The 57,671-nt window shown below is 41.9% G+C and carries 64 protein-coding genes (1 of these 64 running past the window's edge); 34 read left to right on the top strand and 30 right to left on the bottom strand.

Annotation, left to right across the window (positions count from 1 at the left end):
* The 19 genes from R8G66_32270 to R8G66_32180 form a co-directional block, all read right to left on the bottom strand.
* Positions 1-458, bottom strand: the beginning of a protein-coding gene (locus R8G66_32270) for a DUF4198 domain-containing protein (protein ID MDW3197099.1). It extends 511 nt beyond the left edge of the window; only the first 458 of its 969 coding nucleotides appear in the window; its start codon is at positions 456-458; its stop codon lies off the left edge, out of view.
* A gap of 144 nt (positions 459-602) precedes the next feature.
* Positions 603-1,433 (bottom strand): hypothetical protein, encoded by an 831-nt coding sequence (locus R8G66_32265; GenBank protein MDW3197098.1) that lies wholly within the window; start codon positions 1,431-1,433, stop codon positions 603-605.
* Positions 1,433-1,990, bottom strand: a complete 558-nt coding sequence (locus R8G66_32260) for a bifunctional nuclease family protein (GenBank protein ID MDW3197097.1) — start codon at positions 1,988-1,990, stop codon at positions 1,433-1,435. Before R8G66_32260 ends, R8G66_32265 begins: the two co-directional genes overlap by 1 nt.
* Positions 1,987-2,601 (bottom strand): urease accessory protein, encoded by a 615-nt coding sequence (locus R8G66_32255; protein MDW3197096.1) that lies wholly within the window; start codon positions 2,599-2,601, stop codon positions 1,987-1,989. Before R8G66_32255 ends, R8G66_32260 begins: the two co-directional genes overlap by 4 nt.
* Positions 2,598-3,698, bottom strand: coding sequence for an NHL repeat-containing protein (locus R8G66_32250; GenBank protein MDW3197095.1), 1,101 nt, complete (start codon positions 3,696-3,698; stop codon positions 2,598-2,600). The genes R8G66_32255 and R8G66_32250 overlap by 4 nt, the downstream gene beginning before the upstream one ends.
* On the bottom strand, positions 3,692-4,735 hold the full coding sequence (hypE, locus tag R8G66_32245; GenBank protein MDW3197094.1) for a hydrogenase expression/formation protein HypE: 1,044 nt from the start codon (positions 4,733-4,735) through the stop codon (positions 3,692-3,694). Before hypE ends, R8G66_32250 begins: the two co-directional genes overlap by 7 nt.
* A gap of 1 nt (position 4,736) precedes the next feature.
* Positions 4,737-5,840 carry a hydrogenase formation protein HypD gene (gene hypD, locus R8G66_32240; protein MDW3197093.1) on the bottom strand — a complete coding sequence of 368 codons (1,104 nt, stop codon included), beginning with the start codon at positions 5,838-5,840 and terminating at the stop codon, positions 4,737-4,739.
* A 2-nt stretch (positions 5,841-5,842) separates the two neighbouring features.
* A complete protein-coding gene (locus R8G66_32235) occupies positions 5,843-6,118 on the bottom strand; it encodes a HypC/HybG/HupF family hydrogenase formation chaperone (protein ID MDW3197092.1) in 276 nt (91 codons plus the stop codon).
* Positions 6,109-8,391 (bottom strand): carbamoyltransferase HypF, encoded by a 2,283-nt coding sequence (hypF, locus tag R8G66_32230; protein MDW3197091.1) that lies wholly within the window; start codon positions 8,389-8,391, stop codon positions 6,109-6,111. The genes R8G66_32235 and hypF overlap by 10 nt, the downstream gene beginning before the upstream one ends.
* Before the next feature lie 5 nt (positions 8,392-8,396).
* Positions 8,397-9,113 (bottom strand): hydrogenase nickel incorporation protein HypB, encoded by a 717-nt coding sequence (hypB, locus tag R8G66_32225; protein MDW3197090.1) that lies wholly within the window; start codon positions 9,111-9,113, stop codon positions 8,397-8,399.
* Positions 9,114-9,198: 85 nt separating this feature from the next.
* Positions 9,199-9,543, bottom strand: coding sequence for a hydrogenase maturation nickel metallochaperone HypA (locus tag R8G66_32220; protein ID MDW3197089.1), 345 nt, complete (start codon positions 9,541-9,543; stop codon positions 9,199-9,201).
* Between the two features lies 1 nt (position 9,544).
* Complete coding sequence (locus R8G66_32215) at positions 9,545-11,026, bottom strand: hypothetical protein (GenBank protein MDW3197088.1); 1,482 nt, start codon at positions 11,024-11,026, stop codon at positions 9,545-9,547.
* Positions 11,027-11,035: 9 nt separating this feature from the next.
* On the bottom strand, positions 11,036-11,356 hold the full coding sequence (locus R8G66_32210) for a hypothetical protein (protein MDW3197087.1): 321 nt from the start codon (positions 11,354-11,356) through the stop codon (positions 11,036-11,038).
* Positions 11,340-11,825 (bottom strand): hydrogenase maturation protease, encoded by a 486-nt coding sequence (locus R8G66_32205; GenBank protein MDW3197086.1) that lies wholly within the window; start codon positions 11,823-11,825, stop codon positions 11,340-11,342. The genes R8G66_32210 and R8G66_32205 overlap by 17 nt, the downstream gene beginning before the upstream one ends.
* A gap of 56 nt (positions 11,826-11,881) precedes the next feature.
* Positions 11,882-13,471, bottom strand: a complete 1,590-nt coding sequence (locus R8G66_32200) for a nickel-dependent hydrogenase large subunit (protein ID MDW3197085.1) — start codon at positions 13,469-13,471, stop codon at positions 11,882-11,884.
* Between the two features lie 6 nt (positions 13,472-13,477).
* Positions 13,478-14,437 (bottom strand): hydrogenase, encoded by a 960-nt coding sequence (locus tag R8G66_32195; GenBank protein ID MDW3197084.1) that lies wholly within the window; start codon positions 14,435-14,437, stop codon positions 13,478-13,480.
* A 126-nt stretch (positions 14,438-14,563) separates the two neighbouring features.
* Complete coding sequence (locus R8G66_32190) at positions 14,564-15,184, bottom strand: TetR/AcrR family transcriptional regulator (GenBank protein MDW3197083.1); 621 nt, start codon at positions 15,182-15,184, stop codon at positions 14,564-14,566.
* 11 nt (positions 15,185-15,195) lie between these two features.
* Positions 15,196-15,486, bottom strand: coding sequence for a hypothetical protein (locus R8G66_32185; protein MDW3197082.1), 291 nt, complete (start codon positions 15,484-15,486; stop codon positions 15,196-15,198).
* A gap of 65 nt (positions 15,487-15,551) precedes the next feature.
* Complete coding sequence (locus R8G66_32180; GenBank protein MDW3197081.1) at positions 15,552-16,175, bottom strand: TetR/AcrR family transcriptional regulator; 624 nt, start codon at positions 16,173-16,175, stop codon at positions 15,552-15,554.
* Between the two features lie 166 nt (positions 16,176-16,341).
* Here R8G66_32180 and R8G66_32175 point away from each other — a divergent pair, with 166 nt between their 5' ends.
* From R8G66_32175 to R8G66_32110, 14 genes are all read left to right on the top strand, one after another.
* On the top strand, positions 16,342-17,877 hold the full coding sequence (locus tag R8G66_32175; GenBank protein MDW3197080.1) for an aldehyde dehydrogenase family protein: 1,536 nt from the start codon (positions 16,342-16,344) through the stop codon (positions 17,875-17,877).
* A gap of 1,112 nt (positions 17,878-18,989) precedes the next feature.
* Positions 18,990-20,315, top strand: coding sequence for an IS110 family transposase (locus R8G66_32170; GenBank protein MDW3197079.1), 1,326 nt, complete (start codon positions 18,990-18,992; stop codon positions 20,313-20,315).
* Positions 20,316-20,544: 229 nt separating this feature from the next.
* Positions 20,545-21,372 carry an AraC family transcriptional regulator gene (locus R8G66_32165; GenBank protein ID MDW3197078.1) on the top strand — a complete coding sequence of 276 codons (828 nt, stop codon included), beginning with the start codon at positions 20,545-20,547 and terminating at the stop codon, positions 21,370-21,372.
* A 126-nt stretch (positions 21,373-21,498) separates the two neighbouring features.
* Complete coding sequence (locus R8G66_32160) at positions 21,499-21,981, top strand: hypothetical protein (GenBank protein ID MDW3197077.1); 483 nt, start codon at positions 21,499-21,501, stop codon at positions 21,979-21,981.
* Between the two features lie 90 nt (positions 21,982-22,071).
* Positions 22,072-22,545 (top strand): hypothetical protein, encoded by a 474-nt coding sequence (locus R8G66_32155; protein MDW3197076.1) that lies wholly within the window; start codon positions 22,072-22,074, stop codon positions 22,543-22,545.
* 104 nt (positions 22,546-22,649) lie between these two features.
* A complete protein-coding gene (locus tag R8G66_32150; GenBank protein MDW3197075.1) occupies positions 22,650-23,927 on the top strand; it encodes a DUF4331 family protein in 1,278 nt (425 codons plus the stop codon).
* 105 nt (positions 23,928-24,032) lie between these two features.
* On the top strand, positions 24,033-24,482 hold the full coding sequence (locus tag R8G66_32145; GenBank protein ID MDW3197074.1) for a YHS domain-containing (seleno)protein: 450 nt from the start codon (positions 24,033-24,035) through the stop codon (positions 24,480-24,482).
* Between the two features lie 11 nt (positions 24,483-24,493).
* A complete protein-coding gene (locus tag R8G66_32140) occupies positions 24,494-25,360 on the top strand; it encodes an ABC transporter six-transmembrane domain-containing protein (protein MDW3197073.1) in 867 nt (288 codons plus the stop codon).
* A 43-nt stretch (positions 25,361-25,403) separates the two neighbouring features.
* The gene (locus tag R8G66_32135; GenBank protein ID MDW3197072.1) at positions 25,404-25,814 is read left to right on the top strand and encodes a YHS domain-containing (seleno)protein; all 411 of its coding nucleotides are present in this window, start codon (positions 25,404-25,406) and stop codon (positions 25,812-25,814) included.
* A gap of 52 nt (positions 25,815-25,866) precedes the next feature.
* A complete protein-coding gene (locus tag R8G66_32130; GenBank protein MDW3197071.1) occupies positions 25,867-26,166 on the top strand; it encodes a hypothetical protein in 300 nt (99 codons plus the stop codon).
* 187 nt (positions 26,167-26,353) lie between these two features.
* A complete protein-coding gene (locus R8G66_32125) occupies positions 26,354-26,752 on the top strand; it encodes a VOC family protein (GenBank protein ID MDW3197070.1) in 399 nt (132 codons plus the stop codon).
* A 78-nt stretch (positions 26,753-26,830) separates the two neighbouring features.
* Entirely contained in the window at positions 26,831-27,748 is a 918-nt protein-coding gene (locus tag R8G66_32120) for a helix-turn-helix domain-containing protein (GenBank protein ID MDW3197069.1), read from the top strand.
* A 192-nt stretch (positions 27,749-27,940) separates the two neighbouring features.
* Positions 27,941-29,113: a hypothetical protein gene (locus tag R8G66_32115; GenBank protein ID MDW3197068.1), complete on the top strand. Its 1,173-nt coding sequence runs from the start codon at positions 27,941-27,943 to the stop codon at positions 29,111-29,113.
* Positions 29,114-29,160: 47 nt separating this feature from the next.
* Positions 29,161-30,027, top strand: coding sequence for a hypothetical protein (locus R8G66_32110; protein ID MDW3197067.1), 867 nt, complete (start codon positions 29,161-29,163; stop codon positions 30,025-30,027).
* 26 nt (positions 30,028-30,053) lie between these two features.
* Here R8G66_32110 and R8G66_32105 read toward each other — a convergent pair whose 3' ends face one another.
* Complete coding sequence (locus tag R8G66_32105; GenBank protein ID MDW3197066.1) at positions 30,054-30,281, bottom strand: helix-turn-helix transcriptional regulator; 228 nt, start codon at positions 30,279-30,281, stop codon at positions 30,054-30,056.
* Between the two features lie 59 nt (positions 30,282-30,340).
* Here R8G66_32105 and R8G66_32100 point away from each other — a divergent pair, with 59 nt between their 5' ends.
* Both R8G66_32100 and R8G66_32095 read left to right on the top strand, forming a co-directional pair.
* Complete coding sequence (locus tag R8G66_32100) at positions 30,341-30,580, top strand: hypothetical protein (GenBank protein MDW3197065.1); 240 nt, start codon at positions 30,341-30,343, stop codon at positions 30,578-30,580.
* Positions 30,581-30,749: 169 nt separating this feature from the next.
* On the top strand, positions 30,750-31,403 hold the full coding sequence (locus tag R8G66_32095) for a hypothetical protein (GenBank protein ID MDW3197064.1): 654 nt from the start codon (positions 30,750-30,752) through the stop codon (positions 31,401-31,403).
* Positions 31,404-31,525: 122 nt separating this feature from the next.
* On the opposite strand, the gene R8G66_32090 is transcribed toward R8G66_32095, so the two are convergent.
* Entirely contained in the window at positions 31,526-31,705 is a 180-nt protein-coding gene (locus R8G66_32090; protein MDW3197063.1) for a hypothetical protein, read from the bottom strand.
* A gap of 108 nt (positions 31,706-31,813) precedes the next feature.
* On the opposite strand from R8G66_32090, the gene R8G66_32085 reads away from it, so the two are divergent.
* Positions 31,814-32,578, top strand: a complete 765-nt coding sequence (locus R8G66_32085; protein ID MDW3197062.1) for an MBL fold metallo-hydrolase — start codon at positions 31,814-31,816, stop codon at positions 32,576-32,578.
* A gap of 433 nt (positions 32,579-33,011) precedes the next feature.
* On the opposite strand, the gene R8G66_32080 is transcribed toward R8G66_32085, so the two are convergent.
* The 4 genes from R8G66_32080 to R8G66_32065 are packed head-to-tail and all read right to left on the bottom strand — an operon-like array spanning position 33,012 to position 36,642.
* A complete protein-coding gene (locus tag R8G66_32080) occupies positions 33,012-33,377 on the bottom strand; it encodes a glyoxalase superfamily protein (GenBank protein MDW3197061.1) in 366 nt (121 codons plus the stop codon).
* A gap of 57 nt (positions 33,378-33,434) precedes the next feature.
* Positions 33,435-34,034, bottom strand: a complete 600-nt coding sequence (locus R8G66_32075; GenBank protein MDW3197060.1) for an isoprenylcysteine carboxylmethyltransferase family protein — start codon at positions 34,032-34,034, stop codon at positions 33,435-33,437.
* 4 nt (positions 34,035-34,038) lie between these two features.
* A complete protein-coding gene (locus tag R8G66_32070) occupies positions 34,039-36,189 on the bottom strand; it encodes a TonB-dependent receptor (protein ID MDW3197059.1) in 2,151 nt (716 codons plus the stop codon).
* A gap of 51 nt (positions 36,190-36,240) precedes the next feature.
* Positions 36,241-36,642 carry a Fur family transcriptional regulator gene (locus tag R8G66_32065; protein MDW3197058.1) on the bottom strand — a complete coding sequence of 134 codons (402 nt, stop codon included), beginning with the start codon at positions 36,640-36,642 and terminating at the stop codon, positions 36,241-36,243.
* Positions 36,643-36,701: 59 nt separating this feature from the next.
* Here R8G66_32065 and R8G66_32060 point away from each other — a divergent pair, with 59 nt between their 5' ends.
* Positions 36,702-37,130 (top strand): Fur family transcriptional regulator, encoded by a 429-nt coding sequence (locus R8G66_32060; protein MDW3197057.1) that lies wholly within the window; start codon positions 36,702-36,704, stop codon positions 37,128-37,130.
* A 39-nt stretch (positions 37,131-37,169) separates the two neighbouring features.
* On the opposite strand, the gene R8G66_32055 is transcribed toward R8G66_32060, so the two are convergent.
* Positions 37,170-37,856: a Crp/Fnr family transcriptional regulator gene (locus R8G66_32055; GenBank protein MDW3197056.1), complete on the bottom strand. Its 687-nt coding sequence runs from the start codon at positions 37,854-37,856 to the stop codon at positions 37,170-37,172.
* Positions 37,857-37,955: 99 nt separating this feature from the next.
* On the opposite strand from R8G66_32055, the gene R8G66_32050 reads away from it, so the two are divergent.
* The 15 genes from R8G66_32050 to R8G66_31980 all read left to right on the top strand — a co-directional run bounded on the left by R8G66_32050 (position 37,956) and on the right by R8G66_31980 (position 53,039).
* Complete coding sequence (locus R8G66_32050) at positions 37,956-38,291, top strand: hypothetical protein (GenBank protein ID MDW3197055.1); 336 nt, start codon at positions 37,956-37,958, stop codon at positions 38,289-38,291.
* A gap of 101 nt (positions 38,292-38,392) precedes the next feature.
* A complete protein-coding gene (locus R8G66_32045; GenBank protein ID MDW3197054.1) occupies positions 38,393-39,373 on the top strand; it encodes a sodium-dependent bicarbonate transport family permease in 981 nt (326 codons plus the stop codon).
* Positions 39,374-39,384: 11 nt separating this feature from the next.
* A complete protein-coding gene (locus R8G66_32040; GenBank protein ID MDW3197053.1) occupies positions 39,385-39,687 on the top strand; it encodes a hypothetical protein in 303 nt (100 codons plus the stop codon).
* Positions 39,688-40,151: 464 nt separating this feature from the next.
* Positions 40,152-40,616 (top strand): hypothetical protein, encoded by a 465-nt coding sequence (locus R8G66_32035; protein MDW3197052.1) that lies wholly within the window; start codon positions 40,152-40,154, stop codon positions 40,614-40,616.
* 640 nt (positions 40,617-41,256) lie between these two features.
* Positions 41,257-41,829, top strand: coding sequence for an AraC family transcriptional regulator (locus R8G66_32030; protein MDW3197051.1), 573 nt, complete (start codon positions 41,257-41,259; stop codon positions 41,827-41,829).
* A 218-nt stretch (positions 41,830-42,047) separates the two neighbouring features.
* Positions 42,048-42,701 carry a DUF4396 domain-containing protein gene (locus R8G66_32025; GenBank protein ID MDW3197050.1) on the top strand — a complete coding sequence of 218 codons (654 nt, stop codon included), beginning with the start codon at positions 42,048-42,050 and terminating at the stop codon, positions 42,699-42,701.
* An 80-nt stretch (positions 42,702-42,781) separates the two neighbouring features.
* Positions 42,782-43,150, top strand: coding sequence for a hypothetical protein (locus R8G66_32020; GenBank protein MDW3197049.1), 369 nt, complete (start codon positions 42,782-42,784; stop codon positions 43,148-43,150).
* An 88-nt stretch (positions 43,151-43,238) separates the two neighbouring features.
* Positions 43,239-47,054: an efflux RND transporter permease subunit gene (locus R8G66_32015; GenBank protein ID MDW3197048.1), complete on the top strand. Its 3,816-nt coding sequence runs from the start codon at positions 43,239-43,241 to the stop codon at positions 47,052-47,054.
* Complete coding sequence (locus tag R8G66_32010; GenBank protein ID MDW3197047.1) at positions 47,051-48,274, top strand: TolC family protein; 1,224 nt, start codon at positions 47,051-47,053, stop codon at positions 48,272-48,274. The genes R8G66_32015 and R8G66_32010 overlap by 4 nt, the downstream gene beginning before the upstream one ends.
* Positions 48,271-50,073, top strand: coding sequence for an efflux RND transporter periplasmic adaptor subunit (locus tag R8G66_32005; protein MDW3197046.1), 1,803 nt, complete (start codon positions 48,271-48,273; stop codon positions 50,071-50,073). Before R8G66_32010 ends, R8G66_32005 begins: the two co-directional genes overlap by 4 nt.
* Positions 50,074-50,098: 25 nt before the next feature.
* Positions 50,099-50,674, top strand: coding sequence for a DUF2911 domain-containing protein (locus R8G66_32000; protein MDW3197045.1), 576 nt, complete (start codon positions 50,099-50,101; stop codon positions 50,672-50,674).
* Positions 50,674-51,078: a hypothetical protein gene (locus tag R8G66_31995; GenBank protein ID MDW3197044.1), complete on the top strand. Its 405-nt coding sequence runs from the start codon at positions 50,674-50,676 to the stop codon at positions 51,076-51,078. Before R8G66_32000 ends, R8G66_31995 begins: the two co-directional genes overlap by 1 nt.
* A gap of 9 nt (positions 51,079-51,087) precedes the next feature.
* Entirely contained in the window at positions 51,088-51,879 is a 792-nt protein-coding gene (locus tag R8G66_31990) for a hypothetical protein (GenBank protein ID MDW3197043.1), read from the top strand.
* A gap of 32 nt (positions 51,880-51,911) precedes the next feature.
* Positions 51,912-52,385, top strand: a complete 474-nt coding sequence (locus R8G66_31985; GenBank protein MDW3197042.1) for a hypothetical protein — start codon at positions 51,912-51,914, stop codon at positions 52,383-52,385.
* Positions 52,386-52,517: 132 nt separating this feature from the next.
* Positions 52,518-53,039 carry a hypothetical protein gene (locus tag R8G66_31980; GenBank protein ID MDW3197041.1) on the top strand — a complete coding sequence of 174 codons (522 nt, stop codon included), beginning with the start codon at positions 52,518-52,520 and terminating at the stop codon, positions 53,037-53,039.
* 41 nt (positions 53,040-53,080) lie between these two features.
* Here the strand turns inward: R8G66_31980 and R8G66_31975 are convergent, their stop codons facing one another.
* Both R8G66_31975 and R8G66_31970 read right to left on the bottom strand, forming a co-directional pair.
* Positions 53,081-53,629, bottom strand: a complete 549-nt coding sequence (locus tag R8G66_31975) for a hypothetical protein (GenBank protein MDW3197040.1) — start codon at positions 53,627-53,629, stop codon at positions 53,081-53,083.
* 1 nt (position 53,630) lies between these two features.
* Complete coding sequence (locus R8G66_31970; protein MDW3197039.1) at positions 53,631-54,944, bottom strand: hypothetical protein; 1,314 nt, start codon at positions 54,942-54,944, stop codon at positions 53,631-53,633.
* Between the two features lie 724 nt (positions 54,945-55,668).
* Between R8G66_31970 and R8G66_31965 the strand changes: the two genes are divergently transcribed.
* Positions 55,669-56,115 carry a hypothetical protein gene (locus R8G66_31965; GenBank protein ID MDW3197038.1) on the top strand — a complete coding sequence of 149 codons (447 nt, stop codon included), beginning with the start codon at positions 55,669-55,671 and terminating at the stop codon, positions 56,113-56,115.
* Between the two features lie 4 nt (positions 56,116-56,119).
* Here R8G66_31965 and R8G66_31960 read toward each other — a convergent pair whose 3' ends face one another.
* Both R8G66_31960 and R8G66_31955 read right to left on the bottom strand, forming a co-directional pair.
* Complete coding sequence (locus tag R8G66_31960; GenBank protein MDW3197037.1) at positions 56,120-57,277, bottom strand: tetratricopeptide repeat protein; 1,158 nt, start codon at positions 57,275-57,277, stop codon at positions 56,120-56,122.
* 93 nt (positions 57,278-57,370) lie between these two features.
* The gene (locus R8G66_31955; protein ID MDW3197036.1) at positions 57,371-57,502 is read right to left on the bottom strand and encodes a hypothetical protein; all 132 of its coding nucleotides are present in this window, start codon (positions 57,500-57,502) and stop codon (positions 57,371-57,373) included.
* Between the last annotated feature and the right edge of the window lie 169 nt (positions 57,503-57,671).

The following is a 57,671-nucleotide window of genomic DNA, read 5'->3' as shown; positions in this document are numbered from 1 at the left end:
TCACCAACCTGAAAGATGGTCTTTACATGTTTTGAGTATTTTTCAACAGCGGAATCTTGTAGTGTGCCATTTTCCCTTCGTAATTCCAACATGTCCAAGACACCATCATGTTTAAGGTAGTCATTGAAATCTTCTGCTGATTGGCCAAAGGTTCTTGCCCTGGTTGAGACCCCTGCTACCCATGTTCCTGGTGTATCTGTATTGATTCTCAGGTAAGTGGTGCTGTCTTTTTCATACCATGAAGTGGTATCAACATTAATCCGTTTGTTATTGCTGAGCAGGCTCACATCAAGCATTCGGTCCCGTGTGATCACATTTTCGCTCCGGTCAAATGTGCCATTAAGAAGCTGAATGATACCTTCTGTTCCAGGTTTTAGCCAGTACTGATTGAACTTGAGGTACATGTCATGGCTACACAAAAATAGTGTAAGAAAAAAGCCGAAAAGGATTCGTTTCATAAGCATTAAAAAACTGGTTGCAAACTTAGTTTTTAGACAATAGAAATTAGATCGATTCTTTTTCACTGGTCATAGAACTACATTCGTAATCCATGTTGTACGAACAAGCGCTCTTATCAAAACAGTGTGATCAATACTTAAATTCTAACTATTTTTTTCCATGAAGTAGTTGTAAATAATCGTTAAGCCAAGCACGAACATTCCTGCTGTAATACCCAAAAGGATGTTGACGTATGGAGGAGCGGTTAGTGAAACTCTAATCAGAATTGTAGCAAAAGCGAATGAAGAATAACGGAAGAGATTATAATACTTACTACTGTATCTAAGTGAAAAAAGAAGGATTAGAATATCTGAAAAGATCAGCACCGTATAGAAGGTATTGAAGGAATCTTTGTATTTACCAGTGAACATGAACTGGAACACATCTGTAATTCCCAAATAGAGGAATATAATTAATAAGACAACAGCCAAAGTCTTTTTGAAGTGAATGAATTCTACTTGTTCTTCATCATTTTTTGTAATTCTCTCATGCTTCTGTTTACGATAATAAAAGCCAATGATCAGAAAAATAATAAGGGCTCCGAAAGCGTCGCTCAGCATGTGAAAAAGTGGATCATATAGAAATGTGGACCACTCTACAGGATGATCGAAAGTACCAAATTCTTTAAATGCTGAGCGAAGTAGAATGACTGACAATATTTCAAACTGCTTTCCTACAGAATCAGCGACTGATCTTGGCAGGACAAATATGAGCCCCAGTATTTCGATGATAAGGAGAATTTGGAAAGCAATATCAATTGCAAGAAAGTAATTGGTCTTGTCGGGAAGGAACGACAAACTCGTATTCCGAGAAATAGCAACCAGAAGAGCACCTAGGAAAAATCCACTGATTAGCCCTTGGCTGATCAACTTATCTGTCTGATGGTGCTGCCATTTAATAGCAAGAAAATCGAAGAATTTAGTAGCGAAAGACATCACTTCAGTTTCTTTTTATTGATAGCGTCTCTGATTCTGCTGGCGCTCTCATAGTCTTCTTTTTTTAATACTTTTTCTAACAGATCTTCCAGTTCGCTTAGAGGGAAATTGATAAAAGAGCCTCTTTTATCTATGGGAAGTCCTTCTGTGTCCACAGTGAATCCGGTATTGTCCAAAATAGAATCAAATGTATAAATGGGACATTCAAACCTTACAGCAAGAGCAATGGCATCTGAGGTTCTAGAATCAATTGAACGCTTCTCTTCTCCAATTCTCAAAACGATTTTTGAATGATACCTGTCATCTACAATTTCGTCGATAATGACTTCCTCCAATGATGCTCCAAGAGTGATGATGGCACTGTGAAACAGATCATGCGTCTGAGGCCTGGCTGGCTTCATCTTTTCAATAACCATAGCGATGGATTGTGCTTCAGGAGCACCTATTGTAATGGGCATTCGCCGTTTCATTTTAATGTCCTCCAGTACCAAAGCAAATTGGCCCAGATGGCTTTCACTATTGGTCAATGCTATCAGGTTCAATTCAATTTTCTTCATAATCCCATGAAGCTGTAGACCATGAAAAAACCATAACCAATGCAAAGCACCCCTGATAAGAGAACAAATCCATTTTGAAACTTATTCCTTACTCCACTATTGGCGGTAATCGGGATTTTGAAGAGAGCGGCTACAATGGTCATTCCTACGATAGAGCCAATTCCAAACAGAAGCATATAGATAATACTAAGTGAAGAGGATTCTATTTCCGACATGGCAATAAGTACGACAGCACCACTTCCGGCAAGTCCATGTAGCAGGCCAATAGAATAGGCCAGCTTACTATTTTGGGGAACTACTATTTTCTTGTCTGATTGATTTTTTCTTAGATTGCCAATGCGGTAAATACCTAATCCAACAAGCGTAACCCCGACCAAAACTTCCAAATATTCAAATGAACTCAAATTGAGGGTGAGTTTGCCTATGATGATGATGCATCCTACTAAAAGTATGGTTGATGTATGTCCAAGTCCCCAAAAGAGTCCATCCTTGATTGCTTCTAAGAATGACGTTCTCCTGTTAGCAATATTTCCCACTGCTAGAACATGATCCGCTTCAAAAGCGTGGTTAAATCCGATGACAGCTGCAAAAAGTAGGGTAGGTATGGTCATGTAGTAAGGGGTTTTAGTATGACGCGGTGATTGCCTGTATCGGCAATGGCCATTAGGTTTTCTTCTATACAAATGGAAAAAGGCCAGTAAAGGGCATTGGTCGTTCCCATCATGGTCTTGGAATTCTCACTTCCGGTACCAAAGTCATCGTGTCCGATCAGGCTATGGGCTGATGGATTATTCTTTTCAGGAAAAGGGGAAAACCTTAATATTCTGCTATTCCCCGTATCGGCAATATAGAGATCTCCTTCATGAAAGAATGAGTCATAACACCAATTCAGTGTGAAGGCTGCTGGCTGTAATCTGTACTGATTTTGTCCATTACCTTCAAAGTTTTCCTGTCCAATGATGACATCTGCTTTTTGATTAAGGCCAGTTTTCCAGTCATGCCAAATCAATACCCGGTAGTATTGAGTGTCCGTAACTGCCATTTGACCTGTTTTGCTGATGCGGATGGAATAGGGCCAAATTGGATCGGTATTTTCATAATCTCGCTGGGTGAAATTCTCCTTTCCGATCACTTCATCTGCTTTTTGATAATTGGTGTTCGGGATAACTTTGAAAAACAATACTCTTCTATTTCCTGTGTCAGCGATCCAAAGGCTAGTACCATCAGAGAATACACCATAAGGCCAGTTCAGGCTTCTGGAAGTTGGGTCACTTCCTACTCCCTCCACGTTGGGTTGATTTGAACTAAATTCAGGTTGACCTAATACAACGTCGGCTGGCTGGCCATTTTGATTAGGAAAACTATTCCAAATCAGCACCCGATGATTCCAGGCATCTGCCACAATGAGGCGTTCTCCATCTGACCAAATCCCTGAAGGATAGTGTAAGGTACTTGCCGAAACTGATTGTCCACTGTTGCGCTTGGTTTCTGTTGCATTTGACTGACCAAGTGTGATACTAGGTTTTTGATGCTTTTCAGTTGGAAGCTGATTCCAAACGAAGACTCTGTTCTGACCTGTATCAGCTACAAATATTTTTCCATTGCTCATCCAGACTCCTCTCGGGGCAAGCAAAGGATTCCCCTCATCTCCATAGAATAGGGTGCTTTCCAATAAGAAGTCGGTCGTTATTTCATCCAGGTTCAGCATATTCTTGGAAGTTGCTCCCCTGGAAGCATGGTTAAAGCTCTTTTGCCCCCAATGGCACTTGTCATGATGACTTGTTTAGGATGATTTTTGGTTACAGTTCCAATGATCGACGCGTTTTGACACGCCTCGTGCGCTTGCAAAAAAGATAGGTATTGATCGGCAATATCCTTGGAGACGATACTAATGAAGACGCCTTCGTTAGCTACATACATCGGATCCAGGCCTAGCATTTCACAGGCTCCTAGCACACTTTCATTCACAGGTAGTTCCTTATATTCCAAGTCCATGCCTAGATTACTCTTTTCAGCCATTTCCTTAAGTACTGTGGCTACGCCTCCACGTGTGGCATCTCTCAAGACATGAATGTCAGAACCAAATTTTTCAATACTGGATTGAACCACCTTGCTTAGGTTTTTGGTATCGCTTTCAATGTCTGTTTCAAACTCCAAACCTGAGCGGACAGACATAATGGCGATACCATGTCTGGCAAGTTGATCACTGACTACAATACAGTCGCCGGACTTAATATTGTTAACCGAGATATTAGATTTTGGGTGCACGGATCCAATGCCCGTCGTATTGATGAATATTTTGTCACCCTTTCCTTTATCCACCACTTTCGTGTCCCCGGTGACAATTTGTACACCAGCATCTTCAGCCGCAGCTTTAATAGAAACTAAAACTTCCCAAAACTCGGTCATCAGTAGCCCTTCTTCCAGTATAAAGCTCAAGGAAAGATATTTTGGAATCGCACCGCACATAGCAAGATCATTGACTGTGCCGTAGACAGCCAACTCACCAATGTTTCCTCCAGGAAAGAAGATGGGATTAATAACGAAACTGTCTGTTGTAAAAGCTGAGGCGCCTGATAGATCTAAAATAGCTCCGTCATGTTGCTCTGAAAGCTTATCATTTTTTAAAAGATCAAAAACGCCCGCATCAAGCAATTTGTGAGTCAATATCCCACCACTTCCGTGACCTAAAGTGATTAGATCAAAGTCAAGTTTTGGCATAGGACAACTCAATTCCATTTTCATATCAGACTTCTGCTAATTCTGTTTCTCCTGAATAATTGTAATAAGCCGCACATGCACCTTCAGAGGAGACCATTGGAGCACCGAGTGGATTGGACGGTTTACATTTCTTGCCAAACTGAGCACAATCAAATGGTTTCTTAAGCCCCTTCATGATATCGCCGGCGATGCATTCAGCATGTTCTGATGCCTCTTCAATAGTCACCTCAAACTTTACATTGGCATCATATTGCTCAAGATCTTTCTTTACCTGATAGCCACTAGAAGGAATGACATCCATACCTCTCCACATGCGATTGGTGACATCAAAAACTTCAAAAATGGCTTGCTTAGCATTTGGGTTTCCTTCTTCGCTCACCATTCGGGTATATTGATTTTCCAATTTTGCTACGCCCGCTTCCAGCTGCTTGATGGTCATTAAAATACCTTGAAGTAAATCCACAGGTTCAAACCCTGTCACTACGATCGGAATATTGTATTCTTCCACCAATGGATAATATTCCTCTAACCCCATGATGGTGCACACATGACCTGCTGCCAAAAAGGCTTGCACCACACTTTCTGGATCACTCATGAGTGCGGATATAGCAGGTGGAACGAGCACATGTGAGGCAAGAATAGAGTAGTTAGTCAATTCTGTCCTTTTGGCGTGCAACACCGATAGGGCATTTGCAGGAGCTGTGGTCTCAAATCCAACGGCAAAGAAGACGACCTCTCTTTCAGGGTTTTCTTTAGCAATTTTCACTGCTTCCAATGGCGAATAGAGGATGCGAATATCAGCACCATTCGCCTTTGCTTCCAATAAACTTCTTTCTGACCCAGGCACTCTCAGCATGTCCCCGAATGAGCACAGGATTACATCCTTCTCCTCAGCTAGATAAACAGCTTTATCAATCAAATTAAGTGGTGTGACACAAACCGGACAACCAGGACCATGAACCATGGTAATTTCTTTGGGTAACAAATCAAGTATGCCATACTTTACTAAACTGTGTGTTTGACCTCCGCAAACTTCCATGATTGTCCAGGGTTGCGTAACGGTTTTTTTGATTTCGTCTAGGTACTGCGTGACCAGCTCCGGATCTCTATATTCGCTCAGATACTTCATAATTATTGATCTTTTAGTTGGTCGATGGAGGCGGGTTCCAACTCATCGAGCTCTCCAGCTTCCTTTAGAAACTCGAACGTTTTTTTGGCTTCCTCTTCATTTACGACACTTATAGCTACTCCCACATGGACAAGGACATAGTCTCCTTCTTTGGCTTGAGGTACCATTTCCAAACTAGCTTCTTTAGTAATTCCCCCAAATTGAACTTTGGCCATCCGCAGAATGCCATCCATTTGTGATTCGATGGCCTTTATTTTTCCTGGTATTGCTAAACACATGATTCAAACTGTTTAAGATTTTGGTTTTCTTTTAGCATTAAATTCTGGGCATAGGCCAACTGACCGTATGCGATATTTTCATCATTCGGTGATAATTCGGTATGGAAGTACAGCTGGAAATCTTCGTGAAGTTGATTTGAGATCAAATCCATCAACAGACCATTTTGAAATACGCCTCCACTGAATGCTACCTTTTCAAATCCATATGATTTTGCCACGGTTCTTATGATTTCAACCAGGGTCAAATGAAATCGGGCGCTGATGTCATGTTGGAGGTGTTCTCGGTCGTTCATGATTTCGTGGAACGTTCTTTCCAATGAAACCTGATCACCATCCAGACTAAAAGAATAGGGTTGAAATTGTCTTGCTGAAGCAAAAGCTTTTCTCGCATCCTGCTCTACAAGCATGGCAGCTTGACCTTCATAGTTATTTTCTTGGGAGAGGCCGGAAAGAAAAGCTACGGCATCAAATACACGACCCATACTACTTGACAATGTTCTCCGAGTATCAAGCGCCTTATTGTAAAAGTCCCATTCCTGCGACTTGAAATAGGGCTTTAGCTTTTCACGGTCTTGGATTCCAAGGATTGAGAGTGCGCACAATCTGTTGTCGAGGGCCATTCGGTCAAATGCCAGATTATTGAAGTAGGCAAGGTGAGCGACTCTGTGCATTGTGTAATTATGATATTCGAAGAATTCTCCGCCCCAAATATGTCCATCAGATCCGTAACCTGTCCCATCCCAAACCACCCCTAAAACCTTATCATCGTGCATCAGTTCTTTTTCATTCAATATGGCGGCAAAATGGGCTTTATGATGCTGCACTTTCGTTAGGGAAATATTTCTTTCCATGACGAGCGTTTTTCCGAATTCATGTGAGAAATATCCGGGATGTTCGTCAACGACGATTTCCTTAAGGTCCGGACTGACTAGTTCTAAAAAACTATTTAAGATTCTTTCAAATTGAATTCGGTTGTCGTAATGGCTGAGATTTCCAAGGTATTGAGAGATATAGGTATTGTTATTTACTGTGAGCCCGAATGATCCTTTCATTTCCGCTCCGAGGGCAAGTGTGTCATGATTAGGTGATTTGATACCTTGAAAGATGCTCGGAGAGATTCCTCGTGACCTACGTAGTACTATTTGACGTTTAGTGAACGGACTAAATTGAATAACCGAATCATCTTGAGGAAAGGTAATTGGTCGATTGTGATCAAGTACTATATCAGCCAGCTGAGAAAGTGCTGAAATATCTTCTTCGTGTATAATGGGTGCTCCACTGATATTTGCGCTTGTGGCGATTAATGGTCCTGCAAATCCAGAAGAGATGATCTCTAAAAGCGGGGCATAAGGAATCATTACGCCCAGACTATCGAGACCTGGAGCAATCCAATCCATGAGAAAGGACGATCTATTCCTTATTGACAGTAGAACAATTGGAGAGACTGGTCCAAGTAGTTGGTCTTTCTCTTCTTTACAAATGTGGAAGTGCTCTTCAACTGCAATGATGTTTGGAAATAGTACCGCAAATGGCTTGGTTGGTCGTTGCTTTCGTTTACGTAAAATTCTTATGGCTTTTTCGGATGCTGCATCGCAAAGAAGGAGGAATCCCCCGATTCCCTTTACTGCAATGATTTTATCCTCTTTCAGTTGTCGATTGACAGCAGTTAGGATCTCTTTTTGATCGAGTTCAAACTTTTGATTATTCAGGCACAGTTTCAATTGTATCCCGCATGTTTGACAGGAATTGGTCTGTGAGTAATAGCGCCGATCTAATGGTTCGTTATATTCTCTCTTGCAGGATCCACACATTTCGAACGAGTTCATGACCGTAAAGGGACGGTCATAAGGTAAACCCGAAAGTATTGAATATCGAGGACCGCAATGTGTGCAGGTGATGAAGGGGTAGGATAATCTTCTATCCTGGGGATTGTGTAGCTCGGCTAGACAATTTGAGCAAATCGCAAAGTCGGGTGAAATATTAATTTCAAGTTTACGATTCTGACTTTCTACAATTTGGAAGTCATCAAATGCTTCCGGATTGACTTCTCGAAAAGAAGACTCAGTAATCACAGCCAATTCCGGTTTTTCGGTTTGGCAGATTTGATAGAATTGCTGAGAAACAGAATGTTTGGCAGTGCCTCTTACATGTAGTCCATCGGTGGCATTGCAAACCCAACCTTTGATGCCTAATTCAAGAGCTTTTTGATAGACAAACGGGCGAAAACCTACACCCTGAACTCTTCCTTTGATATGTATATGAAAAGTGTTCAAAAGTTTTATGCAGTAACTGCAGCGTTCTCTTGCTTATGTTTTAACCTTTCTTCAAGCCACTCACACCAATTGTCTAATCCTTCACCAGATAAACTGGATATTTGAATCGCCTCAATGTCGGGATTGACGTCTCTTGCATCTTTAATAGCAGCTTCTACCGAGAAGGGGATATAGGGTAGCAGATCTGACTTGGATACTAGCATTAGATCGCTGGTATGGAACATCTTTGGATATTTCTTGGGTTTATCATCACCTTCTGTTGAAGCCAAAAGTGTTACCCTGAAATCCTCGCCCAAATCAAATGAGGAGGGGCATACAAGGTTCCCTACATTCTCCACAAAAAGTAATTCCACACCTTCCAGATCAATTTGCTCCATCGCTTGCCAAACCATTTGAGCTTCAAGGTGGCAAATACCGCCCGTCACAATTTGCAAAGCCTCGATTCCTGTTTCTCTGATCCGGTCTGCATCTCTTTCAGTTTCAAGATCCCCGACTAGCACTTTCATGTTGACTTTAGAAGAGAGTCGACGGGCTGTTTCCTGCATTAATGTTGTTTTACCACTTCCTGCCGAAGAGGTGATATTAATCAAAAGTATCTTTTTGTCAGCAACAAATTTGCGAATCGTGTCTGCGACGAAATCGTTGGCTTTCAATAAATTAAATGAGCTATTGTCACATTGTACGGTGCCTCTTGCTGCTTTGCTTGACTTTTCTGCTGCCATTATTCTATCAGTTTAACCTGGAATTTAATGGGCTGAATAGAATTAGAAAAGGCTTTCTAGAGTTTAGAAAATAATTTCTAAAAAATCATTCATCAAAGTGGACGCGCGCTATTGTGAGTTCATCCCCCTGAATGACGTTTTTGGTGGGGTGACCATTGCGACATTTGAAAGAGTAGTTGATCACTTCGGATTCATCGCCACACAATTCACATTTAACAATAATAGGGACAACACTCACGTGCAATTTGGTTTGTAAAAAGCGTTGCTGGTCTTCTGTTACGGCCTCAAAAGCATTCTGCATCAATATAGGCTCCACGTTGGACAGAACACCTACTGTGAGGTCTATTTGGTTGAGCTTGTCAAGTTCGTCTTCTCTGAACTCAGCCTCCAGCGTTCGGAAAATGTTTCTTACCAATGAAATTTCGTGCATGCTATCCGTTCAAGATGGCCAAACTTAGTGCTGATAGTTGTTCCAAATGGGCTTTGGCCTGGTTCATTAATTCCTGATTATTTGTCAACTCTTTGACCTCTCTGGCCTTGGCCAACATATCTTTATACCGTGCTCGCTCCATAGTATTGTTGATATTGTGGACTCTCCAGCATGCCTCTAGATAATTCAGTATCGAATGAGCTCTCTCATTAGGAAAGTTCTCGGCATTTCGAATTTCTAAAGCTTCGAGATAATAGTAGACTGCCTTTTCCGCATTGTCTCCTGTTTTGGCAGGTGGGTATTTCAACAGCGCATTGGCATAATTGTTAGCAACCATCGCGTATTCGTAAGGATAAACGTTCTTTTCATAGAATTCCAAACACTCTTTGAATGAGGTAGCTGAGAAAGCGGACCACATGGCTTTTTTCTTATCATCTGCGGGCATTTCGGCATATATCACAGCCATGTTGTGATGAATCTCGGCAAAAACATGAGGAAAATGTTCCCGGGTAAATGTCTTTATGGCTTCCTGAAAGGTGTCAATAGCAGCCTGATAAAACTGCGGGTTGCCGTCTTGAGCCCATGTGTAAAGTAACGTCCCTTTTCGGAGGTAAGCTGAAGCCAAAAATTCTGGCAGTTCCTCTTCACTGTATATAGTAATGGCTTTGGAGATGTATCCAAGTGATTCGGAATAGCTCTTTTCGAGATTGGTTAATTCCGAAGCACTGGAGTAGAGGTTGGCAACGACCCACTGTGTATTTTGATCTTCAAAGTATTTGATGGCATTCCAGATCAGGTCCTTAATTTCTTCCGCATTGGTACGATCCAAATTGGTATGGTGGGTAGTCATGAGTACATTGATCAGGTCAAGTTCCAGATATTTCTTGGATCTTTCGCTCAAGGCCAGTTCGAGATATTGGCGGATCAGTTCCTCAGCAGCTTCCGTGTTATGAGTATCTAACAATTGAACAGCCAGATGTTTGGCTGTACAGGCGGCATGCTCTTCGGAAGGAGATATCTCAATGGCTTGTTCGTAAAGACTTTCAACAGAGACTTCATTGTACAAATGACCAGCGTAGTGTGCGAGTATGGCATGATTATGCCATGAGAAGTAATCAGCATGGTCGGAAGGAGGTGTAAATATGAGTCGATCAAGGTATTGGAGCTGAAGGCCACATTTTATTGCATCAAGAACCAGTCGTGAAGAGTTAAACTGCAGGGCTTGCTCTGCGTAGCCTAATTTGAATAGTATGATGCTTATGATGTCATCTAAATCGAAGGGAATAGGAGCAAACATGACGGGAGGTTCGGTGCCATCCCAGGGAAGCGAGACCTTGATATAGTCATGATCAATAATCAAATGCGGCTTGGTTTCGTCAATTTTGGCCAAAGATTCGATATGGGTAGCTTCGGTCAATCCTTCGACATTGCCAATTGCCTGCTTTATCTCTTCCCAATTTTGGGATGTATATAAGTAGATCATACTTGAAAATTAACCTAATTCAATTCGTAGAAACTTCTTCTCTTCATTAGCAATGCAGGGTAGGTTTCGATCACAGTCATCAATTTCATGGTCAATGATCACTTCTCTTATGGCTATACTTTTAGTCCCAGCCTGATCTTTACTTTTCACCATGAATACCTTCGAGCTATGTAGCTTTGGAAACCATGTATTCTCCTCAGGTGATACCATTAAAATATCATGATCTTCTTTGTAGGAGACATACACATTATTGGTTTGCTGAAGTATTCTCCTAGCCAGTTCTGCTGGAATGATCAAATGGGATGCTTTGATCTTAATATCGCACTTCATGCGTTGCTTTTAACTCTTCTAACATTAACCGAACCACTTTGTCGCCAGCTTCTTTTACCTCTGGAGATAAATCCACCTCCAATCGAGTATTATCAACTGAGATAAGATAAACCTGAATATCTTCGGGATATTGATCCTGCAGTATTTTTTTAGCGTATGAAAGTGCCTGGTCCCATTTCAAGCTATGCAGAAAAACCATTGGATCTTCTTCCGGGGTTTTCATCACTTCTCTGGCCGGAACTTTGTAAAGCGTGCCTGGAGGTTCTCCTGTGTTGATCACCGCATCCACAATCAGGATCTTGCTATGACCTTGAAGTTGATACAGCACTTCAAAAGCTGAAGTACCCATATCGAGTATGGTGATATCTCCGGAATCAAGTGTTTTTTTTAGCTCATCGATTACGTAACATCCAATCCCATCATCGCTGCGGACAGGATTTCCAAAGCCCATTATTGCCGTTTTCTTCATCACACAAAAAAAAACCCGTAAAACTTACGGGTTCATGATTCGATTAATTTAATTGATTATAGTTTGAATTTTGCCAACTCTTTGCCGGATTTCTGGTCATGGGCATGTACGGTACAAACCAAACAAGAGTCAAAGGATCTAGCTACCATACCTACTTCTACAGGATCATGCGGATCTTCAATCTCAGTACCTTCAAGAGCTGCCTCGATTGGTCCAGATTTTCCTTCCGCGTCATTTGGCCCGACATTCCATGTGGTGGGGGCAACAACCTGATAATTTTTTATTACTCCACCTTCCACTTCTATCCAATGAGCAAGAGCACCTCTCGCGGCTTCAGTGGCACCAAATCCCTTACCATCTTTTTCTTCAGGTTTGATGTAGAATTCATCGTCAAGCACAATCTGTGTTAACCATTCATCAATGTAATTGTACAATCTTGGAGCTTCATGCACACGGGCCAACGTTCTTGTGAACACGCTTGGTCCTAATTTTTCCATGATGTCGCCGAACAACGGATCTTGAATTTGATGATCCATGTTATTGGGATTTGCATTCATGATCACACGTGCCAATGGACCAGCTTCGGCTGCATTGCCCATATATCGAGGTGCTTTTGCCCAACTGTACTTACCGTTGAAATCGGAATTTTCAAGATTTTGAGAAACTACCGGAGTTGGAAGCGGCTCATCCCATGGATGCGCCGGTTTTTGATGTTCAAACCAAGAGTGATCCACATGCTCAAAGATTTGCTTGTGATCAAATTCATGGTAACTCTTTCCGTCGTAGAAACCACTTGAGCTAATCAACGCATGATTACGGCTATCAATTGTAGGTGTATTGTATCTATCCTTGTGCAAGTATGTCCCATATGCAATGTATTTACCGACTCCTTGACCAAATTTGTCAAGTCCAAACTCGAGCGATGCCCTAATGAAAAGACCTAAATCACTATTTCGTTGAGATTCGTTTTCTTCAACCCAGGCCATCAAATCATCCCAGCTTTTGATCTGCATATATCTTTCAATGGAGCATCCCAGCCACGTAGTTTCTAACCAGTCATTTCTGAATTGGTTCATAATAGCATGGGCTCTGGTGATATCTTTCAATGTTGGAGCGCACATAACTCCTCCAGGAACCATGTAGCTGGAGTGAGGCCATTGGCCTCCGAATAGTGCATATACCTCGACTGGTCTACCACTTGCGGTCACTCCAGATTGAAAAGAAGTACCCGTGTAAGCAGCAAACCTTTTTACCACTTCTTGATAAAGGGGTTTGCTGGCAAACTTCTTGTTCGCCAAATCCGTAGCGAAAATGGCATAAAACCATCTGGGTATACTCTGAATGGTTTCTGTAGCTTGGCCGATTGCTCTCAAGAGAAGTGCATTTGGAGACAACTTCGTGCCCCATGCGGTATCTAATGCCGAAGAGGCACAATACAAATGTGAGCCCCCGCAGATCCCGCAGATTCTTGGTGTTACAATCAGTCCAGATTGCGGATCTTTTCCAGCCATGATTCTTTCGAATCCCCGGAACATTGCCGCCTGTGTGTGTGCCCTGGTAACGACACCACCTTCCATAAAAACTTTTACGTCCAGGTCTCCTTCTACGCGACCTACTGGAGATATATTCAATTCTTTTGTTGCCATTATAACTTATTTGGAAGTTTCAGTTAATGCCTTATTGACAGGGAGGATTTTCTCCCAACCTGCTCTTAAATAATACAATCCTTTGGATTGACCAGTTGGTACTTCCTTGGGGAAGATCCCCATGGTCCTCATGGTTTTCAGAACACTTCCTTTCCGTAAGTCATTGTGAGGGAATCCTGGTTCTGTACATCCTAGACATGGGTGGTTAGCCCTCGTTTTACTAGATGTTCTGTTCCACAAAATTCTGTTGCAACTCGCATGAGTCATTGGCCCTCTACAACCGACTTCATAAAAGAGACATCCTCCTCTTTTACCAAACCCTCCATCTACTTTTTGTGCGAAATTGTTTACGTTGGTGCAGCCTGTTTGTACAAAGTCCGTAAAGAATGTTTTTGGTCTATGATAGTCATCAATCAAAACATCACCAATGCGTCCTGTTGAAATGGCCACTAAAATTTGCGTGACCCAATCAGGGTGTGCTGGACAGCCAGGTATATTGATTACAGGTAATCCGCCTTTTGAAACATAATCTGCTCCTAATATTCCACCCTTCTGCTTTTTTAGGAATTGCATACCGGTAGATTCACTTGGATTAGGCGGCACTGCAGGTATTCCGCCCCATGTTGCGCAATCTCCGATTGCTACGGTAAACTGTGTGACAGCTGCTAACTCTTTGACCCAATCCATCATTGGGCGCTCAGCAAAGTAATTCATTGTGCCAGTACCATTCGGGCCTTGAATTATACTTCCTTCGAAGACAAAAATGTCAAGCTGAATTTTGCCTTCAAGTATATCTTTAAGAAGGTCAGTGACTTGTTCTCCTATTTCTAAGCCGATGGAAGGATGCCAGAGAATATTAATTCCGAAATCCGTGACTAACTCTACTACGGTAGGCTCTTCAGCGTCCAAAAAAGACATTGTGTTACCACTGCATGCTCCCCCTTGGAGCCAAAGTACATTCGCCATATTTTATTCGTTAGGTTAAATGTTTATCGTTAATTGGGGAGGATTTTTGAAAATCCATCAAACCATACCCTCCAAAATAGGGGATTTTGAATAATTAGAAAAAAATTTCTAGAAATATTTTTCTAATTATTCAACTGAGGCACTTGAGACGAATTTGCTGTATTCAACCATACCTTTCTTTGTGAGATAGGGATATAGCTGTGACCAAACTGACTTTTTGAAACTCTCCAAGCTCTCATCCATGTCTTTAATAGCTTGGTATGTGTACCAAAAAGTGACAGACATACACATGTTATCAGCCAGTTGATAGATATGTTCTAATTCCAGACTAGATTTCACAATTCCTCTCGACTTATTGTACTCAATTCTTTTTTGGAATTGGACGACCATCTTAGAGATGTAATCTTTACGTACTTCGTGAAGGTTGGGATGATTTCTTTTTATCTCTAATATGTCAATAAAGTAGAATGGGTACTTTCTGATAAAATCGAAATAAAGATCAAGCTGGTAATCTAAATCACGGAGGTCTGGCGTTACTCGATAGTTACTTAATATTGATGACAATTCATCTCCAATCTTATAGTAAGCAGTTGAGACTATAGCTTCCTTATTTTTGAAATGATAAGCGAGATTCCCTACGCTAATTTCTAGTTCATCGGCAATATTTTGCAACCGTACATTTACAAACCCTTGCTCGTTAAAAAGCTCAATCGCGGCTGAAATAATTCTTTCTTTCGTGTGACTCATGAATTTAGACCTTAGTTATCACAACTATGAAATATTGATGCATCAATCCTTAAAGTTCCCCTTTGATCCTTCGCTGCCTGCCTCCGCATAAAATTGGCAGTGAGCTCTGCTCTTTTAAGGGTCGTACATCTAGTAATTTTTCTTTTTATCAGTTTAAGAGGATCCGAAACATGGGCAAATACTAAATAGATATCCCAGTTACCATTGCGCTCAATTACATTTTCAATAACTGCACTGTCCAATAACCATTCATCCCTGTAGAATAAGTCCAAATCCATATATTCTCCTCTTAAATCTGTCATATGCTGCAGGTTCATCAGATCTAGCAGTTTACCGTAGCACCTCTTATCGATGTATACCTCTAGATTCATAATGGTATTGCTTTCCACTTGATCAATTGATCATATTCCTGTTTACCTATGTCAGATAAATAGGGCAAAATTAATTGCCACATCAGAATTTTAAACTTTTCCGAACTTAAACTACTATTTTCAGCCATTGTCATTCGCTGGGACCAAGAATTTTCAATGAGCCAGGTTAGATCAGCAACCTGACTTATAACGTCATCTTCTAAAGGGATCAATGCACCTCGGGATATATTGAATTGGAGGATTCTGAACAATTGATCCTTTTCCCATTTGGTATGTTCTTGGCATTTAAGGAATATCTCATTACTGTAGCGGAGTATCTCAAGCGTATCTTGATAGAAAAATGCATATTCATATTGAATTTGAAAAACATTATCCCAGTGTCTATCCAAGTTTTCGAAGAGTGGTACAATATTCAGCTCATTAATAAGCTCAACCTGTTTCAAAACTAAATCCTGGTAAATGTTGGCCAATAGGTCCTTCTTCGTTGCAAAGTGATAGGCTAAATTGCCTATACTGACATTTGCCTCATCGGCAATATGTTGAAGACGCACACTTGAAAAACCGTTTTGGTTAAACAACTGCAAAGCAGCTTTAAGAATGTTCGGTTTTGTCTCCTTCATGGAAAATAATTTAGAATATTTTTTCTAATTAGACAAAAACGTAATAGAGCTTTCGTTGGTTTAACATGCTCTAGTAATGACTGTTCTACATCGGAATTAGTAAATGTTTTCTAATAATTAGAAAGTATTTTCTAATTTTAAGAAGATTCGATTGTAGACGTAAAATATGAATAAGATAATACTTCCGCAGGCTGAATGGTCTTCATTGATGGCTCGTTTGGTAAAAGATTTCCCGGAGACATTGGATGAAGATGGGAATATTCTTAATCTAATAAAAGGTGAATGGCAAGAAGCAGGTAATAGAAAACCATTTCATTCTGCTCTGGATGGAACACTGTTGGGGTACTACCCAATGATTACCTCAGATATCTGTAAAGAGTCAGTGACTTATTTGTCAGCATCGAAGAAAAAATGGGCAAAGGAGTCTTTGGAAGTTCGAAAAGAAATGGTATCCCAGACCTTGGATGATATGGATAAGGTCAAAGAATTCTTGGCCTTTTTGTTAGTTTGGGAAATAGGGAAACCATTTGATCAAGCATTAGATGGAGTAAATAGGTGTATATCAGGGGTCCGTTGGTATCTGGAGAATATCCATGATATGATCGGAGCCAGGAAACCGATCGGAGTGGTGTCCAATATTGCTTCGTGGAATTATCCCCTTTCTGTTTTAGTCCACGCCTGTTTGGTTCAATTACTCTGCGGTAATGTGGCGATAGCAAAAACCCCCTCTGATGGTGGGCTGTTTGCACTGACAGTGTGCTTTGCCATTGGACATAGACATGGACTACCTATGTCGCTAGTCAGTGGTTCCGGAGGTGTACTAAGCGAAGCGCTCGTTAAAAATGAGCAGGTGGATTGTCTTTCGTACGTAGGAGGCAAAAGCAATGGCCGAATCATCGCCGCTTCATTGTACGATCGTAACAAGAGGTATATGCTCGAAATGGAAGGGGTGAATACTTATGGCGTTTGGAATTACAGTTATTTTGAGAAGTTGGGAAAACAGATCAGGTCTGGATTTAAATATGGAAAGCAGCGCTGCACTGCTTATGTGAGATATGTGGTGGAACGATCACTTTTTCCCGAGTTTTTGGACATGTATTTGCCTATTTTAAAATCATTGAGTTATGGTCATCCCTTGTTAGTAAATGAGGGAGAATCAAAGCCTCCGAAGCTAGACTTTGGACCGTTGATAAACTCCAGGAAAGTGAGTGATTTGAATGTTATGTTGACTGATGCGATGGGAAAAGGAGCAGTAGCTCTCTATCAGGGAAAAGTAAATCCATATGATTTTCTTCCTAATCAGGATCTTTCTGCTTATTATGCTCCAGTATCGCTACTTAACATTCCAAAGAACTCTACTTTGTATCATAGTGAGCCTTTTGGACCACTCGACAGTATCGTTCTTGTGGATTCCAAAGAAGAACTTATTAGCGAGATGAATGTGTCAAATGGAGCCCTTGTTTCAAGCATCGCTTGTGATGATGAAACAGAAGCAAAAGAAATTGGCTCTCAGTTGAGAGGTTTTAAGGTCGGTCTCAATAAAATGAAGTCTAGAGGCGATAATGAGGAGACATTCGGTGGTATAGGAGAGTCCTGGAAGGGTTGTTTTGTAGGAGGCAAGTATTTGGTGATGGCAGTAACAGTTGGAGAACCAGATGAAAAACTTGTTGGAAATTTCCCTGAGTATACTCTGTTGCCTTAATTCTACACTTGACAATAATTTGTCATCGAGGAAGAAAATACGGAGAAGTCGTAACTAGATGAAGTTACATGAATCCGATATTTATTGCGTGCTACTAGTTAGCGTTCAGCGGTTACGTAGAAAAGGGACTTGAATTAGTTGGGTCCTTTTCTTTTTACTCAATTATTTTCACTTATGCTTCCCGTTATTGTAATCAAAGGGATTCGCTATCTCACGCCTTCTACATCGAACTCTATTGCCATAAAGCTCATCCATTCCAGTGCTGTTAAGATTGGTAGTTAAGTGAGTAAGCACTCCTTGAGAAGGGAATAAGTCGTACGTAAAGAGAAGGATTTCGGCCATTACATTGCACTCATTACCAAAGAACTTCAGAGTATCTTTGGCTCCATAGTCATCAAAGCAATAGGTTTTAAGTTACCACTCCATATTGTTGTGTCTAAAGAAGTGATCGCTAAATTGTTGGATTACTTTGTAACCTTCCTGGATGAATTCAAATGATACCTTTCTGCAGGAACCATGGTGTGATGGTTGTGGGCTGCTGTGATGAACTGGAAGAGGTTTATGAGAATATTTTGCCAACACCGATGGGTCAAGTCAATAACATGCCTTTTCTGAAGCTGATGCAAAGTTTCTTTCTGCATTGGCCTGGTCCCTCATGAAATAGACCAGCAGTTTGAAGATTACTTCGTGATAATTGACAAGGGAATAAGATTGAAGGCCAAAAAGCAAGTGTTCTGGATTGGTCCCAATAGGTTGGTTCCGATAGTTATCGGAATGATAAGCGACCAATACAGATCTCTTACTTGGCCTTAGCTTAGGAGCGCAGCAAAAGGGTGCGGTTCCCCTGTAGAAATCGTCGCGTCAGGGAAGTTCCAACCGGCAAGCCGGAGAGTTTGGGTCAGGGACACCTTCTCAACTAGCTAACTTAGTACCAATGATCTAATGGAAGTGACAGAGCTTCGAATTAGTGTTTATTACCTGTCAGGGAAACTTGTCCCGGCTATTGGATGTAGAGTTTTATGGTGATGTCATTTTCGGATGATATTCCCGCTTAGGATGATATTGTTACTTACTGAATAGCTGGCCTTTAGATCATTTAAATATGAATGATTATGAAAAAAGGCCTCAATGTAATCCATCAACATGCTGCTGGAATAGATATCGGTAGCAGAGAGTTCTTCGTAGATGCTGGTGAAGAACAGGTTAAGATTTTCCCCACTTATACGCAAGGATGTCATGCGTTGAAAGACTATCTGATTAGTAGGAGAATTCAAACGGTAGCCATGGAATCCACTGGGGTTTATTGGATCATCTTGTATTCCATACTTGAAGAGGCAGGTATTGAAGTGTATCTGGTTAATGGTCGGGATGTTCGAAATGTTCCTGGAAGAAAATCAGATGTAAAAGATTGCCAATGGTTACGGCAATTGCATAGTTATGGTCTTTTGAGGAAAAGCTTTGTGCCAACTGGAGATTTTAGAGTTCTGAGAACCTACATGCGAGTAAGGCGAGATAACATACAATCTTCTGCAAGTCAAGTTCACCTGATGCAAAAAGCGCTTACTCTGATGAATGTTCGTTTGACGGAAGCTATTAATGATATCACGGGTGCCAGTGGGTTACGTATGGTGGAGAAGATATTGGATGGTGAAACTGATCCTGAAAAGCTTGTTGAATTATGTGAAGCATCGATTCTCAACAAGAAAAGAGATTTGGTGGTCAAAGCATTAGAGGGAGAGTACAGAGAAGAACATCTATTCGCGCTTAGACAAGCCTATCGATCATGGAAGCACTATAATGAGCTTATTCATGAGTGTGATAAAGAAGTTGAAAAGTTGCTTCAGGAAATTACGAGTCAAATACCTGATGTTGAAATCAAGGGTAAAAGAAAGCCCATTCGTTATCACAAGCCAGATATCAAGGACCTGCATCAGCCACTATTGAAATTAACTCAAGGAAAAGACCCAACCACTATTGCGGGAATCACTGATTACAGCTTTCTGCAAATCGTTAGTGAAATTGGTGTGGATATGAGTGCCTGGAAAACTGAAAAGCATTTTGTTAGCTGGTTAAAACTTGCCCCTCAGAAGAATAGCTCAGGAAAGAGTAACAGAAGGCATAAAGTCAAACGGCACAACAAGGCGAGTTACCTATTCAGAAATGTTGCTCAAGGAATACTCACAAGTAAACACCTTGCTTTAGGTTCATTTGGTAGGAGAATCAGAGCTAAAAGAGGTGGTGGAGTTGCCATCAAAGCCATTGCTAGAAAAATCGCCTGCTATTACTATCGAGTGATGACCAAAGGAGAGGCATTTGTAGAGCAAGGTATCCAGGCTTATGAAGATGCATTAATAGCCAAGCAGAAGAGGTACTTAGAAAAACTGGCTTTTCAACATAACATGGTGCTGGTACCTGCCGACCCAGATTTGTGTCCTTAGGATAGGAACAAAGTGCCGTGCGTCGGCCCGGCGTGTACTGTGGATAGCCTAGCCGGCCGCACCCGACCTGAAAGGAGACGCCCAAAAAAACAACTTCCTCTTCTGTATGGTATCGATTTATATAGCCAACCTATATAGAGGAACAGTGGTCGATCTTTGCTAAAGTCGTTGAACAAATTGTTGAAGTCTATCTCGAACATTAACTTCGGTTTTAAGATGACTTGCAGGAATGCTTATTGATTGGTTGAGTTTTGATTATGAAGACCAAGTGCTTCTGGAGAAGTATGTGGTGAAGACACCCTTGAGACACGAGTTGCATTTCGATAACAGGGGATGCTTTATTTATTTCAAAGGTGTGGAGCTAAACCTGTTGTCTCCGGAGTTCAAAGGGAAAGTGAATGATCAGGAGTCGGTACTGTTCAAGTGTGGCCATCATTACCTAGATCTGCTTAATCAAACGAGTGAGGAGCATGTGGAGATATTCGTGCTACATCTATATCCAGAAGTACTGAGAAATATTTTCATCAAAGACCTCCCTCAAATCATTCAGGAACGAGCGTTTGAAAAGCAAAGTCAGGTTATAGCTTCTAATGAGGTCATTTCAAAATTCATCGAGTCGTTGGAGTTCTACTTTCAAAATCCGACTCTGGTTAATAATGACCTTCTTGAATTGAAGATGAAGGAACTCGTTTTGCTATTGGTTCAATCCAAGTATCTGGATTCTATTTTGGAACTTATTGAAGATCTATATTCCGGCAAAAGGGTACGCCTGAGGAAAACCATAGAAACACATCTTTATACTGATCTAAGCGTAGAAGAACTGGCCAGTCTTTGTAGTTTAAGCTTGTCTTCCTTCAAACGAGAGTTTAAGAAAGAATTCAGCGACAGCCCAATCAACTATATTACTACAAAACGACTCGAAAAAGCCAGAGAATTGTTAAAGGTTACCTCTTTGTCTGTTAGCGAAATTGCTTACGAGGTAGGCTTCAACGATCCCTTATATTTCACACGTGCTTTCAAGAAGAAATTTGGCTTGGCTCCAACGAATGCTCGATAGTTGGATTGCTTGACCTGATTGTCCATACCTATGGACTTCCCGTCCATTTGGGCGACCGATTGCAAGAATAATTTTGATGAAAATTGTATCTCCACAGGTTGGAAGATGCACTAAAGGAAAGCATAAATGAAATTCCTAAGCCTCGTTCAATTATTCTTGTTATGCACCACCAGCTTATCTGCCCAATCAGGAGAACACCACACGTCACCGAGAGAAAATGAAAAGGGGACTTATGAGATCATTATGTCCGGCATTTACGTGTTCGAGCAGGGCGATGACTTTGCCGGTACGGAATTCCACTTTACTTATTGGATCAATGATAGATGGGGAGGCGGGCTCTCTTATACTCGGAAGTTTGAAGAAGGTGAATCCCGCAATGGTGTAGCATTGCTTGGTAGCTGGAATCCCTCTGGCTGGATGACGCTTAATGCTGGTCCTAACTTAACATATTCCCCAAAAAACCAGACGAATGAATGGGGGCTATACGCTGAATCGGAACTAAATATCCGGCTTAAAAGATGGTTCCACTTTGGTCCTGTATTGGGAACAGTGATTGGAAAAAGCTACGAAGTAAGCACGGGATTTCACCTGGGGTTTGAATTTCAATAGGAATAAAGGTAGGTCTTATAACATAAAAATCTAACAGGGATCAAAAAACCTCTTGTTGAATAACACTTGTCACACAAAAACAGATTGATCATGACACATAAAATAGAGAATGGTAATTGGAAATGGAATTTTGCCGCAGGGTTTGTTCCGTTTACTGCAGGGTTCGTCACAATCATAACTACTCTACTATCTAAAAGCAACGGAGAAGCTAGTTGGAACTTGATATTGATGCAGTTAGATTTTAGTTATCACGATATGGTAGCAGTATCAGCAAATTCCGGAGATTTTTTCGACCTTATTTTATCGGTTAGTGGCGTTAATATTGTTGTAGGCGCTTTTTCTGTCATCATGGTTGCGCGGTACGCTTTGAAAGATGGGCACCGATGGGCCTGGTGGTACATGCTCGTGGCGTTGTTGTGGCTTGGATTCCAGGATGCTTATTGGGCGTATATATTTTTCACCAAGACCGGAGCACCACTTTTCCCTATGCCTTTTGCTTTTTGTATACTGATGGCCATTGGCTTGATCAAGACCCGAGCCATTGTACTGAATCAGGAGCCCTGATCGGGTAACCAATTCAATAAGCCCATCAGATAACACGAGATAACAAAAGTATGGATTAAAACTTAAGATTAGTCATGTCCATGCTCAATCATCAGCTTAATCATATGAGAACTTTGAAACCGAGAAAAATAAATATTGCACGAAGTATGGTATCAGTTGCAGGAGCATTAATAATGCTGGTGGTACTTACTTCCGGGCATCATTATGAGACTTCTTTGGCACTGAAACACCCCAAACTAGATCTTCATGATATCTGGGTATTTGAAAGCAAGGACCTTACATCTACTGCATTCATCCTATCTTTTAATCCAACTACTCAGGCAAATGGCGATAATTTTTCTAATAATGGGCTGTATCACTTCCATATCGCAAACGACAAAACGCTTAATCGGGGTTTGACGTTAACTTTTGCCTTTGAAGGAGAAGAGGTGAGTATATATGCCTCGGATAAACCAGTCACTGAACCGGGCGAAAAAGGAACTTTGATCGGAAGCGGTCCTGTGAATAAGATCCTAAAATTTAGCAATGGCCTAAAACTTTTCACAGGAGCCAATCAGGATCCTTTTCAAGGCAATGCGTACGGTATCGACGGTTTTAAACAAGCTGCAGAGAAGGGTGAGTTTGATATGTCCGTATTTGATGTTGGTGAGGAGGGAAACGTTTTTGGCGCTTCTAATTCTGCTATCATTTCCTTGGAAATTCCTAACGAATTGTTGCCCAGTACCATTCACTATTATGCGTCATCGGATTTGTTCATCATGGGACACTGGCATCAAGTCAATACGATCGGGCATGTACTATTCCCACATATGTACTTGATGGGAGATGAAGCAAATACAAAGAAGCAATCCTTATCTCCTAAGGCCACTTTTGACATGCGCCAACAGGTCGCTGATGCGTTCAACTTATTCGTCGGTCTGTCAAAAATGAAATCCGACCCTCGGAAATACGCAGATAGTTTAGCCAATATCGTTCTTCCAGATGTGGTGTCTTATGAAATTGGAACAAAAGCACATTACGGTCTAAATCGACGCAATGGCAGACACTTAAGAGACGATGCTATGGACGTGGCTTTAGCGCTAATGCTCGGTGCTGATGAACCTGTAGATGATCAGGTAAGCATCAAGCCCGAGAGAATTACCAACGAGTTTCCTTACATCGTGCCAATTGATGATGCCTTCTTAAAAGCTGACCAAAAAACACTGGAGGTCGAGGCCTTAGGGGCATTGTTATTTGACCTTGAAAACAGGAATGAACCTAAGGCTGATCCTGTGGAAAGTGGAAGTGCAGTGATTACTAGTTACCGGGTATACTGGTCGGTTTTCGCTGTACTGGCTGTTGGGCTATTGATCGTATTCGCGATCCGGAGAAGCAAAAGATAATTACTTATTTAGGTGCAATGTGTTGAAATAGAAATCATCACGAAGACCTGTCCTGCATAAAGCCATTTTGGCTACACATTCATACTTTCTTGAATTCTTAACATCATGAAAAATCAAAGCTTATTCTACGTAATTCTATTCTTATGGTCATGTTCTGCATCTGCTCAAAAGGAGTATATCTACAGCGACAGCAAGGGTGCTATTAAGGGTTATGATCCTGTGGCATATTTCACAGCGGCCAAGCCAGTCAAAGGGAAAAGGGAAATAACCTACACGTGGAAGAATGCACAGTGGTATTTTGTCAGTACGCAGAACCGCGATGCCTTTAAAGCAGACCCTGAAGCTTACGCGCCCCAATTTGGTGGCTATTGTGCTTATGCGGTTTCCGAAAACACATTGTATAAAATTGATCCTAAGTCCTGGAAAATAGTAGACGGTAAACTCTACCTCAACTACGATCGGGAAACCCAGGAAGCCTGGGAGGCGAATCTGGAGGAAAGGATAAAAAAAGCAGAAGCTTATTGGCCTGCGGTATTGTACATAGACGATAACTGAACCCTGCAATCATGGAAGTAGGAGAAGCTAGTGCCGGCAAGGTACTAAGGGATATCGTGAAGGAATATCCCGGTAAACTATCCATTACCGGGGGGTTGGTCTTAGCTGAAAATGGATTGGAGCTGCTGTATCCAGTCATCGCGGGTGTTGCGTTGGATGCGGTACTGGAGGGTAATCTGTCTACTGCTTTCATCATGATGGCAATCATCTTCACGTTTTGGTTGGTTGGAGCGTTGAGAAGGGCGATAGATACAAGGGTTTATACTCATATCTATAAAGAATTGGTAGGAAAGGTGATCCAATCAGAACGAAAACAAGGGTTGCCCCCATCTTCAACGGTCGTGCATGCCGGATTAGCCAGGCAGTTTGTTGATTTCTTTGAAATTCAGGTACCTGCATTTGTTACGGCTATTGTCTCTGTAGCCGGTGCGGTAATCATGCTCGTAATCCTCGAACCCTTGATAGGAGGCATGGCTGCAGCGGCCCTTTTAATTTCAGTTTTGACTGGCTTCCGATACGTGAAGAAATCTGAAACATTTGCCGAATGGCTTCATGACGTGCAAGAAGATGAACCGAGGGTCATCACAAAAGGAACACCACTTACGATTTCGAGGCACTTTCATGTCATAGGTGGCAGAAGGATACAGCTATCAGATCTTGAGGCCAAAGCTTACCTGGGTATAGGTCTGATGGCCGCCATTTTGTTTGGGGGGCTATTCCTTCATCTGGGGACCAAAGGAGGCGTGACTGCCGGTCATCTGTTCACGCTCATCAACTATGTCTGGACTTTTGTGGAAAATCTGGACAAAATGCCGGAACAGTTGCAGCAAATAGGAAAATTGAGGGAACTCGGGACAAGGATCAATCCGGATAGTTGAGAAAGATAGGTCCTGCTTTGATTCAAATACAAAACCATATATCATGATAACCTTAATCGAAGATATACAAGACTACATCTACAGTAACGAAGATGGGGCCATTGAGGGGTATGATCCTGTGGCTTATTTCACGGATTCAAAACCTATGAAAGGAAAGAAAGACTTCACTTATCAGTGGAAAGATGCCAACTGGTATTTTGTGAGCGAAAAGAACCGTGATTTATTCAAAGCCAATCCTGAGGCTTATGCACCACAATTTGGAGGCTATTGCGCCTTTGCAGTATCTGAGGGTGAAACAGAGGAGATTGATCCCATGGCTTGGAAGGTTGTAGAGGGTAAACTGTATCTAAATTACGACCTTGAAACCAGAGATGACTGGGAAGCAGAACAAGCAGAGAGAATAAAAATGGCAGAAGGCCACTGGCAAACTGCCTTGCAGAAGTTCGATAACTGATCGCTACACTCTATCAGGGTACGATAAGGAACTGACCACCAAATCTATACTGATGGCAACTGAACTTTGGGAGTATCTTCAAAAAGTCAGGGCTTTAAAATCTCGACTATATCCTGGCCACTTTGATCAAGCAGAAGTGCTGCGACTTATTGCAGATCTGGATATGATTTTTGCCACTGATGCCATGTCAGATACTAAATCGTATTATGAAGAGGTATTTCACCCCGCCTTGTATAGGATTGTGAGTGGTCAAAGCTCTTCAGGTTTACAGGAGTTGCGCGAAGGAAGGGCTTTAGTCACGAAATTGATGCTTTTGATCCTAGATGAAATTGAAGGGTTAGAAGCGTCTTGAAGGTTTGTCGATTATCAAGAGTATGGATAAAAACAGCAAGCGGTGGTTACTTGGATCTTTTAGAAGCAATACCTCACAAAGTACCCTACCTGTCATTTTTATACTGATTTCAGTGATTACATTAAGTTTCGATTAATACGGTAAGTGATTTTTGGTCCATTATTCAACACTAGAAAATCAAAGAAGTATGGAACATGATCACGTATGTATCATCACAAGCGATGCTGAAAAGTTAATGGCCTGGTATAAAGAGAAACTTGGATTTGAGTTCATTCACAGTTGGACGGTGGACGCCATGCCTGGGTTGCAATTGTACTATATTGGTAGAGATCATTTCAAAATAGAATTAGTAGGGAATGTCCCTGACCATCGAGAAACAGGTGCAAATCCGCTGGAGCAAATTACTGCTGGATATAATCATTTTGCCATTTCAGTTGAAAGCATAGATGCTACGATGGAGGAATTGGAGAAAAAGGGTGTTCAAATAGCCGCCCCAGTAATGGATGTGCCACAAGCAGGGATTAGGGCCTCTATGATCACAGATGGTGATGGAAATCTGATTGAAATAATAGAGAAAATCGCTTAATCGTTAGATTTGACCCGGATTCCAAGGTTTGTATAGCCAACACAAATCTTGGGATTCGCATCCTAAAATAAATAATGGATGAAAGAAACCATTCACATCAAATCCGTCAGTCAGTTTCATCAATTGGTAGGACAATCCAAACCGAGACATCCATTGGTAAGTGTTGAACGTGGATTTGACTATTCCAGCCATACCACTCAATTCAACGGTATCAGATTTGTTTCAGATTTGTTTCTGATCGTCTTAAAAGAAGGGGTATGTGGTAAAGTGATGTATGGTCATAATGCTTACGATTTTGAAGAAGGAACGCTACTTTTTTTTGCTCCTGGGCAGGCAATGGAGTTTGAAAGTAATGTTGAGATGGATGGGCATGTCAGAGAAGCATGGAGACTTATATTTCATCCGGATCTGATCCGCAAATCAGACCTGGCCAATCATATTGATGAGTACTCTTTTTTTAACTACGATTTGAATGAAGGGCTTCACTTATCTCAGGACGAGAAAGATACTATAGAAGAAATACTTGTTAAGATCGTGAATGAGTACAATCAACACATTGATAGGCATAGCCATCGTTTGATCAATTCAAACATACACTTGCTGCTGGATTATTGCCTGAGGTTTTATGATCGACAGTTCTATACAAGGACGAACCTCAACTCAGACGTAGTGTCCAAGTTTGAGCGACTACTTAAAGATTATTTCAAAACCGGTAAGGCAGTCGAACTTGGCGTTCCGTCAGTTAGTTATTGTGCGAATGAGTTAAGCCTTTCAACGAATTATTTCAGTGATTTACTCAAGAAAGAAACCGGTAAATCTGCTCAGGAACATATTCACACGTTTATTATTGATAAGGCCAAAACCATGCTGTTAGGCTCCACTGACTCCATTAGTCAAATTGGTTATGCTTTGGGGTTTGAATACCCCAATTATTTCAGCAATCTCTTCAAGTCACATACGGGGGTTAGTCCCAGAGTATTTAGAAACTTGAACTAGTAATTGTGCCCTAACCAGCACTCGCGTCGTAGCCATTTGAGCTACGCTCCGGTTTCTAAAAGTGCCTTAGCCTAATTGATTTTCACAGAAAATGGATTGGAGGTAGAAGGGGTGTCGGTTATATTGTGCTATGAATAAGAGCACGCTAGGTGTTCTTACCTAGATGTTAGCGGCAATCTGCTACGAGAAACGATGGCACTTCAACTAGAAATAAAAAAAGATGTAAAGATTAAGGGAACGGTTGCTGGCTTTTATCAGTCGACAAACTCGAAAGGGATAACGACTGATTTCATTTCACTAATGTGCTTCTCAAAGGAATTCCATATTCCCAAACCTTACTCATTCAAATATTCCTCTAAATGGAAATTCTTGGAAGCAAAAGTGGGTGATAAAATCGAATTCTTTGTTTCGCTCAAAAGGTACCTAGATACAGAAGTCGAACAAAGTTGGCCTTTCTCTGAGTTGAACAAACTAGCAGAAGTTGAGCTACTGAGACCTAAAAAGGTAAGAAACTTAGGGCCTCAAAAGAAAAAGCCTGAAATCGCACATAAATCGCAATTAACACACCTCCTTCTTATCATCTTAAATATTGCTGGTGAAGATGTTCAACACTCAGATAATTTTGAAGAGGCATATAGAAAACGCCTCAAATTCCAAAAACAAACGGACTGGAAAAGATATAGAGCCAGTATTGACTTGATTGAGGATACGGAACAAGCTATTCTAAGTGCATTTAGATATCAGCTCGGAGACTTAAATAATAAGAATAAAGATTTTGGAGAAACTTATTTACGACTATATGGTGTCCTGAATGCGGTGTATCTTCAAATGAATGCCTTCAAAGAAGTTGCGAATCTGTTAAATTTTCCTGATCGAAATCAAGTAATGCCAACTTTTGAATCTCTTGATATTTATAGACTTAGGAACATCGCAGGAGCCCATACAACAGATTATATGTATAGTGACCAAGAACTGTCTGAGCTTAGAAGCGGAACAAGGAGAACAACTAGCTTTAGAATTATTCAGATGTCTATAGATAAAACTGGTAAGAGAATTCAAGCTCTAGATGAAAATGGCGGGATGTTAGAATTCAACCTACTTAATCTTCTACATGAGTATGAAAAGCTGGCGACAGGTTTGTTAATCAAATTAATTCATCACATGAAGAAAGTGCTTCTATTAAAGAAAGAAGATAGAGTTTGGGTACAAAAGAGACTTGATGAATTGATTCCAGTTTTGATCGATTATGCCAAAGAAGACATGAACAAGAATTACAAATCCGGCTTAAGAAAGAGGATAAGCAAAGGAATAGAATCTTTGAAAGAAGATTTTGGTTCCGAAACAGACTTCAAGGTGGATGAATGAAAGGATGTGAAGAATTTAATAATGTCCTACCCCTAGATTAACTAACAATGAAGGATATAATCTCACTGAAAGAAATTTTACAGGATCTACCTCCAGGAAAATATTTTAATGTCCAAGATGCGGTATATGAGTCATCGCCTGGTTGGGAGGAAAAACCATATATGTTTATTAATACTCCTGAGTTGCAAATGTTCTGCGATAACGAAAAGTGCAGTGGCGTTAGACTTTTTGAACACAATGAATTTCAGTGGCTAGGAGGGCAAACTATGATTGAAATTGGTAATACCTCTTTTGATCATGTATACATTGAATATCTATGTCAGAATTGTAAGGAGAATATTAAAAGTTATGCGATTCTTCTCGATATTTATCATGATAAGAAAACAGCTAATATTATAAAACTAGGAGAATTTCCTTTTTATGGTCCTCATTTACCTTCAAAATTAATCGCGTTGATTGGGCCTGATAGAGAGTTATTTCTGAAAGGAATTCGATGTGAATCTCAAAACCTTGGAATTGCTGCTTTCTCTTACTATCGAAGGGTAATTGAAAACCAACGAAACAGATTAATTGATAAGGTGATCGAAGTATTGATGAAAATTGAAAGTGATAAAAAAGCCATTGAATTATTAAATACGGCTAAGACTGAAACACAATTTACTTCATCAATGAAAAAGTTAAAGCCCTATTTACCTGACGGATTATTGATTGATGGAACGAATCCTCTTTCCTTGCTCCATAAAACTTTGAGTATCGGTATCCACAATTTGAGCGATAAAGATTGTCTGGAATATGCGAACAGCATAAGGGTGATATTAACTGAATTGGCTGATAGGTTGAAGATTTTAACCTCAAATAAAAGTGAATTGAAAAATGCATTAGGCCGATTAAACAAGTTGAACTCAGGCAACTAGTAAATTGTCACCATACCTTATTATGATCAGCTTTCTAGATTATTTACTAATTCCGACAGATCAATTTTCAATCCATTTGCAATCTTTCTCATCGTCAATAATCTCGGATTAGTCTTGCCATTCTCAATCATATACAGTTGAGTTCGGCCAATATCGCAATAGAACGCGAAAGCCTTTTGATCGAAAGATTTCTCTTCTCTCAATTGTTTGATTCTGGCTCCTAAATCCGCAAGATATTTTTCTTCCGTGTTCACTATTGCGAATATGGAATTTTCTTGTTTTCATTGTGTTCGTTATAATGAACACAGCTATCATGGAACCAAATAAATCCAACACTCGCCAAACAGAACAGCACCTGAATTCCTTTATTCGCTTCCTTGAACTGGTTGAAATCCCTCGATTTCGCAAGAACTTCAGATACATCTTATTCCACTATCTGATGACAGAACACGAAGAACTGATGCCGGACTTTAAGTGGTTCATAGAAGATATGAGGTTCTTCTTCGAATTCCTGGATGAGTTGGAGCCAGGAGAAACGGAACCACCAATCTGAACGAAAATTGGCATATAAAATTCGCTAAAATTCACGGGCATTAGTAGTAACTTGCAAACAGCGTAGGGATCTGATATTGTAGATTAAAAAAACAAATATTTGGCCTACAGACTTTAGCAGTGGCGTTACAAGCCACTATGCCTAACAGAAATCAACTTAATTTTCGTTAATGATAGTTACAGACATTAGGTTTCGACTCTACCACAAGAAAGATATTGATGTTATCAAGAAGATCATAAAACAAGAGCAACTGTCATCGCCTGTGTTTATCTACGAAACTAGTAGGTCAATTGACATAAACTTTGAAGCAGAGTATGAACATTGGGAAATTGAGGAGAAAATTGAAGCTGAGTTCTCGGAATACTATTTTACGGACGATCCAGAGGGCGGAAATGTTGAAATTAGGATACAATTGTCACGACAACAACCACCTTATTCAACTGACGGATGGGGTAGACCTATTCAAGATCCGCTAGACGAGACCAAATATCTAGTCAAGTCCACAAATAACTCGACGAATGAACTTCCAAAGTTCAACCCAATCGTGAAAGTACTATTTGAAGAAGAGGAGCGAGAGTATTTTGTCAACGTTGTTCCTGGGATTAGTGAACCCAGTAACAAAAGAGGGTATTTAATTTTAAACGAATTTACCGAACTCGTCAAAGATAGAGATGTCGAACTTCTTGAAAATACTCTTTTTGATACGCCTATTGAAGCATTTTGGAATGCTAAGCGAAAGTTAGAATTCAAGGCCGAAGAGGATTTCAAAGAATATTCTAACAAACCCAGACGGAGAAAAAAGAAGCCAAAGAATGGCTCTTAATAGTTGGTATGCTCAAGATGATTACTCATTTATTTGGGAAGAGCCTGTTGATCAAATCCATTAGCAATTATTCAAAAGACGTTCAAGGAAGGAGGTTATTCGATATTATTTCGTTGCTCTTGTCAGTGTCTTTTATCCTTCCCATTCTCATATCCAACTAAGTTCATCATTTCGCGGACTCTGCTTCTTACCCTGTTACCATAAAGTTCTTCGATCTCGTTGCTATTGAGGTTGGTTGTTAGGTGCGTGAGCATTCCCTGAGAAATGAACAGGTCGTATCGAGATAGTAAGATCTCCGACATCACGTTACACTTATTTTTCCTCAAGCGGTGCTTTTGTGGCCAGACTTTAGAAAATACCCTGAAGAATTCAATCTCTCTTATTTTTGGAGGCTCAATAACTGTTTGATAATGGGAGCCACAAGCATACAACTGATTAGAAATGCAACACTGAAAGTGAAATATGCAGACAAGATATTTTTGCTTGATCCAATGTTGTCAGAAAAGCATAGTTTACGATCATTTGTAGTCCCTGATCAACAGCTGAATCCTACTTTAGATTTACCACTTCCTTTAAGCGAGATCATAAGTGATATTGATGCAGTGTTACTTACTCATTCACATCCCGACCATTTTGACAATGCGGCCATAAAAAATTTACCTAAGGATATTTCCTTTTTCAATCAACCTGCCGATGAAAAAGTCGTTGCAAAGGCCGGATTTCAGCATGCGATAACTATTGACTCCAACTACAATTATAATGGTATAACTATAGTAAGAACCAGTGGTAAGCATGGCCCGGATAATCTATTGGAGATGCTTGGAGAAGTTTCGGGTTTCATTCTGCAAGCGGAAGATCACCCTACCATCTATTTTATTGGTGATTGTATTTGGGACCAGGAGATTGAAGGTTACATCGATCAATATCGTCCTGACATTATCATAACGAATTCTGGTGGCGCATTATTCAGAGGAGGTAACGAAAGAATTTTAATGGACGTAGATGAGACCCTTTTGGTTGCTAAAAAGGCACCCAATGCTACTATAATTGCTGTACACTTGCAAGCTCTGGATCATTGTACAGTTACAAGGCAGCAATTGAATGAAGCTGCTATCCATGAGAACGTAACCATACTTACCCCAGCTGATGGTCAGATCTTAGAACTTGGTGCTTAGATTAATTTATCAGTCAATTTCGATCTTTAACTGGTTTTATAAGCAGGTAAATTGTCAGTGAATTTATGTGTTTTCTTGCCTGAGGCGCAACGGACAAAAAGCAGGTTCAAGAATGCCAGGAATACCAAAGCAATCAATATAAAGTGGTGTAATGTAGGATGTGAAAGGTCACTGTGGTTGCCATGTATTCCAAATGCGAATTCAAACTCCTTGGGATTTTCCTTCTTATAACTAATCACTTGCCATCGGAATCTATGCCGAGAGAAGCATTCTTTGTCCTACTACCTTAAACATAAGAATAGCCATAATCTCGAGCATTATTATGGGTAATCGTTGATCCCCCAGTTTGTAAACACTGCCGACGGGCAGGTATTTTCCATAGCTGGTTCTTAATGAGAAGCGATGCGTCTTTGATGTGTGGCTTTTTTTGTTTTCAGGTCTTCTTCTCATTGAACACTAGAATGTTGTGGAATGGATCATTGACTTCCATACAGACATCTCGCCAGGGTATTTTACTGATCCCTGGATTATTGTATTTGTATTGCTTCTTCTTGAGACCCTTATGATATTCCTTCAGACCCGTACAGTTGATAAAGATCTTGGCTCCTGGTGACGCATCACCGTGATGTTCCGAAAGATGAAGTATAATTCCTCCTCTCGATACTTGCATGTAAAGAGGTGCATTATCATGAAATTTATGTTCCCAGTCGATTTCAAATCCCAGCCAATCCACATAGAATTCTACGGCCTTTTGATAATCAAACATTCGAAGTATCGGAATGATCTCTTGCGCTTCCATTGATGGAAGTTAGTGAACCTGTGATTAAGTAAAAAAGTGATGTTACATGGTCATTGATCAAAGCCACCTTCTTACCTGTGATTTGTATTCTATGTATTCCTTGCCTTGAACGGATTCAAGGTACTCTTCTTCCAATCTCACCTGTGTTTGGATCGTAACGAATGTTACTAACATTATCGAAAAGCTTAGGATGTTTGGAATGATCAGGAAAGTACCGAGATAAGAGATCAGGACTCCCAGGAAAATGGGGTTTCTAGAATACTTAAAGAGCCCATTGCTGACCAACCTGGTCGTTTCTTCATAGTCGATTCCGATCCTCCACGATCCAGACATCTGATATTGTCCTATGCTTGTCCAAAGGAACGATACAAACAATAGGACCAATCCGGCAAACTTTAATTGGTCGGACTCCAGGTATTCGATAGGTAACAAAAACGGGTATTGATTAGGGAAAAAGGAAAATAAGGTTATCGAGATCCAGGTACCTAGCACCATTACTTTATAAACGCGACCAATATAATCATGGGCTTTGTCTGTGTTCCCAAAAACAAGCGGATTCACCCTGGTCTGTTTCCAAAGGATGAAAGACCTGAGAACGAACACCAGCAACAAATAGAGTAAGGAAGCTACAGGAAGAAAAATTTGATAGAAGTTCATGATGTCATAGTTCTAAGATGAAACCTGCATTGATGATTCTACCGTCCGTAGGAGCCCATATCTCCGGGAAATCGGGTTTGACATGAGAATCAACCTGGAAGCTCTCCATGCGGTGCTGCCGTGTATCAGTGAAGTTTTCAAAGTTGATGTATATACTCAGGTTGTTGATCTTTCGCATGACCATGAATCCCATCATCCAATAGTCATCCGTCTGAGAGCGGTCATTTCTAAACTGCCTGCCTGTGTAGTAGGCCTCATAGCCTATGCGCCATTTGTCTTCTACTTCATACATGAAAACCGAACCGATATTGTGTTTGGGTGTGAGTGGTTTTTGATTGTTCAGGTTATCATATTTTAATCGGGTGTCGATAAGGGCGTAGTTGACAAATAGCTTAAAGTCCTGGAAACCTAATTTGATATTGGTTTCTATTCCCTGGCTGGTAACTGGTCCATTCGCATTTTCATAGAAGAACTGACCTAAATTGTTCGTTCGGAATACCAACGCTTCATTTAACTGGGTGTAGAAGAAAAGCTGATTGAAAGAGAATGTCCATTCCTCGCCAATAAAGGTTTGATAGTTGAAATCCAGATTGCCTCCTATCGATCTTTCTGCTTCTATGGCACCATTGATAGGCAAGATGCCTTGATAAGTGAGGTTCTCGGCCTCTTCGGTAAAGATGGTCGGTAGTTTGTATCCTAAACCACCACCAATTCTTGCAGACCAGCGATCATTGAATTGTGCAAGAAGTGAAAGCCTGGGTAAAGCAAAGAATCCATACTCCAGGTCGAAATCGAAGCGCAAACCACTTTCTAATGCCAGCTGATCAGAGAGATCAATTATATTTTGTGTGAATGCTCCAAATGTGGTGTAATCATAGTCTCGATCCAAAGAATCGAAAGGCGTCTCTTCGAATCGATCTGTGTAGAGGTTCAGGCCTGAAATCCAGCTCGATTTATCAGTACCGAAATTGTATGAAACTTCACTAAAAGAGGACCATTGCTTTCCCATGAATTGAAAGTCCGGTTCGGTGATTTCTCTTTCGAAAAAGGTAAGACTATTCTTAATCGTGACCGATCTGCTATCATCGAATTGATTAAGATAGGTCAGCTGATAAGAAAAGCGATCTGACAGATTTTCTTCCGTGAATTGATGAATTCCATTGGGATTGTCCTTGATCACTTGCATATCCCCTCCTAGCCTATTTTCAAGGGTTGCGTTGAACGTGAGTCGTAGACTTGAGCGGTCCGAGGGATAATAGAATAGCGAAGGATTGAGGGTCAAACTTCTGATTCGCGGAATGTCGCTGAAGTCATCCCCATTTGGATCATAGGCTTCCTGTCTGTTAGCGGACGCGTAAAAGGTCATTCCGAATTTATTGAAACGTTGAGCATAGAAACCATTGAGGGTAGTCCCTCGCGCTTGTGTTTGGTCTACCATGAGCTTAGCAATTCTTTCTTCCTCCGGAGTATAAGTAACCAGATTGATCAATCCCGCAATAGCTCCTCCTCCAAACAGAGTCGAGTTGCTGCCTTTGATGACTTCTACTTGTTTTAAATCCAGGGGAGGTATTTGCATAATGCTAAGACCGCTCGAGAAGCCACCAAATAGTGGAAAACCATCTTTCAAAATCTGAGTGTATCGACCATCCAAACCCTGGATTCGAATACTTTGGTTGGCCGAGCTGGCGGAAGTTTGTTGCATTTGAATCCCGGTGCTTTCCCGGAGGACCATGGCAATATTCGAGGACTTCATGATGGCCTTCTCTTCCAACTCTTCAGAACTGATGGCTTCAATCCTGGTAGGAATGTCGTCAATGGTTCTACTGCTACGTGTGGAGGTAACAATGATCTCTTCTAACTCTTCACCTTCTTTCAATGCAATGGTCTGTATCTCTGCTAGTGGAAGTACATAACTTGATTTAAAGGGCTTGAAGCCAACGAATGAAACAGAAACGGTGATCGTGTCTCTATTGATGTTATTGATCTCAACGTAGCCATTGATGTCCGTGACAGCTCCCTGGTTCGGGCCTATTTTTACTGTGGCTCCAAAGAGAGGTTCGCTTTCTTCCGCATCAATGACGCGGGCTTTAAAGGTGTTTTGGGCTTGCACCAATGTCCCAATAAGGAAGGCAAGCCACATCAATATGATTTTCACAATACAAGGATAGGAACCAGGGCGTGCAACCTGGTTGCAAACTTCCCCTGATCAGCTGCAATTGGCGCAAGTGCCTTTATAGACCATGCTCGCACTTGCAGCTTTGAAACCTGAAGGGATTTGTGTTTGAGGTATTTTGGACTGAATGAGGCAATAGGTCTCACCGCATTTTAGACAGTGAAAATGGATGTGCTGATCCTGAGGCTCACACTCACAGCCTTCCTCACAGAGTGAATATTTGGCAACGCCGGTACCATCATCGATACTGTGAATGAGTTTCTTTTCTTCGAAGGTTTTAAGGGTCCTGTACAGGGTTGCTCTGTCTGCTCGTTCGAACTTGGCTTCCAGATCCTTCAAGCTCAAAGCAGCACCGGACTCCACCAATTGGCGTAGTACCAACAGGCGCATGCTAGTGGGTTTGATGTTCCGGTGTTCTAGTTTCTCTTCGAGCACAAAGCAAAGTTACCAAAAACAGCACCCTTCATTTTGAGGAGCATCACTAATTTTGACCCGTGCGAAATGACGAGGAATACAAAAAGGTTTTACGTTCTCACGGGCTGAAAGTCACTGATTGTAGATTGGATGTATTTAATTTCCTGTTCGAGAAAAATAGAACAATGTTTCGTAGTGACATGGAGAAGCAATTTCCTCAACATGATCGGGCTACTATCTATCGAACGCTGCTCAGCTTTCTGGAATCAGGGATAGTACATAAAGTGCCTTCGGAATCAGGTATTGCGAGCTATGGCCTTTGTCATGACACCTGTTCACCAGATCATCATGATCACAACCATGTTCATTTCAAGTGTAACAATTGTGGTAAGACAGAATGCCTGGATAACATGACCATACCTTCTATTTCCTTACCAGAGGGCTATCAGGTCAAGGATACCAATATGATAATTGAGGGGATTTGTGAGGATTGTGTTAAAAGTTCCTAAGCTTTAGGTACTCGAAGACTATACTGCCAAATTTTGAAGCTAAAAGTATTCCGAACTGGCGATTTTCAACAGTTTGGGAGCATTAGTAATGCGGATGATTTTATTGTCCACTTCGATTAATGATCCCTCTTTAAATTCTTTGAGTAAGCGACCTAAGCTCTCTCTTGCAGTACCAATAATGTTTGCCAGATCTTCTCGAGGGAGTAAAATATTTCCATCCTGCCCCTGGTACCTTTCATCCAAAATCAGAAGATACAATGCCAGTCGTTCGCGAAGTGGTTTCTGTGCAAGGACCGTTATGGTGTTTACCAGCACTCCAAATTCATGACTCATGTTTTGGATGAGCAATTGATTGAGGCGAGGAATGTCTCTCAGCAATTGATTGAAATTGGCTTTGCTGATGAATGATATTCTGCATTTTTCCAAAGCTTCGCAAGAATCTTCATAATGTTCGTCGCATAGAAGTGCATGATATCCAAAAAGGTCTCCGGCCTTGTAGATATAGAATATTTGATCTTTACCGTCCAAACCCGTCTTGTAGATTTTTGCCCGACCGCTTTCCACTAGAAATACACCTGTGGGAATTCCGCCTTCATAAAAGACTAGCTTACCTTTTTTGAAGAGGAGTTCTTCAGTATGTTTCAGAAAAAGCTCTTTTTCAGCAGGGAGCAGAGAAGAAAGGATTTTATCGCTTTCGAAATCAAACTTTTTAATGTCGATCTTCAAAATTCAGGTGATTTGAGCCGGCTCAAAATGTAACATTTATCACATTTTGACAATTATTAAGTCCTATTTTTTCCGTTCTGAGCTTTATTCCTTTGTCATGTGATTCGAAACAAAACCATATTGACTTTCATTTCACTGCTTCTTTTCGGGGCAATGGTTCTTTCAGATTCCAAGATCATCTATCTGGAACAAGAGGAGGTCGTAGAAAGTCGAGAGGTTGAAAGAGAGGAGCTGAAAGAAGGACAGGAGGGCAAAGGATATTTTAATTTAATTCTTTCGGGGGTTGGTGGTTTTCTATCTTCCTCCGGTGTTTCGGTTTCCGGTCGTTTTGCAAGATTCTTCACCAAGGAAATCAATACTCAAAAGTTTGACCCTCCAACCAGAGCTACACCATTGTTCATTGAGTACTGCTGCTTGAAGGTGCCACACTGCTAATCATACCCTAAGGTGAATCCATCCTGGATTCCTTCACTCCTGATTGCAACATCAGGTAAACCCTTCTTCATTTTACAGATTTTATAAAGCATAAGATTAGCATGTCTTTTCATACTATATTAGAAAATTTTGCTCATCCCGCTACATTATTCTTTTTCCTTGGGATGATCGCCATATTTGTTAAATCAGACCTTGAGGTTCCTCCTCAAATTGCCAAATTTCTGAGCATTTACCTGCTATTTGATATCGGCATTAAAGGAGGAGAGGAGTTGTTTCATAGTGGCTTCAGTGCTCAAGTGTTACTTGTGATTGTGGTTTGTGTATTGGGTTCATTCCTGATTCCGTTTGCCATGTTTTACATTCTTAAACAAAAGCTTAGTTCCTATGATGCTGGCGCAGTAGCTGCAACTTATGGGTCTATTTCTGCTGTTACTTTCGCCACGGCAACCGCTTTCCTTGAATCTCAGGGAGAGTCCTTTGGAGGTTATATGGTTGCAGGCATGGCGTTAATGGAATCTCCAGCCATAATAGCGGGATTGATCCTGATCAGGATGAATAGTAAAGGAGATGGTCAAACACAGCCGAATAAAGGGGGGCTAAAGCATATCTTGAGCGAAGCCTTTTTTAATGGTTCTGTCTTACTCCTTGTCGGAAGCCTTGTTATTGGCTATGTCGCCGGTGAAGCCGGAGAAAAGGAATTGAAACCTTTTGTCAACGAGATCTTTTTCGGCATGCTCAGTTTATACATGTTAGACATGGGTTTATTGGCTGCAAGACGTATAAAGGAGTTGAAAAAAGCTGGGGGATTTGTAGTGTCTTTTGCAACGCTATTTCCACCAATAATCGGGGTTTTGGCCATCCTGCTTTCCAATGCGCTGGGTTATAGTCCCGGGGACGCTCTTTTACAAACAGTTTTGCTTGCAAGTGCCTCATACATTGCCGTTCCTGCTGCTATGCGAATGGCGGTACCTCAGGTAAACATGAGTATTCTCTTGCCTATGTCATTGGGCATCACTTTTACCTTCAATATCTCAGTTGGTATACCTCTTTATTACTTTCTCATTCAATTAATCTGGTCTTAAACGCTTGCGAAATGGAATTACAAAAACTAGAAATCATTATCTCAAATTCTTACCTCGAACAACTTGTCAATCACTTAGAGGAGATAGGCGTCAATGGATATACCGCATTAGAAATATTCCGAGGTAAAGGCATAAGAACTGGTGAACATCTCTCAGAGGGTTTATTGCCTACCACTCGAAATACGCTTATTATTTGTCTGGTTACAGAACAGGTTGTAAATGAGATTTTTGAGGACCTAAGAAAGTACTTAGAAGATCGGAGTGGTGTATTGTTCACAGTACCTGTAATTCGACATATGGGAATCAAAGAGTAGAACTGATATGATTAATTGTGAAGGCTGATCAGGAATAATCAGCATCCTAGAAAATGTATTATGTAGTAATGAAGTCTCGGACTATCAAACTAGTAGCTTGTCAGTTGTTGATTTCCCTGTCCTGTTTAACGACTGTGCAGGTTGTGGGGCAAGGGAGATCCTCATCTGATTCCAAGGGGCAAAGGGTCATTTTAGACCATGTTGTTATGGAGGTGGATTCGATTGAATTCAACCAATCCGTACTTGATCTGGAACCTGTTTCAAGCTCTCTGTGCAAGTCATCATTTACGTTGACATTGCACAGTTCCTGGATTACGCTTTCTTTAGATCAGCATCCTATTGTCATTATTTCCAATGGTCTTAGGTCTGCAGTTTCCTTTTACTTTGAACTAGACTCCAGTCAGAAGATACTCAATGTCGAAGCTGAATGGAATACTAGGTATTCGGTGGACATACCACTTCGTATGGCATATAAGACCTTTAGAAATGAAATGGGCATGTCGTCAATGATTAACCTTCTGAATCTTAATACTCCTTATTGTCGCGAAGGTCTTCCGCCATTGAACCTTTGGTTGTTCCAGAGTGCAGGATCCTCAAAAGAAGCAGCTAATGTCCAATTATTGGACTGGCATTTGCCAGTTGTCCATAAAAGGTATTCGGAAAAGGGTTTGTCTCACCATCTGGAAGCTGGAATTTATGCGAATGAAGTTGATAAAAGATATTTATTAAGTTCAATGCTAGCTATTGGTTTGGATTCGTCAAACGTTTCAGAAAATCAATTGCGCTTGTTCAATTCTGAATTACTTTCTAGTAGCCTGGCATTTCTAAAAGTATATAGGGACGATTTATTAATTCCACAAGCTGCTATTGCCACTAATTTCTTCAAATTGTCAACTGAAGAAGACCATTACCTTATAAAATTCAATTGAGTTGGAAGGTTCTCAGAGAAAAGTATACTGGTGGTGGTTATTAGCAATAGCGGCCGTGTTGTCTATTCTTCTTTTGAGTTGAATGAAGTACGGAAATTAAATGTTTCGTAGCGATATGAAATCGGTCGATAGAGGATCCAAAAAAGAATGAGAAGCCAATATGCTTTGACTTCTCATTACTCAAATTAACCTAGTTTATATCTAAACTAAAGGTAATCAAGACACTTGAAATATCATGATTCAAAAAAAGAATGAGCAGCCAATCGGGTTGACTACTCATTCATTTCAAATTAACCTAGTTAAAAAACTAGAATCACAAGATAGAAAAGGCTGGTCAAAGCCCTCGTCAAATTTGAGTTTGATGCTCTTTAAGTGAATAAGTTTAGATAATGTGCCTTATAATGAAGCAAAGAAGGGGACTGGCCCCTTCTTCATTGTGTTGTACTATTGAGTACTTGTCTAAGCCATATTTAATGGCACCTCTAAAATGAACCGTATAATTGATTTAGGTTTCCAAATTTCGATAACTGGGAATGATTTGGCGTTGATGAACCTTTTAAGATCAATGAAGCGCTTCTGAGCTCGTTCAATAAGATCGAAAAATGAATACTGATAATTTTGTGTTGACAATGTGAAATCAATGCACCACATCCTACATATCAAAAACATGGTCTGTAACCGCTGTATTGAGGCGGTCGAAGAGGAATTTGGGAATTCCGGGATTCCCGTGATGTCGGTTCACCTGGGAGAAGTGGCTTTGGGGCAAGAACTGGATTCAAAGGATAAATCGGCGATCAAGGAACGTCTGGAGGTCAGAGGGTTTGAACTACTGGAAGATAAGTCGAGCCAGTTGATTGAGCGGATTAAACAACTGATCATTGATTTGATCCATCGTCAGACAGAGCATTTGGAAACCAACAATTCTACTTATCTGGAAAGGCAGTTAGGGAAAGATTACAAGACCCTTAGTCAACTGTTCTCTTCAGTGGAAGGTGTCACCATCGAGCGCTACACGATTCTCCAGAGGATAGAACGAGCAAAGGAGCTACTGGTGTACGATGAATTGAATTCCAGTCAGATTGCTCATGAACTCGGTTACAGCAGTGTGCAACACCTTTCCAATCAGTTCAAAAAGGTTACCGGCATGTCTCCCAGTGAGTTTAAGAAACTAAGAAAACCCCTTCGCAAGCCTATTGATGGTTTGATGGATTGATGATTCGATGCTGCAATGATTTGATTATCCGATTGATCTAGGTTAAATGCTGAGTTGTCATGTGAATAAGCCATTCTTACACCATTTAAATCATACCATCAGAATATCAATAAATCAGCACATTAGATCATCAGAATAATCATATACATCTTTCCGAAAATTGTATAAACCCTGACCGGGGGTGATGCTCGTACTTTGTAAGTGTAAATGCAATGCTTATGAATGCGATTACAGTAGAAACCGATATACACTGCCACGGTTGTGTGAATGCCCTACGCCCTGGCTTAGATAATGATAATAAAGTTTCCGAATGGTCTGTGAACCTGGACCCGGAAGTAAAGACACTCACCGCTCAAGGTGAGGGATTGTCCGAAGCCCATTTGTCCAAGTTGCTGAAGGAAGCGGGTTACAATGTTGTGGGACAAAAGACGCCTTTCTGGATGGATATGCCTGTTTGGAAAAGAGCTTCCTTCAATACCCTCAATTGTCTGATTGGCTGTTCGATTGGTGATTTCGGAATGGTGTTTTTCCTACAAGCCTTTTATCCCGAAACGCCTATGATCTGGATGATGATCCTGGCAATCATCGCAGGGTTGATCACGTCGATTACGCTGGAAACTATTCTCCTGAAGTATAGGGAGCACTTCAATTGGACGTTTGCTCTGAAAACCGCCTTTGGTATGTCTTTCATTTCCATGGTGGCTATGGAGCTGGCCATGACCGGAACGGATTTTATGATCACCGGAGGCAAAGCGGCCTTTAATGACATTTGGTATTGGTTGGCGTTGGTTCCTGCTTTAGTAGTGGGTTTCATCACTCCTTTGCCGTACAATTATTACAAGTTGAAAAAGTACAATAAGGCCTGTCATTGAGTGGCATGAAAAACCACAAGATTCAAATTCCGTATCTTTACAGCTGAATGCACCTATTCAAGAAAATAGCGACCGTACTAATGGCAGCACTGCTACTGACTACCTCGGTAGGGGTAACGCTGCATAGACACTATTGCATGGGTAGGTTAATGGATACGTCTATCAATCACCCTGCAGCTTCTTGTATGTCCATGATGGACATGGGAGATGCGTCTGATGCAATGGGCTGCTGTAAGGATACGGTTGAAGAATTCAAGGTCGATGATCTGCAAAAGGCTCACTTTGATTTCAATGCTACTCCTGATTTGAATCTGCTAGCGGTTGTTACATACGTGCTTGTTGATTACAAGCTCTTCTCAACAGCCACTACGCAAAAGCAATTTCTCAACTATAAGCCCCCTTTGATTGCTCAGGATGTTCCTGTTCTTGTGCAGTCATTCCTCCTATAAGTTTTAGCATGTACCTGTCACACAGGTATAGGCATCACTTGATGCCTCATTAATTCTATTGTTCAATTCATACACATAGAATGATGCTATGCTTAATCATATCATTAAATTTTTCTTAGAGAAGAAGCTGGTCACCTTGTTGGTGGCTGTTTCTCTCATCACATGGGGCATTGCCACGGCACCATTTAATTGGGAATCAGACACGATCCCAAGAGATCCGGTGCCCGTAGATGCGATCCCCGATATTGGTGAAAACCAACAAATTGTATACACGGAGTGGATGGGCCGCTCACCGCAGGACATAGAGGATCAGGTTTCATATCCGCTAACCACGGCGCTGCTGGGTATTCCTGGCGTGAAGACCATCCGCAGTAACTCCATTTTCGGGCTTTCCAGTATTTACCTCATTTTCGAAGAAGGGGTCGAGTTCTATTGGAGCCGATCAAGAATACTGGAAAAGCTAAACTCACTTCCCTCCGGAACATTGCCGGAGGGCGTTCAACCTGCGCTAGGCCCTGATGCTACGGCATTGGGGCAAATTTTCTGGTACACGCTGGAAGGTCGTGATGAAGCCGGTCGGCCAGCTGGTGGTTGGGACCCGCAGGAATTGCGTTCTATCCAGGACTTTTATATCAAGTATGGACTCTCTTCTGCAGCAGGAGTTTCGGAAGTGGCTTCTATCGGAGGGTATGTGAAAGAGTACCAGGTAGAGATAGATCCCACGGCCATGAAAAGCTATGACGTGGATGTAGCCGACATCATGAACGCGGTGAAGAAAAGTAATCTTGATGTTGGCGCAAGAACGTTAGAGTTCAACAAAGCCGAGTACCTGGTTAGAGGTCTGGGCTACATCAAGAACATTTCCGATCTGGAAGAAGCGGTCGTGCTGGCCAGGAACAACATTCCCATTCGCATCAAGGATGTGGCCAGGGTACAGCTAGGACCTGCTACGCGTCGTGGAGGTCTGGATAAAGCTGGTGCCGAAGCTGTGGGCGCTGTAGTAGTGGCCCGGTATGGTTCTAATCCACTGGAGGTGATCAATAATGTGAAGGCCAAGATCGAGGAGCTTGCTCCTGGTTTGCCATCCAAGACGCTATCGGATGGTACGGTTTCCAAAGTCACGATTGTTCCTTTTTATGATCGCACAGGATTGATCAAGGAAACCCTGGGAACACTCGAAGAAGCTTTGTCTCTGGAAGTGCTGATCAGTGTGATTGTGGTGATTATCCTCGTCATTAATCTGAGGGCATCTATCCTTATCTCCAGTCTGCTACCTATCGGGGTTTTGATGACCTTCATTGCCATGCGCTACTTCGGTGTGTCGGCCAATATCGTGGCACTATCGGGTATTGCGATTGCCATTGGCGTGATGGTGGATGTGGGTGTCGTATTCACTGAGAACATCATCAGGCACCTTCAAATGCCCGAGAACAAAGACCTAGACTCACCGGGCCGACTTCAGGTCATCTATACGGCCACCACAGAAGTAGCTTCTGCGGTAATCACTGCATTGGCCACTACGGTGATCAGTTTCATTCCTGTATTTGCCTTACAGGCCCAGGAGGGGAAACTGTTTCAACCCTTGGCATTTACTAAGACGTTTGCGTTACTCGCTGCCCTGTTCATTGGATTGGTGATCATTCCGGCTTTTGCACATTGGATCTTCTCATTGAATTTCGGAAAAGACAAGGCTCGAAAGTTCTGGAACATAGGACTGATCCTATTGGGCATTGTCATTTTCTTTTTCATTCCCTGGGCTGGAATTGTATTGGCCATCATGGGCGTCAATAATTTCTTTGAAGACCGATGGAAAGGCAAATGGGCTTGGGTGCCGGGTTATCTCAATATTGCAGTGGTCCTGCTGACCGTGCTGTACTTTCTCACCAAAGAGTGGTTGCCACTTGGAGCGGGTTACAGCTGGTTCCTGAATTTCCTTTTTGTAGGCTTGATCATTGTGCTGGTGTTGGGGATTCTTCTCACAGTAGTTCGCTACTACACCAGGATATTGAGCTGGTGCCTGGAACATAAATGGCAATTTCTGACCCTGCCCATTGTGATCCTGATCTTTGGACTCCTCTCCTGGCAAGGATTTGATCGGGCTTTTGGTTTTGTCGCTAAAGGTGCCCATTCGGTCAATTGGGATGTACGAGAGTCTGGTTTCTGGGCTTCCATGAGTACGACCTTTCCGGGTGTAGGTAAAGAGTTCATGCCTCCTCTGGATGAAGGCTCTTATTTGCTCATGCCGACCACCATGCCACACTCAGGTGTTCAGGAAAACATCGAAACCATTCAGTTACTGGATCAGCTGGTGACGTCCATTCCCGAGGTTGAAATGACTGTTGGGAAATGGGGTCGTGTAGCTTCTGCGCTCGATCCTGCCCCGATTTCCATGTTTGAAAATGTGATCAACTACAAACCGGAGTACATCCTGGATGAAGATGGCCACCGTATGCGATTCAGGGTCAATGGAGACGGACATTTTGATTTGTCGAATGGTGAAACGTTTGAATGGAAAAGTGAAGCGCTAGCCAGTTTCAACGCAGACTTATTGATTCCAGCATCCACAGGGCAATATTTCCGCCAATGGCGTGAGCACATTCAATCCCCCAATGACATCTGGGGTGAGATCGTAAACATGGCCAACATTCCTGGAATGACCTCCGCACCGAAACTGCAGCCTATTGCCACCAGATTGGTGATGCTCTCAACGGGCATGCGTGCTCCAATGGGAATGAAGATCTACGGCCCTGACCTGGAAACGATAGAAGCAGTCGGGTTTGACATGGAAACGTTCCTGAAGCAAGTGCCTGGGGTGAAACCTAGTTCGGTCTTTGCGGATCGTGTAGTCGGGAAACCTTATCTGGAAATCAAGATCAATCGACAAGCCATTGCTCGATACGGGCTGAGTGTTGCAGACATGCAGATGTACATCGGCGTAGCTGTCGGCGGTAATGCTCAGACCACTACAGTTGAAGGCCGTGAGCGGTACCAGGTGCGGGTTCGATACGCGAGAGAACTTCGTGACAATCCCGATGACCTGAGTAATATTCTGATTCCTACTCCTACAGGCGTGCAAGTTCCCTTGAAGGAACTGGCAGAATTGCAATACGTCCGCGGACCACAGAACATCAAGAGTGAAGACACCTTCCTGGTGAGCTACGTGATCTTTGATAAGGAAGATGGGTTTGCCGAGGTGGATGTGGTAGAAGGTGCACAAGCCTATCTCAATGCGCAAATCGCTGATGGTGCATTGCAGATCCCAATGGGTGTGAGCTACAAGTTTGCCGGGAACTATGAAAACCAGATCCGAGCCACCAAACGACTGTCCATTGTAATCCCGATTAGCCTAATGGCCATTTTACTAATCCTGTATTTCCAGTTTGGAAAGCTACAGCCGACGTTAATGGTCTTTTCGGGCGTGTTTGTGGCCTTTGCGGGAGGATTTATTTTCATCTGGTTGTACGGTCAGGATTGGTTCCTGAATTTTTCACTCTTTGGAGCAGACCTGCGGGACCTCTTCCAGGTGCACACCATCAATCTAAGTGTAGCTGTTTGGGTGGGATTCATTGCCCTGTTTGGCGTGGCCACTGATGATGGCGTGATCATGGGTACGTATCTGAAGCAACACCTGGAGCGTGAAAAACCTAACTCCGTCGATGGAGTGCGGGCTGCAGTGCTGCATGCCGGTCAACAGCGGGTAAGGCCTGCGATGATGACTGCTGCTACCACAGTAATTGCCTTGTTGCCGGTTCTGACTTCTACAGGTAAGGGATCGGATATCATGGTGCCCATGGCAATCCCAACTTTCGGAGGTATGATCATCCAGGTGATTACCATGTTAGTCGTGCCGGTTTTGTACTGCATGTGGCAGGAACGTCAACTAAAATCAAATCCAGAGTCATGAGAAAAGTAGTCATAGTATTCATCATCATGATGCCTCTTTTGGCCGTCTGCCAGGTGGAGCCCTATCTGACCCTTGCGGCTGAGCACAATCCGGGATTGAAAGCGAAATTCAATGAGTACCTAGCAGCCATGGAGCGAATTCCACAGGCACAAACCTTGCCAGATCCGCAGGTTACTTTCGGGTTATTTGTCCAGCCTGTGGAGACTAGGGTTGGTCCTCAACGGGCTAGTCTGGCGGTTAGTCAGGCGTTTCCCTGGTTCGGGACTTTGAAAGCACAGGGTGCAGTGGCCACACAGATGGCAGACGCGAAGCTTCAGCTATTTGAGGATGCGAAACTGCAGCTATTCAGCGAGGTGCGGGTGGCTTATGATCAACTGTACTTACTGGATCGATCTATTGCGCTTACGAACGAGAATCTGGACCTGTTAAGTTCTTTCAAGGAACTGGCCAGGGTGAATTTCGAGAGTGGAAAAACCGGATTTGTCAATGTGCTTAGGGTTGAGATGGAGGAAAAGGAACTCCAGACTCAGCTTGCCTATTGGGAAGATAGCCGGACCGCTGCCAAGGTCGCGTTTGAGAAGTTGCTCAATACTCCTGTGGAGACTATCCAATTTGGCGATTCCCTTGAGATCATCGAATTGACCTTAGATAAGCAAGTGCTTTACGATAGCATCATCATTGCAAATCCTAAACTTCAGAGTATTCGATCCATGGTTCGGTCGAAAGAAGAACTCTTGAAAGTGACGGAGCTAAATGGTAAGCCGTCCTTTACCCTCGGAGCCAGCTATGTCAATATCAGTGAACGTTCAGGGGTGGAACTTCCCGACAATGGTCAGGATGCGTTTGTATTTCCTCAGGTGGGTTTGAAAATTCCGATCTATCGAAAGAAATACAAAGCGCAGGAAACTCAGGTCACTCTTGAAAAGGAAGGGCTTGAATACCAAATCGAGGAACAGAATAATCGGTTAGTCACTGCCCTGGAAGGGTTCATTCGTGATCACCTGGATGCAAAGCGCCGGGTGGTACTTTATCAGAACCTCCACGATCTGGCCGGTCGCTCCCTGTCGCTGTTGCAAACAGAGTTCACGACAGGAACGGCAGACTTTGAGGAGGTCTTGCGCATGGAGCGGAAGCTCCTGACCTATCAATTGGAAATTGAGAGAGCACGAGTTGAAACCAACCGTGCGATTTATCAAATCAATTACATCATCGGAAAATGAAAAAGATCAATATAAAACAAGTACTGATCGGGGTGGCATTGCTGGTTATTGGCGTGTTCCTCGGCGGCGTATTCTTTGGCGGATCTGGTAATTCCATGGCTCATGAAGGACATGAGCACGAAACCATGGCCGAAGTGTGGACTTGCAGCATGCACCCACAGGTGCGTGAAGATGGTCCTGGGAGTTGTCCTTTCTGCGGAATGGACCTGATACCGCTCTCCTCCAATGAGCAGGAAGTGGTGAACCTGGACGAGGTACAAATGACGGAAGCTGCGATGATGATGGCTTCCATCCAAACCGTGAAGGTGACGAAATCCACTCCTAAGAAGCAGGTTTATCTTACTGGGAAGATTGAAGCAGACGAAAGGAGTATAGCCAAAGTCACAGCACATTTTGATGGACGTGTTGAGAAGCTTTATGCAGACTTTACCGGGCAGTACATCCGTCAAGGTCAACGCCTGGCTACCATGTATTCACCAGACCTGGTAACAGCGCAAAAGGAGCTTTTCGAAGCATTGAAGTTCAAGGAGTCAAATCCTTCGTTCTATCAGGCGGCTATTCAGAAACTGAAACTGTGGGAGCTTACTGAATCGCAGATTGAAGCGATCATTGAAAAAGGAGAACCCCAATTCTACTTTGATGTGTACGCTCCTCGATCAGGAACAATCATGACTCGAAATGTGAGTCAGGGCGAACATGTGATGGATGGAAGTGTCCTTTTTGAGATCGCCAACCTGAACAGGTTGTGGGTGTTGTTTGATGCCTATGAAAGTGATCTGCCCTGGATAAGCACAGGAGACTCTATATCGTTTAAAGTGCAGTCCATTCCTGGACAAACCTTTGAAAGTGTGGTGACCTTCATTGATCCGGTGGTCAATAAGCAAACGAGAACCGCTTCGGTACGCACAGAGATCAGGAACACTGACAATTTTCTTAAGCCTGAAATGTTTGTGGAAGGAGCAGTGGAGGCAGGCCTGACTATGGGAGAGGCGGCTGTGTTGGTACCAAAATCGGCCATTCTCTGGACCGGTAAAAGAGCAGTCGCGTATGTGAAGCGTCCTAACTACAGTCAACCTACTTTTCAATTCAGAGAGGTGGAACTAGGCCCTGATGCCGGAGACTACTACGTGGTGAATGCTGGACTGGAGGAAGATGAAGAAGTGGCTGCCAATGGTGTTTTCAAGATTGATGCAGCAGCTCAACTTCAGGGAAAGATCTCCATGATGAATCGCCAGACGGCCAGTCCCATGGGCGGCAAACCATCTACTGGTCATGATCATGGCGGAATGGAAGATCACTCTGGTCATGAAATGAGTCATCCCGAGGTGAACATTTCCGGTGAGCTCTATGAAGTGAGTGCGACGTTTCGCGATCAGTTGAAGGCTGTTTTCGAGACCTACCTGCCGCTAAAAGATGCCCTAGTAGAAACAGATGCCTCCACGGCCAAAGAAAAGGCGGAGCCGTTTCTGGCCTCCATCAACGCAGTAGATATGTCGCTGGTGAAAGGTGATGCGCACGTAGAGTGGATGAAAGACCTGAGCGTGCTTAAGACTACTGCGGAAATGATCGTGTCGGAATCGGACGTTGAGAAAATCCGAACCACACTTTCACCACTCAGTGACCAGCTGTACCAAACCCTGATCAAGTTTCAGGTAGAAACCGGAGGATTTCGCCAGTACTGCCCGATGGCCTTTGATTTTAAAGGGGCTTTCTGGCTTAGCGATTCGGACGAAGTACTCAACCCTTATTTCGGAGATGAAATGCTCACCTGTGGCAACGTCGAAGAAGAATTAAAGTGACCCTCAAACCTAAGAAATTATAAACATGAAAAATCTAACATTCCTTTTGATCCTGGTGATCCTTGGAGCGTGCTCAGCTCCTGAGAATAAGTCTGAAGACCATAGTGGCCATGAAGGTCATGCTGCAGCAAGTTCAGAAAAGCCTAAATCCAAGAGTCCCGCTAAAATGGCCATGACCAATGTGGGTAAAAACCATGTGCATATCGAGTATCATTCACCAAGTAAGCGCGGACGTCAGATCTTCGGTGGCCTGGTAGCCTATGGTGAAGTTTGGGTGACGGGTGCACACAATGCCACTTCCATTCGCTTCTCTAAGGATGTCGAAATTGGAGGGACACAAATACCAATAGGAAAGTATGCGCTGTTTACCATTCCTGGTGAAGAAGAGTGGACTGTGATCATCAATAAAAACTGGGAGCAGCACTTAGCCGATGATTACGATCAGGCTGAAGATGTGGTGAGATTTCAGGTGACTCCAAAGAAGCTGGATCAGCCAATGGAGTCATTGACCTATTTGGTAGAGCTTGTTGATGAAGCAACTGGTACCATCACCATTTCCTGGGATGATGTGGCCATCAGTTTTGAAGTAAAGAATAGCTGATGAAAGGGGCCTATATCTTTTTATTCCTTTTGGTCCTCGGGTGTACTCAGGGACCAAAGGAGCAGGATGCTGAGGTAAAGCAGGCATTGGCTGCCGTGGCCTCACCGGCTATAGGTAATAGCTCATTGCCTTATTTGATCTCCGGTGATGATGGTGAGTTGTATTTATCCTGGGTAGAGCAATTGGGAGATACCGCGCTTTTGAAATATGCGAAATGGGAAGGGAATAACTGGTCTTCTACCGAGGACATTGCTTCTGGTACGGATTGGTTTGTCAATTGGGCTGATTATCCCATGTTGGCCGCTAGTAAGGACGGAGGAATGGTTGCGCATTATCTGGCCAAGAGTTCTTCAGGTACTTATTCTTACGACGTGAACATTACCAGGAAAGTCGAAAATACCTAGACTGCATCGATGGTCCCACACAAGGATGGTACTCCTACCGAGCATGGATTTGCAACCATGATCCCCACGGCAACTAATGGATTTCAACTGGCCTGGCTGGATGGCAGAAACACTTCTGGTGGTCATGGTGAACACCAGGGAGCTATGACGATAAGAGCGGCCATGCTGGATGATCAGGGAGCACTTTCTAACGAAGTGGAATTGGACAATCGGGTTTGTGATTGCTGTCAAACCGGTGGAGCCATGACCACTAATGGACCGGTTGTCGTTTATCGTGATCGCTCTGAAATGGAAGTTCGCGACATGTCTATTGTTAGACTGGTAGAAGGAGAATGGACTGCACCACAAACGATCTATGCCGACAATTGGAAGATTGAAGGCTGTCCGGTCAATGGACCGAGAGCCGATGCGGTGGGGAATACTTTGGCGGTAGCCTGGTTTGCCGCTCCTAATAAGCAACCACAAGTAAAATTGATCTTCTCGGAGGATGGAGGCGCAAGCTTCGGTAATCCGGTGACCATTGATAATCAAATGCCCCTGGGACGTGTAGATGTGGTAATGATCGATGAAGAGAAAGCCATGATCAGCTGGCTAGGTCGTGAAGGGGAAAACAGTGTCATCAAAGCCAGGATCGTGAGTAAGACTGGACGCGCAGAACCTGCTATGACCATTGCCCAAAGCAATGAGTCTAGAGGTAGCGGCTTCCCTCAAATGGCTTATCACGACGGTGAAATGTGGTTTGCCTGGACTGATCTGGCAGAAGATAGTAACTCGGTGAAGGTGGCTAAGGTGGGGATGTGACGTATTAAATTGTGATGTGAAACCAACTTTTCATGAAATTCTTAGCTGCTATTTTATCGATATTGCTTTTCGTAAGTTGTCGTACTGACTTGCAAGTTGCAGAGCATTTCAACAACCAGATCAAAGGACTCACTTTTACTGGCCCTGGTCGTGGGCCGTATGATTCAACAGCTTTTAGTAATATGGCGGAAATCAATGGAAACTTTGTGGCTCTTGTCCCTGAGGCTACTGTTTATCGTCAAACTTTACAAGTCAAATACAGTTTTCAACGGCAATGGTATGGTGAAACCAAGCAGGCCGTTTATGAGGGTGTCGGACTGGCAAGGAAACATGGACTGAAGATCATGTTAAAGCCTCATTTGGCGATAGGTTGGGACATGACTGGGTGGGAGGAACCAGAGGTCAATTTTGAAGATAGTATTTCGAGAATGCAATATGCGAGGAGTGCAAGGCAGTTCATATCAAGTCAGGAAAGTAAGGTAGAAGGTAACAGTAGCTGGAGATGAGATTTTGCAGTAAAAACAGAGGAAGATTGGCAGGTCTTTGAGAAGGGATATATTGACTTCATACTTGACTATGCCCGGATTGCTGACTCACTGGATGTTGAATTATTTTGTGTAGGTACTGAGCTTAAGCGCGTGGCATTAGAACGGCCTGACTTTTTCCGAAAGTTGGCGAAACAAGTCCGGGAAGTCTATGATGGACCAATAATTTATGCCGCAAATTGGGACAGTTACGACAAGATCAAGTTTTGGAATTCTTTCGATTATATCGGAGTGGATGCCTATTTCCCTTTGAGCAATGAGCGTTTGCCATCCAAAGAGGCGTTGATAAAATCTTGGGAAAGGATCTCTTCAGAGCTTGAGAAAATTTCATCATCACACCAACGGGGTATTATCCTTACGGAATGGGGTTATGAGGATGAGGAGTATGTAGGTAAAGAACCCTGGATCATGACAAAGAGAGATGCTTTAAACAATGAAGTATTACAAACCTGGGCCTATGAAAGTATGTTCGAAACGATCTGGGATGAGAGTTGGATGAAGGGTGTATTTGTATGGAGATGGGAGCCACATCGTCGCCATAAAGCACGACCTAATTATTCTCCAGATGGCAAGAAAGCACAGCGAGTTTTGGAAGAGTGGTTTGGCAAGGAATGATCTTTTACGCTTCTCCATGATGTTTGTTAAAAGGCATAAGTTTAGTAACTGAGGTCTTGGTGCATGGACGCATTATTTTGATCATCGTAATTAATAAATATCCCTTTTCGGACGAAATAATACTCTTGCCTGAAATTCTTATCTTTAATTACCACATTTCCTTCTTCATCTTTCGCTTTTACTTTATGTGCTGGAAGTAAATAATTACTCAAAATCTTGTTCAGTTTTTTCAAGGACTTTCTTGAGAACTGAATATTTATCAACCTATTCAGAGATTCCACATAAAGTAGTACTGGCCTGTCAGATACCGTAGTATAGAATTGTGGCACCGTATATGGCTTTACTCCTGTAAGGCTTGGTGTTATCCAATACTGACGGGAAATACTATCACACGATACTTTGGACTCATACAACTTAATATAGCCAAGACCTTTTGAAAAATGTTCATCCTCATTTTCAGTTTTCTCAATCAAATCTTCAATACTTTCAATTAAGAACTGATCGCTTAATGTTACTTCTTTGATGTCTAAATGTTGCCCGTAAACTATGTTTACGAGCAACCCAAAGACGATTATGAGATATTTTTTCATTCTATTTCAAGTCATTGCAAGTCGAAGATAAGCCACCTGACTTGACATTGAAAAACGAACTACTTGTATTATACTGCGCAACTGCTCCACACCCAATCACATAGTGGTTGACCATTGGATATTCGCGAGCTCTGTTTCTGTCACCTTCACTCACCGTATGGGATACACCGTTGGTCCCATCGGATCTACAAGGTGCATGAGTGTGAACACTAGCCACCACAGGTATTAGATAAAATTGAGATCTGCCACTTCCTATCTTTATCATGCCTTGATAGTTCAAATTAGGTTGGCCATTTGAAGCATAATAAGCATCTCCTTCAAATACATAAAGGCCCTGCGCATTTCCTCCGTTATAACTCAGAACATCAGTAACAAACAAGGAACCATCTGCAGCTATATACGCATTTACCTCATTGTTAGGATAATTATTCCACATCGCAGATGCTCCGGTACACTTGTTTTGATATTCCTGTAAAGGTTTTTTGCTTAGAATTCTTTTTATCTCTTCATCGGATAGTTCAATTGTACGCATAGGAATTGGATTATCAGGGGCTTCCGGACACTCCTCATTACCCATCGTGCTACAGTCTATATTGGAATCATGCGTAGTATCACCTCCCGTTGTGTCTCCGGTGCCAGAACTACCTCCTGATCCTGTGGTACCCGTGCCGCCACCACTATACCACAAGTTATTATCTCCGGTAAAGAAGCAATCTGTCCCGTACTCATAGGTTGTGAACGTGGTACCATCTGGTGTAGTTCTAATAATTTGCCATATTACTGTTTGGGTGCATACTTCATCTTCTACTCTACCATTATAATAATCTTGACTTAGACCATTTTCCATCCTGGTTGAGTTTAACAATTCGCCATCCAGATTGTAGATTTCTAATCTACCAGTAAAATTCTTCCATTGAACTTCTTCGCCAGAGGTCGCAATCCATTCCAAATCCGGGACTTGTCTTAGGATTTTGGTGGTCGTTTTTCCATCGACGTTTTGGATGATGAGATTGGAAAAGATAAATGGATCATCACTTTTGAACAAAAGACTAAATCGTTCAAGGCTATCAAATTTTATCATCGCCACTTCCGTTTGATCCAACTCTCCGAAATGGGTTTCTATTCTTGCGCCAGAGGGAGAATTCATAATGTCTTTAAGTATGTTTCCTAGGTTTTCACTATCGGATACGCTAATGGTTTTTCTTTCCCATGAATGTCTTGATTCAGGACTGACTTCATCAATAGTCTGGTCACATGCCCAGAGAATAAAGATAATGAGTAGTATAAATAGCTTCGGAATTCTTAATTGGTTCATTTGTATATAAGGATTTATAGGATAAAATTTTAATAGTTAGCGCTATTAATCTGAGGATGAAACTTCCAAAATGAGGAGGGCTTAACAACACCCACCCTGGTCAGGTGAGCAATGCTAACCCCATCCTCGGCTTCTGAAACATGCACCCGCTTAACCAGGGTGCATTCCATTTGATATTGTATCTTAGGGTTGAAACAGTAACGGTTTATCGTAGAGCTTAAAGAAAGTCGGGACGTGTGTCCCGACTTTGCCATAGAACCAGCATCGGTATTACTCCGCCAAACAGAGCATACATCTTAATAATTCTCAAGGCACAGCAGGGTTCTACATCTACTGCAAATACAATCAGTATATCTTCTGTAATGGAGACAGAAGTTTTCGTTTGATATTTTATTATCTTCATAAGAAGAGACGGGTTTACTCACTAGAAACCCGTCCTTTAACCAGCTGTCGTTACTCAGCAATCAACCTAGATTCCTTCCGCGAATCAAGAGCCTAAAACTCTAAACTTGCGTCAGAAAATTTGCTCCTTCGGTATCACATGGTCAGCCTTCTGAAGCATATATTTTTCAGACTACCTAATAAGAGGTAAGCACTACTAAATATCTTTGACTCATCTACGGTTTGCTTATATTGCCCACTGTAGTGAGTTACAAGTCAAATTACGCTAACTATTTTCTAATAAACAAGCAAAATTCTAAATTTTGTTTTCTGCTTTCGCTATATGAGTTCCCTTTCAAGTAGAATAAAACATCTTATTGATCTCAAAGACCTCAACATTAGCAGGTTCGAAAAAGCCATTGGAGTAGCAAACAATACTATCGGTACATTCCTCAGAAGAGACACGAGTTTAAGCAGTGATATACTGGTCAAAATTCTGAACACATTCCCTGACGTAAATTCTAAATGGCTCCTTTTAGGACAAGGTGAAGTGTTAGGGACAGTGGATGAAAATGCAGAACCAACTGAACTCACAACTTTAGTAGATGAAATATTACAGATGGGAATAACTTCAGAGGTTGCAGAAAAATTGACTGTACTTCGTGAGTTCTTAGTTCATCTGGATATGGATCATGCCATGCAAAAGGTGCAAATAACAAAACTGAAAACTCGTAACGATGAACTTTCTGCCCTCTTGAAAAACTCTTTACTATTCCCCTCTAAAAAGTAAAATCCTATTTGTACTTTTCTTCGATTTTAACGTATCGTCTACGAAGCCGAATAGTTCTGATAATAACGAAAAGGGCAAAACCAACAAAAACCACTAGAGAAGGCACCAGCCATATAATATGCGATCTGAGCCAAGAGTTAACTGAATTCAGGTTCTTGTTCTTCTCGTACTGAGCAATTACATTGGTCATGTTGAATTGTTGCGAAAGCAATTTCGCTTCTTGGATCATCGCTATGTATCGAGTTGCTTCATCATGATAGAGCTGATCATACTTCCGCGCTTGGACCAAGTTTCCTTCGTCTAAATATAGATGCTCTATGGTTCTATATATCTCAAAATCTTCTTCGTCAGGATTGAGTGGATAATATTCAAGCGCTGAAATAAGCATTTTCAGGTCTTTTCTGTAGGTTCCGTAATCTTGTAAAGTGACAAATTGTTCGTTGCCTTTTTTCAATTCAAGTGCACGATGAAATAAATCCGAAGGATCTTCACCGATCTCTTGAAGTAGAAGAGCTTTATTATGCAACGCCCTGGCTAAGTACTTGCCGGAATAATTAAGCGTTAGAATAGAATCATAATAATTGATTGCAGTTGGGATATCATCTAGAAGATGAGCTGAGCGACCAAGAAAGTTTAAGCATCGAGCTTGTAAAGCCTGATCATAGGTATTCTTTAAGGCGATTTTTAATTGAGCGATTGCATCGCCATATTCTCCGGCATTGTAGTATATCAATCCATAATTAAAATGAAGAAAAAACAGCTCTCTTTCCTGCTTACTTATCGATTCTCCTTCTTCGATTGCCGTACTTAATTCCGACAATAATTTCTCGGCATCTTCAATGAATTTTTGAGCTTCCACAAATTGTCCTGTTCTCCTGTACAACCAGGAAATATTCATATAGCAGTCAAACAGATCTTCAACAGACTGGTCGAATTGTAAGCTTTCAAGATTGTAAAGTAATGATTTCGCGAGATTGCCTTGCTTCTTTTGTGAGTATGCGAGGAATGCAAGCTGCTTTGCTGATGGCTCTAATGTTTTTAGTAATACCTCAGCCTCTTCATACTTTTTAGATGCGATAAGGTTATTTACTTCCTGCAATGTTTCGTTTGCTACCAAAGGCATAGAGCATGCCAGGAATAGAAATAGTAGAATCAATCGCATAACTGTGAAAAAGGTATCCCTCAAATATAAGGATACCCTTTTAACAATAGTGTGTGTATCATTTAAATACCTAGCTATTTATCTTAAATGTGATTAACCTGCTTTTGGTGGACGATAATCATCATCGTCATCATCACCATTCTCCAATAAGGGTGATTCATCAATATTCTCGATTAAGTCGTTGAAAGTAGTATCCTCAGCACATGAACTTAAAAAGCCTATCATAAGTGATAGAATAATGACTCTAGTGAGGTTCGTAATTTGAGATTTCATAAAGTAAACTGTTATTATTAAGATGTAAAACCTCTAAACTACAATTAGCAATAAAAGATACTTGATCGTAAAAGCTAAATAATTCTAAATAACGAATATATCAATTGATATTATCTTATGT

It is taken from the genome of Cytophagales bacterium (assembly GCA_033344775.1).
Taxonomy (GTDB): Bacteria; Bacteroidota; Bacteroidia; order Cytophagales; family Cyclobacteriaceae; genus JAWPMT01.
The sequence above is the reverse complement of the archived record's forward strand: the minus strand, read 5'-3'. Positions and strand labels throughout refer to the sequence as shown.

Coding starts and splice junctions, on each gene's coding strand:
- R8G66_31955 (MDW3197036.1), bottom strand. CDS start 57,502: ATGATAGGCTTTTTAAGTTCATGTGCTGAGGATACTACTTTCAACGAC.
- R8G66_32195 (MDW3197084.1), bottom strand. CDS start 14,437: ATGGCGAATGTACTTTGGCTCCAAGGGGGAGCATGCAGTGGTAACACA.
- R8G66_31985 (MDW3197042.1), top strand. CDS start 51,912: ATGAAATTCTTAGCTGCTATTTTATCGATATTGCTTTTCGTAAGTTGT.
- hypB (MDW3197090.1), bottom strand. CDS start 9,113: ATGGCAGCAGAAAAGTCAAGCAAAGCAGCAAGAGGCACCGTACAATGT.
- R8G66_32045 (MDW3197054.1), top strand. CDS start 38,393: ATGTCTTTTCATACTATATTAGAAAATTTTGCTCATCCCGCTACATTA.
- R8G66_32115 (MDW3197068.1), top strand. CDS start 27,941: ATGGCACTTCAACTAGAAATAAAAAAAGATGTAAAGATTAAGGGAACG.
- R8G66_32175 (MDW3197080.1), top strand. CDS start 16,342: ATGAATAAGATAATACTTCCGCAGGCTGAATGGTCTTCATTGATGGCT.
- R8G66_32100 (MDW3197065.1), top strand. CDS start 30,341: ATGGAACCAAATAAATCCAACACTCGCCAAACAGAACAGCACCTGAAT.
- R8G66_32075 (MDW3197060.1), bottom strand. CDS start 34,034: ATGAACTTCTATCAAATTTTTCTTCCTGTAGCTTCCTTACTCTATTTG.
- R8G66_32210 (MDW3197087.1), bottom strand. CDS start 11,356: ATGAAGTGCGATATTAAGATCAAAGCATCCCATTTGATCATTCCAGCA.
- R8G66_32090 (MDW3197063.1), bottom strand. CDS start 31,705: ATGTCGGAGATCTTACTATCTCGATACGACCTGTTCATTTCTCAGGGA.
- R8G66_32185 (MDW3197082.1), bottom strand. CDS start 15,486: ATGACAGATTTAAGAGGAGAATATATGGATTTGGACTTATTCTACAGG.
- R8G66_32010 (MDW3197047.1), top strand. CDS start 47,051: ATGAGAAAAGTAGTCATAGTATTCATCATCATGATGCCTCTTTTGGCC.
- R8G66_32190 (MDW3197083.1), bottom strand. CDS start 15,184: ATGAGTCACACGAAAGAAAGAATTATTTCAGCCGCGATTGAGCTTTTT.
- R8G66_32035 (MDW3197052.1), top strand. CDS start 40,152: ATGGCATATAAGACCTTTAGAAATGAAATGGGCATGTCGTCAATGATT.
- R8G66_32005 (MDW3197046.1), top strand. CDS start 48,271: ATGAAAAAGATCAATATAAAACAAGTACTGATCGGGGTGGCATTGCTG.
- R8G66_32135 (MDW3197072.1), top strand. CDS start 25,404: ATGATAACCTTAATCGAAGATATACAAGACTACATCTACAGTAACGAA.
- R8G66_32020 (MDW3197049.1), top strand. CDS start 42,782: ATGGCAGCACTGCTACTGACTACCTCGGTAGGGGTAACGCTGCATAGA.
- R8G66_31960 (MDW3197037.1), bottom strand. CDS start 57,277: ATGCGATTGATTCTACTATTTCTATTCCTGGCATGCTCTATGCCTTTG.
- R8G66_32205 (MDW3197086.1), bottom strand. CDS start 11,825: ATGAAGAAAACGGCAATAATGGGCTTTGGAAATCCTGTCCGCAGCGAT.
- hypE (MDW3197094.1), bottom strand. CDS start 4,735: ATGAAAATGGAATTGAGTTGTCCTATGCCAAAACTTGACTTTGATCTA.
- R8G66_32040 (MDW3197053.1), top strand. CDS start 39,385: ATGGAATTACAAAAACTAGAAATCATTATCTCAAATTCTTACCTCGAA.
- R8G66_31990 (MDW3197043.1), top strand. CDS start 51,088: ATGGTCCCACACAAGGATGGTACTCCTACCGAGCATGGATTTGCAACC.
- R8G66_32085 (MDW3197062.1), top strand. CDS start 31,814: ATGGGAGCCACAAGCATACAACTGATTAGAAATGCAACACTGAAAGTG.
- R8G66_32170 (MDW3197079.1), top strand. CDS start 18,990: ATGAAAAAAGGCCTCAATGTAATCCATCAACATGCTGCTGGAATAGAT.
- R8G66_32110 (MDW3197067.1), top strand. CDS start 29,161: ATGAAGGATATAATCTCACTGAAAGAAATTTTACAGGATCTACCTCCA.
- R8G66_32145 (MDW3197074.1), top strand. CDS start 24,033: ATGAAAAATCAAAGCTTATTCTACGTAATTCTATTCTTATGGTCATGT.
- R8G66_32080 (MDW3197061.1), bottom strand. CDS start 33,377: ATGGAAGCGCAAGAGATCATTCCGATACTTCGAATGTTTGATTATCAA.
- R8G66_31995 (MDW3197044.1), top strand. CDS start 50,674: ATGAAAGGGGCCTATATCTTTTTATTCCTTTTGGTCCTCGGGTGTACT.
- R8G66_32140 (MDW3197073.1), top strand. CDS start 24,494: ATGGAAGTAGGAGAAGCTAGTGCCGGCAAGGTACTAAGGGATATCGTG.
- hypD (MDW3197093.1), bottom strand. CDS start 5,840: ATGAAGTATCTGAGCGAATATAGAGATCCGGAGCTGGTCACGCAGTAC.
- R8G66_32120 (MDW3197069.1), top strand. CDS start 26,831: ATGAAAGAAACCATTCACATCAAATCCGTCAGTCAGTTTCATCAATTG.
- R8G66_32030 (MDW3197051.1), top strand. CDS start 41,257: ATGCACCACATCCTACATATCAAAAACATGGTCTGTAACCGCTGTATT.
- R8G66_32015 (MDW3197048.1), top strand. CDS start 43,239: ATGCTTAATCATATCATTAAATTTTTCTTAGAGAAGAAGCTGGTCACC.
- R8G66_32095 (MDW3197064.1), top strand. CDS start 30,750: ATGATAGTTACAGACATTAGGTTTCGACTCTACCACAAGAAAGATATT.
- R8G66_32155 (MDW3197076.1), top strand. CDS start 22,072: ATGACACATAAAATAGAGAATGGTAATTGGAAATGGAATTTTGCCGCA.
- R8G66_31965 (MDW3197038.1), top strand. CDS start 55,669: ATGAGTTCCCTTTCAAGTAGAATAAAACATCTTATTGATCTCAAAGAC.
- R8G66_32215 (MDW3197088.1), bottom strand. CDS start 11,026: ATGATCTACTTATATACATCCCAAAATTGGGAAGAGATAAAGCAGGCA.
- R8G66_32250 (MDW3197095.1), bottom strand. CDS start 3,698: ATGCTGAACCTGGATGAAATAACGACCGACTTCTTATTGGAAAGCACC.
- R8G66_32255 (MDW3197096.1), bottom strand. CDS start 2,601: ATGACCATACCTACCCTACTTTTTGCAGCTGTCATCGGATTTAACCAC.
- R8G66_32180 (MDW3197081.1), bottom strand. CDS start 16,175: ATGAAGGAGACAAAACCGAACATTCTTAAAGCTGCTTTGCAGTTGTTT.
- R8G66_32165 (MDW3197078.1), top strand. CDS start 20,545: ATGCTTATTGATTGGTTGAGTTTTGATTATGAAGACCAAGTGCTTCTG.
- R8G66_32125 (MDW3197070.1), top strand. CDS start 26,354: ATGGAACATGATCACGTATGTATCATCACAAGCGATGCTGAAAAGTTA.
- R8G66_31975 (MDW3197040.1), bottom strand. CDS start 53,629: ATGAAAAAATATCTCATAATCGTCTTTGGGTTGCTCGTAAACATAGTT.
- R8G66_32160 (MDW3197077.1), top strand. CDS start 21,499: ATGAAATTCCTAAGCCTCGTTCAATTATTCTTGTTATGCACCACCAGC.
- R8G66_32220 (MDW3197089.1), bottom strand. CDS start 9,543: ATGCACGAAATTTCATTGGTAAGAAACATTTTCCGAACGCTGGAGGCT.
- R8G66_32260 (MDW3197097.1), bottom strand. CDS start 1,990: ATGAAGAAAATTGAATTGAACCTGATAGCATTGACCAATAGTGAAAGC.
- R8G66_32235 (MDW3197092.1), bottom strand. CDS start 6,118: ATGTGTTTAGCAATACCAGGAAAAATAAAGGCCATCGAATCACAAATG.
- R8G66_32150 (MDW3197075.1), top strand. CDS start 22,650: ATGAGAACTTTGAAACCGAGAAAAATAAATATTGCACGAAGTATGGTA.
- R8G66_31970 (MDW3197039.1), bottom strand. CDS start 54,944: ATGAACCAATTAAGAATTCCGAAGCTATTTATACTACTCATTATCTTT.
- R8G66_32130 (MDW3197071.1), top strand. CDS start 25,867: ATGGCAACTGAACTTTGGGAGTATCTTCAAAAAGTCAGGGCTTTAAAA.
- R8G66_32265 (MDW3197098.1), bottom strand. CDS start 1,433: ATGTCTTTCGCTACTAAATTCTTCGATTTTCTTGCTATTAAATGGCAG.
- R8G66_32025 (MDW3197050.1), top strand. CDS start 42,048: ATGAATGCGATTACAGTAGAAACCGATATACACTGCCACGGTTGTGTG.
- R8G66_32200 (MDW3197085.1), bottom strand. CDS start 13,471: ATGGCAACAAAAGAATTGAATATATCTCCAGTAGGTCGCGTAGAAGGA.
- R8G66_32000 (MDW3197045.1), top strand. CDS start 50,099: ATGAAAAATCTAACATTCCTTTTGATCCTGGTGATCCTTGGAGCGTGC.